Source organism: Limosilactobacillus galli (genome assembly GCF_947381495.1).
Classification (GTDB): domain Bacteria; phylum Bacillota; class Bacilli; order Lactobacillales; family Lactobacillaceae; genus Limosilactobacillus; species Limosilactobacillus galli.
The window spans coordinates 1-57671 of the sequence record NZ_CANCWK010000006.1 but is presented as its reverse complement, the minus strand read 5'-3'; the positions used below and the strand labels follow the sequence as shown (position 1 = coordinate 57671).

Annotated in this window: 60 protein-coding genes, 1 tRNA gene and 1 other RNA gene (1 of these 62 running past the window's edge); 21 read left to right on the top strand and 41 right to left on the bottom strand. The window is 49.9% G+C overall.

All coding sequences use genetic code 11. The features are described 5' to 3' along the window. Nucleotides 1–794: the 5' portion of a tyrosine-type recombinase/integrase gene (locus QOS10_RS02660; protein ID WP_283593527.1), read on the bottom strand. Its footprint begins 346 nt before the window's first position; the window shows 794 of its 1140 coding nt (coding positions 1–794); the start codon lies at nt 792–794; its stop codon lies off the left edge, out of view. A 69-nt stretch (nt 795–863) separates the two neighbouring features. Continuing rightward, complete coding sequence (locus tag QOS10_RS02655; RefSeq protein WP_283593526.1) at nt 864–1529, bottom strand: helix-turn-helix domain-containing protein; 666 nt, start codon at nt 1527–1529, stop codon at nt 864–866. 219 nt (nt 1530–1748) lie between these two features. Here QOS10_RS02655 and QOS10_RS02650 point away from each other — a divergent pair, with 219 nt between their 5' ends. The 16 genes from QOS10_RS02650 to QOS10_RS02575 all read left to right on the top strand — a co-directional run bounded on the left by QOS10_RS02650 (nt 1749) and on the right by QOS10_RS02575 (nt 13152). Next, the gene (locus QOS10_RS02650) at nt 1749–2027 is read left to right on the top strand and encodes a MerR family transcriptional regulator (protein WP_283593524.1); all 279 of its coding nucleotides are present in this window, start codon (nt 1749–1751) and stop codon (nt 2025–2027) included. 63 nt (nt 2028–2090) lie between these two features. Continuing rightward, nucleotides 2091–2216 (top strand): hypothetical protein, encoded by a 126-nt coding sequence (locus QOS10_RS02645; RefSeq protein WP_283593522.1) that lies wholly within the window; start codon nt 2091–2093, stop codon nt 2214–2216. A 17-nt stretch (nt 2217–2233) separates the two neighbouring features. Further along, nucleotides 2234–2449, top strand: a complete 216-nt coding sequence (locus QOS10_RS02640) for a hypothetical protein (protein ID WP_283593521.1) — start codon at nt 2234–2236, stop codon at nt 2447–2449. Nucleotides 2450–2462: 13 nt separating this feature from the next. Next, a complete protein-coding gene (locus QOS10_RS02635; protein ID WP_283593520.1) occupies nt 2463–2693 on the top strand; it encodes a hypothetical protein in 231 nt (76 codons plus the stop codon). 126 nt (nt 2694–2819) lie between these two features. Then, nucleotides 2820–3089, top strand: a complete 270-nt coding sequence (locus QOS10_RS02630; protein ID WP_283593519.1) for a hypothetical protein — start codon at nt 2820–2822, stop codon at nt 3087–3089. A gap of 14 nt (nt 3090–3103) precedes the next feature. Continuing rightward, nucleotides 3104–3913, top strand: a complete 810-nt coding sequence (locus QOS10_RS02625) for a bifunctional DNA primase/polymerase (RefSeq protein WP_283593518.1) — start codon at nt 3104–3106, stop codon at nt 3911–3913. 3 nt (nt 3914–3916) lie between these two features. Continuing rightward, on the top strand, nt 3917–5353 hold the full coding sequence (locus QOS10_RS02620) for a DNA primase family protein (RefSeq protein ID WP_283593517.1): 1437 nt from the start codon (nt 3917–3919) through the stop codon (nt 5351–5353). 315 nt (nt 5354–5668) lie between these two features. Further along, a complete protein-coding gene (locus QOS10_RS02615; RefSeq protein ID WP_283593516.1) occupies nt 5669–6028 on the top strand; it encodes a phage head completion protein in 360 nt (119 codons plus the stop codon). 111 nt (nt 6029–6139) lie between these two features. Next, nucleotides 6140–6454, top strand: a complete 315-nt coding sequence (locus QOS10_RS02610) for a hypothetical protein (protein ID WP_283593513.1) — start codon at nt 6140–6142, stop codon at nt 6452–6454. Between the two features lie 53 nt (nt 6455–6507). Further along, nucleotides 6508–6981, top strand: a complete 474-nt coding sequence (locus tag QOS10_RS02605) for an HNH endonuclease signature motif containing protein (protein ID WP_283593512.1) — start codon at nt 6508–6510, stop codon at nt 6979–6981. A gap of 402 nt (nt 6982–7383) precedes the next feature. After that, nucleotides 7384–7845, top strand: coding sequence for a phage terminase small subunit P27 family (locus QOS10_RS02600; protein ID WP_283593511.1), 462 nt, complete (start codon nt 7384–7386; stop codon nt 7843–7845). Next, on the top strand, nt 7842–9551 hold the full coding sequence (locus QOS10_RS02595; protein WP_283593509.1) for a terminase large subunit: 1710 nt from the start codon (nt 7842–7844) through the stop codon (nt 9549–9551). The genes QOS10_RS02600 and QOS10_RS02595 overlap by 4 nt, the downstream gene beginning before the upstream one ends. A gap of 28 nt (nt 9552–9579) precedes the next feature. Further along, on the top strand, nt 9580–10710 hold the full coding sequence (locus QOS10_RS02590) for a phage portal protein (RefSeq protein ID WP_283593508.1): 1131 nt from the start codon (nt 9580–9582) through the stop codon (nt 10708–10710). Further along, the gene (locus tag QOS10_RS02585; protein WP_283593507.1) at nt 10682–12229 is read left to right on the top strand and encodes a phage major capsid protein; all 1548 of its coding nucleotides are present in this window, start codon (nt 10682–10684) and stop codon (nt 12227–12229) included. Before QOS10_RS02590 ends, QOS10_RS02585 begins: the two co-directional genes overlap by 29 nt. Nucleotides 12230–12404: 175 nt before the next feature. Continuing rightward, complete coding sequence (locus tag QOS10_RS02580) at nt 12405–12827, top strand: transcriptional regulator (protein ID WP_283593506.1); 423 nt, start codon at nt 12405–12407, stop codon at nt 12825–12827. Nucleotides 12828–12840: 13 nt separating this feature from the next. Continuing rightward, nucleotides 12841–13152, top strand: a complete 312-nt coding sequence (locus tag QOS10_RS02575; RefSeq protein ID WP_283593505.1) for a head-tail connector protein — start codon at nt 12841–12843, stop codon at nt 13150–13152. 758 nt (nt 13153–13910) lie between these two features. Here QOS10_RS02575 and ssrA read toward each other — a convergent pair. From ssrA to cdaA, 10 genes are all read right to left on the bottom strand, one after another. Beyond that, nucleotides 13911–14285: a transfer-messenger RNA gene (ssrA, locus tag QOS10_RS02570) on the bottom strand. Nucleotides 14286–14393: 108 nt separating this feature from the next. Beyond that, complete coding sequence (gene apf, locus QOS10_RS02565; RefSeq protein WP_283593504.1) at nt 14394–14954, bottom strand: aggregation-promoting factor; 561 nt, start codon at nt 14952–14954, stop codon at nt 14394–14396. Between the two features lie 178 nt (nt 14955–15132). Next, nucleotides 15133–15942 carry a Cof-type HAD-IIB family hydrolase gene (locus tag QOS10_RS02560; protein ID WP_283593503.1) on the bottom strand — a complete coding sequence of 270 codons (810 nt, stop codon included), beginning with the start codon at nt 15940–15942 and terminating at the stop codon, nt 15133–15135. Next, nucleotides 15935–16408 (bottom strand): MarR family winged helix-turn-helix transcriptional regulator, encoded by a 474-nt coding sequence (locus QOS10_RS02555; protein ID WP_283593502.1) that lies wholly within the window; start codon nt 16406–16408, stop codon nt 15935–15937. Before QOS10_RS02555 ends, QOS10_RS02560 begins: the two co-directional genes overlap by 8 nt. Before the next feature lie 2 nt (nt 16409–16410). Then, the gene (locus QOS10_RS02550; RefSeq protein WP_283593500.1) at nt 16411–18246 is read right to left on the bottom strand and encodes an acyltransferase family protein; all 1836 of its coding nucleotides are present in this window, start codon (nt 18244–18246) and stop codon (nt 16411–16413) included. 78 nt (nt 18247–18324) lie between these two features. Further along, nucleotides 18325–18636 carry a hypothetical protein gene (locus tag QOS10_RS02545; protein ID WP_283593498.1) on the bottom strand — a complete coding sequence of 104 codons (312 nt, stop codon included), beginning with the start codon at nt 18634–18636 and terminating at the stop codon, nt 18325–18327. A 256-nt stretch (nt 18637–18892) separates the two neighbouring features. Next, entirely contained in the window at nt 18893–20713 is a 1821-nt protein-coding gene (glmS, locus tag QOS10_RS02540) for a glutamine--fructose-6-phosphate transaminase (isomerizing) (protein ID WP_283593496.1), read from the bottom strand. Between the two features lie 197 nt (nt 20714–20910). Next, nucleotides 20911–22266, bottom strand: a complete 1356-nt coding sequence (glmM, locus tag QOS10_RS02535) for a phosphoglucosamine mutase (RefSeq protein WP_283593494.1) — start codon at nt 22264–22266, stop codon at nt 20911–20913. 17 nt (nt 22267–22283) lie between these two features. Continuing rightward, nucleotides 22284–23171 (bottom strand): CdaR family protein, encoded by an 888-nt coding sequence (locus QOS10_RS02530; protein ID WP_283593493.1) that lies wholly within the window; start codon nt 23169–23171, stop codon nt 22284–22286. After that, a complete protein-coding gene (gene cdaA, locus QOS10_RS02525) occupies nt 23158–24006 on the bottom strand; it encodes a diadenylate cyclase CdaA (protein WP_283593492.1) in 849 nt (282 codons plus the stop codon). Before cdaA ends, QOS10_RS02530 begins: the two co-directional genes overlap by 14 nt. Nucleotides 24007–24131: 125 nt before the next feature. Here cdaA and QOS10_RS02520 point away from each other — a divergent pair, with 125 nt between their 5' ends. Beyond that, complete coding sequence (locus tag QOS10_RS02520) at nt 24132–24797, top strand: DUF1361 domain-containing protein (protein WP_283593491.1); 666 nt, start codon at nt 24132–24134, stop codon at nt 24795–24797. Nucleotides 24798–24833: 36 nt separating this feature from the next. Here the strand turns inward: QOS10_RS02520 and rbsK are convergent, their stop codons facing one another. Beyond that, complete coding sequence (rbsK, locus tag QOS10_RS02515) at nt 24834–25757, bottom strand: ribokinase (RefSeq protein WP_283593490.1); 924 nt, start codon at nt 25755–25757, stop codon at nt 24834–24836. 169 nt (nt 25758–25926) lie between these two features. Next, on the bottom strand, nt 25927–26820 hold the full coding sequence (gene murB / locus QOS10_RS02510; protein WP_283593489.1) for a UDP-N-acetylmuramate dehydrogenase: 894 nt from the start codon (nt 26818–26820) through the stop codon (nt 25927–25929). A gap of 127 nt (nt 26821–26947) precedes the next feature. On the opposite strand from murB, the gene QOS10_RS02505 reads away from it, so the two are divergent. Beyond that, entirely contained in the window at nt 26948–27484 is a 537-nt protein-coding gene (locus QOS10_RS02505) for a 3'-5' exonuclease (RefSeq protein WP_283593488.1), read from the top strand. A 46-nt stretch (nt 27485–27530) separates the two neighbouring features. Here QOS10_RS02505 and QOS10_RS02500 read toward each other — a convergent pair whose 3' ends face one another. The 5 genes from QOS10_RS02500 to QOS10_RS02480 form a co-directional block, all read right to left on the bottom strand. Continuing rightward, complete coding sequence (locus QOS10_RS02500; RefSeq protein ID WP_283593486.1) at nt 27531–28016, bottom strand: GNAT family N-acetyltransferase; 486 nt, start codon at nt 28014–28016, stop codon at nt 27531–27533. Next, nucleotides 28016–28474 (bottom strand): tRNA (adenosine(37)-N6)-threonylcarbamoyltransferase complex ATPase subunit type 1 TsaE, encoded by a 459-nt coding sequence (gene tsaE, locus QOS10_RS02495; RefSeq protein ID WP_283593485.1) that lies wholly within the window; start codon nt 28472–28474, stop codon nt 28016–28018. The genes QOS10_RS02500 and tsaE overlap by 1 nt, the downstream gene beginning before the upstream one ends. Before the next feature lie 67 nt (nt 28475–28541). Then, a complete protein-coding gene (locus tag QOS10_RS02490) occupies nt 28542–28973 on the bottom strand; it encodes a hypothetical protein (RefSeq protein WP_283593482.1) in 432 nt (143 codons plus the stop codon). 71 nt (nt 28974–29044) lie between these two features. Further along, nucleotides 29045–30019 carry a phosphate acetyltransferase gene (gene pta / locus QOS10_RS02485; RefSeq protein WP_283593481.1) on the bottom strand — a complete coding sequence of 325 codons (975 nt, stop codon included), beginning with the start codon at nt 30017–30019 and terminating at the stop codon, nt 29045–29047. Between the two features lie 41 nt (nt 30020–30060). Then, the gene (locus QOS10_RS02480) at nt 30061–30765 is read right to left on the bottom strand and encodes a uracil-DNA glycosylase (protein WP_283593480.1); all 705 of its coding nucleotides are present in this window, start codon (nt 30763–30765) and stop codon (nt 30061–30063) included. 135 nt (nt 30766–30900) lie between these two features. On the opposite strand from QOS10_RS02480, the gene QOS10_RS02475 reads away from it, so the two are divergent. Then, nucleotides 30901–31464, top strand: a complete 564-nt coding sequence (locus tag QOS10_RS02475; protein WP_283593479.1) for an LURP-one-related/scramblase family protein — start codon at nt 30901–30903, stop codon at nt 31462–31464. Nucleotides 31465–31494: 30 nt separating this feature from the next. Here QOS10_RS02475 and smpB read toward each other — a convergent pair whose 3' ends face one another. The 11 genes from smpB to gap all read right to left on the bottom strand — a co-directional run bounded on the left by smpB (nt 31495) and on the right by gap (nt 45011). Next, on the bottom strand, nt 31495–31965 hold the full coding sequence (smpB, locus tag QOS10_RS02470; protein ID WP_283593478.1) for an SsrA-binding protein SmpB: 471 nt from the start codon (nt 31963–31965) through the stop codon (nt 31495–31497). Between the two features lie 18 nt (nt 31966–31983). Beyond that, nucleotides 31984–34350, bottom strand: a complete 2367-nt coding sequence (gene rnr, locus QOS10_RS02465; protein ID WP_283593477.1) for a ribonuclease R — start codon at nt 34348–34350, stop codon at nt 31984–31986. Beyond that, nucleotides 34328–35107, bottom strand: coding sequence for an alpha/beta hydrolase (locus QOS10_RS02460; protein WP_283593476.1), 780 nt, complete (start codon nt 35105–35107; stop codon nt 34328–34330). The genes rnr and QOS10_RS02460 overlap by 23 nt, the downstream gene beginning before the upstream one ends. 66 nt (nt 35108–35173) lie before the next feature. After that, a complete protein-coding gene (secG, locus tag QOS10_RS02455; RefSeq protein WP_057806936.1) occupies nt 35174–35413 on the bottom strand; it encodes a preprotein translocase subunit SecG in 240 nt (79 codons plus the stop codon). Between the two features lie 66 nt (nt 35414–35479). Next, nucleotides 35480–37012 (bottom strand): ClC family H(+)/Cl(-) exchange transporter, encoded by a 1533-nt coding sequence (locus QOS10_RS02450; protein ID WP_283593475.1) that lies wholly within the window; start codon nt 37010–37012, stop codon nt 35480–35482. Nucleotides 37013–37096: 84 nt separating this feature from the next. Further along, entirely contained in the window at nt 37097–38488 is a 1392-nt protein-coding gene (locus QOS10_RS02445) for an amino acid permease (RefSeq protein WP_283593474.1), read from the bottom strand. A 124-nt stretch (nt 38489–38612) separates the two neighbouring features. Continuing rightward, nucleotides 38613–40340 carry a phosphoenolpyruvate--protein phosphotransferase gene (ptsP, locus tag QOS10_RS02440; protein ID WP_283593472.1) on the bottom strand — a complete coding sequence of 576 codons (1728 nt, stop codon included), beginning with the start codon at nt 40338–40340 and terminating at the stop codon, nt 38613–38615. A gap of 130 nt (nt 40341–40470) precedes the next feature. Beyond that, the gene (gene eno / locus QOS10_RS02435; protein WP_283593471.1) at nt 40471–41793 is read right to left on the bottom strand and encodes a phosphopyruvate hydratase; all 1323 of its coding nucleotides are present in this window, start codon (nt 41791–41793) and stop codon (nt 40471–40473) included. 89 nt (nt 41794–41882) lie between these two features. Then, a complete protein-coding gene (gene tpiA, locus QOS10_RS02430) occupies nt 41883–42635 on the bottom strand; it encodes a triose-phosphate isomerase (RefSeq protein ID WP_283593470.1) in 753 nt (250 codons plus the stop codon). A 65-nt stretch (nt 42636–42700) separates the two neighbouring features. Beyond that, nucleotides 42701–43906: a phosphoglycerate kinase gene (locus tag QOS10_RS02425; protein WP_283593467.1), complete on the bottom strand. Its 1206-nt coding sequence runs from the start codon at nt 43904–43906 to the stop codon at nt 42701–42703. A 91-nt stretch (nt 43907–43997) separates the two neighbouring features. Continuing rightward, the gene (gene gap / locus QOS10_RS02420; protein WP_283593464.1) at nt 43998–45011 is read right to left on the bottom strand and encodes a type I glyceraldehyde-3-phosphate dehydrogenase; all 1014 of its coding nucleotides are present in this window, start codon (nt 45009–45011) and stop codon (nt 43998–44000) included. Nucleotides 45012–45316: 305 nt separating this feature from the next. On the opposite strand from gap, the gene QOS10_RS02415 reads away from it, so the two are divergent. Continuing rightward, nucleotides 45317–45388: transfer RNA gene (locus QOS10_RS02415), tRNA-Arg, on the top strand. A gap of 101 nt (nt 45389–45489) precedes the next feature. Here the strand turns inward: QOS10_RS02415 and QOS10_RS02410 are convergent. Next, a complete protein-coding gene (locus tag QOS10_RS02410; protein ID WP_263851300.1) occupies nt 45490–45621 on the bottom strand; it encodes a hypothetical protein in 132 nt (43 codons plus the stop codon). A 630-nt stretch (nt 45622–46251) separates the two neighbouring features. Here QOS10_RS02410 and clpP point away from each other — a divergent pair. Continuing rightward, nucleotides 46252–46845, top strand: coding sequence for an ATP-dependent Clp endopeptidase proteolytic subunit ClpP (gene clpP, locus QOS10_RS02405; protein ID WP_283593462.1), 594 nt, complete (start codon nt 46252–46254; stop codon nt 46843–46845). 97 nt (nt 46846–46942) lie between these two features. Here the strand turns inward: clpP and whiA are convergent, their stop codons facing one another. The 10 genes from whiA to tnpA form a co-directional block, all read right to left on the bottom strand. Next, nucleotides 46943–47881 (bottom strand): DNA-binding protein WhiA, encoded by a 939-nt coding sequence (gene whiA, locus QOS10_RS02400; protein WP_283593459.1) that lies wholly within the window; start codon nt 47879–47881, stop codon nt 46943–46945. A gap of 11 nt (nt 47882–47892) precedes the next feature. After that, the gene (locus QOS10_RS02395; protein WP_283593457.1) at nt 47893–48879 is read right to left on the bottom strand and encodes a gluconeogenesis factor YvcK family protein; all 987 of its coding nucleotides are present in this window, start codon (nt 48877–48879) and stop codon (nt 47893–47895) included. A 15-nt stretch (nt 48880–48894) separates the two neighbouring features. Further along, nucleotides 48895–49764 carry an RNase adapter RapZ gene (gene rapZ / locus QOS10_RS02390; RefSeq protein ID WP_283593455.1) on the bottom strand — a complete coding sequence of 290 codons (870 nt, stop codon included), beginning with the start codon at nt 49762–49764 and terminating at the stop codon, nt 48895–48897. Nucleotides 49765–49839: 75 nt separating this feature from the next. Next, nucleotides 49840–50355 (bottom strand): DUF523 domain-containing protein, encoded by a 516-nt coding sequence (locus QOS10_RS02385; RefSeq protein WP_283593454.1) that lies wholly within the window; start codon nt 50353–50355, stop codon nt 49840–49842. 74 nt (nt 50356–50429) lie between these two features. Further along, the gene (uvrA, locus tag QOS10_RS02380) at nt 50430–53306 is read right to left on the bottom strand and encodes an excinuclease ABC subunit UvrA (RefSeq protein ID WP_283593452.1); all 2877 of its coding nucleotides are present in this window, start codon (nt 53304–53306) and stop codon (nt 50430–50432) included. Nucleotides 53307–53318: 12 nt separating this feature from the next. Next, nucleotides 53319–55352, bottom strand: coding sequence for an excinuclease ABC subunit UvrB (uvrB, locus tag QOS10_RS02375; protein ID WP_283593451.1), 2034 nt, complete (start codon nt 55350–55352; stop codon nt 53319–53321). Nucleotides 55353–55517: 165 nt separating this feature from the next. Further along, nucleotides 55518–56129 (bottom strand): LPXTG cell wall anchor domain-containing protein, encoded by a 612-nt coding sequence (locus tag QOS10_RS02370; RefSeq protein WP_283593449.1) that lies wholly within the window; start codon nt 56127–56129, stop codon nt 55518–55520. Nucleotides 56130–56216: 87 nt separating this feature from the next. Then, nucleotides 56217–56702, bottom strand: coding sequence for a collagen-binding domain-containing protein (locus tag QOS10_RS02365; RefSeq protein ID WP_326520593.1), 486 nt, complete (start codon nt 56700–56702; stop codon nt 56217–56219). 48 nt (nt 56703–56750) lie between these two features. Then, nucleotides 56751–57299, bottom strand: coding sequence for a KxYKxGKxW signal peptide domain-containing protein (locus QOS10_RS02360; protein ID WP_283593448.1), 549 nt, complete (start codon nt 57297–57299; stop codon nt 56751–56753). A 99-nt stretch (nt 57300–57398) separates the two neighbouring features. Beyond that, on the bottom strand, nt 57399–57671 hold a 273-nt coding region (tnpA, locus tag QOS10_RS02355), incomplete at its 5' end, for an IS200/IS605 family transposase (RefSeq protein WP_283593447.1).

The window sequence follows — 57671 nt, the reverse complement described above, 5'->3', positions numbered from 1 at the left end:
TCAATGGTTTCACTACCGATGGGTATGCGACGTATTGAATACTTATTTTTGGGCATATCACCAACAATCTCATTACCATCGTAATCGAGGGTTATATCTTGCTTAACATTGATATATCCATTTTTTAGATCTACGTCTTTCCATTTAAGCCCTCGTGCTTCCCCTTTACGGACACCCGTCTGGGAGATTAACCATAAAAAGGTAAAGGCCTTGGGGTTGCTATCCTTATATTGCTTAATGATCGCTTGCTTGAACGCACTAAACTGTTCGGGGTTATATGACTTAGGCTTATTATTATGCTCAACCTTAGGACGGTCAACGCGATTGAATAAGTTGACGTTGACGGCCCCATATTTCAGGGCAAAATTGAAAACACTGGAGAAAGTTCCAATTATCTTGTCCCACCGTTTGTATTTGTCGGCAAGTTGATAGACAATCTCCTGGCAATCCTGCAAGGTAATATCCATCATTTTCTTCTTACCGAAGGCACCGACCAGATGATTCTTATATTGCGATTTGTATTTACAATAAGTTGCACCAGCGACGGTGTGGCGCTTATTTTTGAGCCATTGTTCTGCTACTTGATCAAAAGTAACGTCAGGGTTATCGCTCAAATTAGCTTGCTGGAGCCTTGCAATTAGACTAATTACTTTTTGCTTAGCTTCCCTTTTCCCCGTAAATCCACGTCGACGGGTTGGCCGACCTGTAACGGGGTTACGGAACTCTACCATATAAAAGGTGTGGGAGCCATTTTTAGGATTAGTCTTCTTAGCTTCATATGATGTAACTTTCATATTTAATTTTCCTTCCTATTTATTAAAGCGGCTGCCGGGCGCGCTTGCTATGTATAGGAAGAATATTAATTATTGGAAAGACTGATCATTATATGGATTGTAAATTGAAATTTTACCATTAGGATTGTGAGATACAAAGAAATGATACGTGTCCCCATCAAAGCTATCATAACCATATATAAGGCTAACAGTTACAAAATTAGGAATATCGGTAAATTTTTCAAGAACTTGATATGCAATTCTGTTAGACAAGGACCATTGGCGGTCGGTTGATAAGCCATTTAGCAAAGACTTTGTTTTACTTAAAGGATAAAAATCATTTGACTTGAACATTGTGTCGAAGTCGCTAAACATAGGCAGCCCGGCCGTTATGTTCAAAATCCTAGTACCGAAGTTTTTGGCCTGATCTTCCCAATATCCAGCCGTAATAAAATAGGCTTTGTCGTTGGGATTGCTGGACTGTTGGGTAATTGAGAAAGGAATTTCTACATACCCATCTTTTTCAATAGTCCCCTTTAATCTATGTAACAGTAGTCCTCTATCGCTAACTTTGAGTAAGTCATTAGGGGTACAGTCAAGATGGTTACATAACTTTTCCAAGGTTTCAAACTTAATTCCTCCTGATTTACCTTGATTTAAAAGGCTCAGGGTATTTTGAGATATGCCGGTTTCGTCTGACACGTGTTTCATGGTTTCGTGCCGCTGATTAAGAATTTCCTTCAATCTAAACTTCATAGTAGAGTAAGCCATCCTTATATATAGTTAATTATAATGTTAACTCGAATACAAACAAAGGTCAATTATCCAAAAATACTTGTATTTTGTGTTGACTTTCTACCCAGTTAACGCTATATTATAGTTGTTCCAATGATATAGTAATAATCACGTTATATTTGTACGATACTAACGCAATCATTACTGTTTGTTGAGATTAAAATGCGGAGGTGGAACGAAATGGAAGGTTTTACTACCACAGTTCAATTGCCCGATGATCTAAATCGCGCCATTACTAAGGCTATAAATGATGCTTTTGCGACCGCTAAGCGGCAAGCGGTAAAGGGTTCAGAATACCCAATGTATATGAACATGAAGCAGGCTACAAACTACTTAGGTGTTTCATACACTACTCTAAAAAAGTGGATAAAGATGTACCCAGACTTCCCGGTCAAGACCATTGATGGTTCATATCATATCAACCGGGAAAAGTTGGACGAATTCATGACGAACAAGTAATTCGCTGCCGGGCGCGCTTGTTATATACATGAAGTTACTCCCCTACTAAAAGGTGGTGATAAAATGCTACGCAAGATTGACGGTAAAATCTTAGGCTTCTGGTGGACCAGCCCCGACGAACGGGTATGGGCCTACCTAGGAACATTTGTCCCGTTGCTAGGATTGATCAGTGGTTTGATGAGCTTATAGGTTAGGAGAAAACAAATATGAAAAAAACTGAATTTATTAAAAATTGTGATCTGCTAGAAAAGATTACTAATCAACATGGGTTCCCGCTGGAAACAGCATTTTCACGGTGTGTTACCGATAAGGGAGGGTCAGCGCACTTTGAACTAAAGGGTGACGGTTATGTCGTTTTAGTTAACTTCAAGCTAGAAAATACTGACATTGATACTGCTGATCCGGACGATACCTGTAACTAAGGAGGTATAAGGAATGAACTACGGATACGATGATGAACAACAAGAATTTGTTAAAGAGATTCTTGACGCAATAAGAATTGACCAGTCGTTTTTACGAAGCCGATATGGTTTGGAAGATCATGTATTAAAAGAGATCGACTTAAAGGTCGCCCAAGATATTCATCGTTTAAGTGGGCGTCTGATTGAAGAAATCAAAAAAGCCGTTGACAGTGAGAACGCCAATTCAGACACTGACAACGACTAAATGAATATAAAGAGAATTAAATTAGGCCAATAAAAAAACCAACTAGCTATAGCGAGAGGCTTGTTGGAATAAATTGGTTTATTTAATTCTCTTTCAGTATAGCACACTGGAGGAGGTTTAAAAACTATGAATAAGGAAGATTTAGAACGGACGTTTGATAATCGGCTATGGGACGCGGACTGTACTGTTGAGGAAGCAACCGGGCTGGCCCAAGCATTGTATGATCAACTCGATAACATTATCGACCCTATCACACGGGTGGATAAGTACGCCGATATGACCGACAAACAGGTATCGCTGGTTGCCGAGAGCGTTGTGTCCCGTAAGAAGGCCCTAATTACCCTGTCTGGCACCTTACTGGATAAGTTATCGCAAGTCCACAGAAAGCTCCAGTAAAGGTGGTGGCAGCCATGAATAAAACGCTGAACACCGCTATCAACCTTGCCAAACAAGGGATATATGTTTATCCGCTTGCTACTGGTAGCAAGGTTCCGCTTAAAGGCTCAAATGGTGAAAAAGACGCAACCGTCGATCAGAATGTTATTAAAGACTGGTTTATTCAGAACCCCAATCGCAATTTAGGAATTAACCTAGGAGCTAGTGAATTAGCTGTAATTGACATAGATCAACACAATGAAGAAGCCAACGGAATTAAACATTGGAGCGATTATCTACGTAACCATGGCCCGGAATATATGGACTCATTAAAGACCTACATGGAGTGTACTCCCCATATTGGGTACCATCTGTTTTACAAAACCAATCAACCACTCCCCAAGGAAGATATAGAGCTAGTTCCTGGAGTGGAATTATTGAGTGGCAAAGTTATGGCGGCTCCAAGCTTTATTAGTGAGGCCAATCGTTCTTATGCCCCATACTATCAAGGCTTCCCCAATCTGGATATTAACCAATTGTTGTCATTGCCTAATTGGGCTATTGATTTAGCCAATGAAGTATCGACCAAGCCTGAACCGTCAGTGGAGTATCGAAGCACTAAGAAATTATGGACTGGAAAGCTAATTGATGAGGTATGCAAGGGTGCAGCAACTGGCAATAGGCATAACTGGATATGCCATATTGCTGGCATGATCAAGCACAGCGGCGCGGACACAGTTCCGGCCTATGAGTTGGTAAAGTTCGCCAATCAGCATTGTGACGAACCATTACCCGACAAAGAAGTAGAAAGCATTTTCGTTAGTCTTTTTAGTAAAGGAGCCTAGTTCATGACAGAAATTCCCGAGGACATTAAAAAGTTAGGAAAAGACCGGGACAAAAAGCTAAAAGTGGCCAAGCCTGCCGAATGGATAGACATTGACGATAAGGGACACAAGCATATAAACGAAATTAAGTTAGCCCAATGTCTGGAGAAAAAATACAAGTTCACGCTCAATCAGTTTTCAGAGCATGGTTATTGGTTTGACCCAACTATCAATCAATGGAAGGGACACGCCGACGCCGTTATTGAGGGGTCAATCAAAGATGAAATTGTACCCCAGGGAATTTGGAGAACAAGCTTAGTTGCTTCCGTAGCCAAGCTAGTAACGTTGGATTCCCAAACTATTGTTGATGAGGACCCGTTCAATAACCCGGCGCCTTATAAGGCAGTCTTTGGTGGGCATACATACAACTTACAAACGGACAAGCTAGAACCTAGCTCACCCGATAACCATATACTCCAAAACAGGCGCTATGAACTGAATATGAGCGGTAAAGCCGAAATATGGAACAAATGGTTAAAGCAATCGTTGGTGCCGAATTCAGTACCACAATACGAGGACGAAGATCACACTCGATTAATAGATGAATGTGATGTGGCGGCAATTGAAACTGTTAAAGCATTTATAGGTTTTTCACTAATCGGTAGCTATAAAGATTTTCAAATTTACATGATTCTCTATGGGTCAGGCGGCGAAGGTAAATCAACGTTCCTAAACAAGTTCATGAAGATTATTGGTAAACCGAATGTATCCAATGTATCGCTGGAAGCCTTGTCGGACCAGCAGGAAGCCAAGTTTGCTACTTCAAAGTTATATCATAAATCTGCTAACGTATTCGCTGATATAAGTCCGAAATTCATGAACCAAACTAATATCGTTAAGACTTTGACGGGTGGCGATACCACTACCGCCCAATTCAAATATCAAGACCCATTTGAATTTGAAAATGAAGCTAAATTAATTTTTAGTGCCAATGACCTGCCAGCCTTTAACGATTTTACCGATGGGTTTAAGAGACGACCGATTATTGTGACGTTCCATAAGATTAAGCATTTCAAAGAACAGTTCAAAGATGAAGACTTTGAGCGCGAAATGCCAACGTTTGTTCACGAATGCCTACTGGCTTATAAGAATGCACTTGAAACTGGTATTTTCCCTGTAACTAAGTACATGAAGCAACAAAAGCAAGACTGGATAAACGCCAATGACAATATCGGCAGGTGGATTAGTGACTGTTGTACTACAAATGCGAATGATAAGGAAAAAGCGGTGTATTTGTATGACAATTATAAAAATTACTGTCGGAATGCTGTTGTCCCTTGCCTGAATAGGACAAAGTTTGTAGACGAGATGACCAAACGAGGATACAAGCACGGTTCAGTTAAAATTAATGGCAAAACTTGCAAGGGATACAAGGGAATTGCCCTTCAAAATAAGAATTAGTTTGTGTTTTATCGGTTACCTCTAAATTAGGCCGTTAAAACGTTGATATAGAGCTATTTAAGGGTAACCGGAAGCGCTTTGAGGTAACCGGTAAGAAAAAGTTACCCTAAAAGGTAACCAGAATATAGCGGTTACCATAAAAGCCTATCGGTTACCAATTTGTGTTGATATATCAACGTTTATGACCGTTTAGGCCAGGGTAACCGCTAAAATACAAAACTAAATCTAATTTGGGTGAGACGCCCGTTATAGAGTTAAAAAAGTGTTGGCGCACAATAGCTTATGGTGGCAGACATAAGCAGGAAGGAAGATATAATGCGAAACGATAAATATTCTATCGCACGACTAAGAAATAAGGTTACGTTTGGCCGCGACAGTAGTACAGGCAAAGTAAACCCCAACACGGGCGAGCCGATTAAAGGCTTCGTTGGTGACAAGACCGTGCATTGTGGCAACTACACAATCAGTACCACACAGGCAATCAGTCTGGCAGGCGCCAGCTTTACCAATGACGTGCTGCTGGTTGTCAGACAAGACAAAGACCTAACCGACATGAAGAAGTATCCTAAAGCAATGTACAACGGCGAGGAATACAGAGTGGCAGGTTGGTCGATTGACGATGAGCTGAACGCCTATAACGTAGTCACATTAAAGAAGATAGACTCACACCAATAGCAGGAGGACAACAACATGGATACAACAGAATACTTACTACAACCAGCGCAAATGAGCGACTTCGTAAACCAGGTTACACTTAATACTTGTTGTGATGTATCACCATTCACAGTGTTTAACATTATGTACAGCCTGGAGTTAGTCGATTGCGATGGTGAACCAACTGACCTGGCGAAGTTCAATGGACTACCAGACAACACGGAACTAGCCCACGCAATCGGTAGAGCTGGTGAGGCACACGAAGGCATGGTGACTAACCACAACGTCGGCTTGATCATTGCTGCCAAGCAAGCACGATTTGAACCACACAGTAAGCAATGGGAAGGCTATCAACGAGGTATGGAGTTCGAAGGCGGGAACGTTGTCGACTATGGCCTTGACTATGAACACAGATTCATTGAAGTCTACGACATGATCAACGAATAGCATTGAATGGGTATCGCGGTTGCGGTGCCCTTTTTTGATTGGAGGAAACAGATATGAGTGTAGTTAGATTCTGTAACGCTGCTGGTTGCCGTGAGATTATTCCAGTAGGCCAATATTACTGTCAGAAGCACCAATACTTACAAAAGGAATACGAAGAGAAGCATAAGCACTGGCAGCAGAACAAATATAAGAACATGACGAAGGAACAACGGCATGAATACAATAAGCAAATGTACAAAAAAAGAATGGAAGCAGATAAAAATGCTCCACACGAATACAATCGCTTCTACCACAGCTATAAATGGGCACAGATGAGCAGGAGAATACTTCAAAATCAACCTATTTGCGTTTCTTGCCAGCGTAAGGGAATTATCCGTAAAGCTGATTTAGTGGACCATATCGTGCCTATACGTGAAGACTGGAATAAGCGATTGGACCCGGAGAATTTGGATCCATTATGCTATCGTTGCCACCGAATGAAGACGCGAAAAGATCATCAACGCGAAAAGAAAATGAAATTAAAATGATGTCCGTTCGGAAAATAAAAACACCCCCGGGCTATATTTTTATTCGCTAGGAGCGGTGATAGTGAGGTTCACTTTAGAAAATTAGCTCCATTTACAAAAAATAGTCGCAATTTCCGAAGAAAAAGCGACTATAACCGGTTGATTGTTCGTATAAATTTGTAATTATGTTATATAATTTTTTGCTCCCATCTGTCAAGCCCCTAGTAAGTATTTTTCACAACGATATGAACTTTTAAGTCCAAAAATCATGCTATTGTACGTGTTTTCGTTGATTTATAGTTATAGATAGGTATATAATATAACTAAACTGAATAGTATAAGCGGTCAAAAAGGGCTACCCACGTGGCCGCTTATTTTTACGTAAAAAAGTGACACGGTGTCATTAAGATGGGAAGTGAGAAAATGACGGCACCAGTAAAAACCAACACCACCGGGCATATTTCTAAGCTGGAAAAAGAGCAACGCCAACAGGCCAAGGAAGCACTGGAAAAGTATCCAGAATTATCTGCCTCTGCCCCTTCCTGGCTTGATGAAGAAGCCCGTAAAGAGTGGGAACGTGTTGTTCCACTACTGAAAGAAAGTACGCCAGTTAGCGAACTGGACACCAGCATGATCGCTTCCCACTGTACCCTGTACTCCAGTATCGTACGGACCACTAAACAGATTAATGAGTACGGCGAAGTTATCGAAACCGAACACGGCCCAAGACAATCGCCTTACTTCATGGCTCGCGATAAGTCTATTAAAGAAATGAAGGCCGTTGATAGCCAATTGGGACTCACTCCACAATCACGGGCACGGCTGGAGATTCACCGGGCAATGAATGATACGCCTAAAGATGAGTTTGAAGAGATGTTAGAATGACCGATCAAGCAATTGAATATGCTAAAAGTGTCGTAAGTGGTCAGCAGATAGCCGGAAAGCTAGTAATCAAGGCCTGTCAGCGCTTCTTAGACGAAATGAAACGGCAGAAAGACGATGACTTCCCTTATTATTACTCTGACCAGTACGCTCAAAAGGTTATTCGGTTCGTCAGCAGCTTGCCCCAGACAAACGGGCAGCCGTTGACGCTGGAACCATTTGAGGCCTTTATTCTAAGCAATATTTACGGCTGGCGGCAGGTTGATGATAATTCATTGCGGTTTAACCGAATTCTGTTAAGTGAAGCCCGTAAGAATGGAAAGAGTTTCCTCCTGGCGGCTATTGGGGTTGTGTCCCTATTAATGGAAAAGCAACCAGCCCGAAATAGGCAAGTGCTTTTCACCGCTAACAGTTCGCAACAGGCCCACCTAGCCTTCGATATGTTAAGCGACCAACTGGACAATCTCCGTCGCCGTTCGCCTTACTTGCAACAGCGAATAAAGATCAACAAGCAACGAATAACCGATGTAAAAACTGGTTCGTTTGCGATTCCACTATCCACCGATAAGCATAGTACCGACGGTTACAACCCGACGTTGGGGGTTGTCGATGAATATCACCAGGCTAAAGATGACACAATTCTGAACGCCTTAAAGTCTGGTATGACTCAACAGGAAAACGGTATTCTGGCAATCATTTCTACCGCTGGATTTAACCTAAATTCACCATTCAAACAAGAATGGGACTACGCGGCCGATATACTCAACGGCAAGGTTAAGAATGACCGTTACTTCGCGGTGATGTATTCCCTGGACAGCAAAGAAGAACTATTTGACCAGGAGAAATGGATTAAGGCCAACCCGTTAATGAGTAATCCCAAAATCGGGAAAACTATGAGGGAACAGATTCAGAATGACCTAGATGTAGCGGCCAAGCAAGGCAACCTTAACAACGTCCTGGTTAAGAACATGAATATGTTTGTTCAACAAAGTGAGGCTTCTTTCATCTCTACACAGGATTGGGAACACGGGACCATTGAGCAGGCTCCAGACATTCAGGACCATGATGTCTATATTGGTGCTGACCTATCAAAGAGCCGGGACTTAACTGCTATTAGTTGGTTGGTGCCACTGGAGAACGGTAAATTCTTTGCCGATTCCCATGCTTTCACTTCGACTTATGGTGGTATCACTACGAAGTCCAAGCGCGATGGTATCGACTACCAGGCGGCAGCCCAACGCGGTGAATGCACTATTAGTGCTGGCGGTGATGTAATCGACTATCAACAAGTTTACGACTATGTAATGCGATTCGTTGGTGATCATAACCTGAACGTTAAATTTCTGGTATTTGACCCTTATAAATGGTCAGACTTAACCAACGCCTTCGACCGTGCTGGATTCCCACAGTTTCAACTGGTCCAGTCTTACAAAAACTTGTCCATTCCGATTGGTAAATTCAAGGAAGAACTGCTGAAAGACAATGTTCTCCATACTAACAACAAGATGTTAGCTTACAACGTCTCCAATGCAATTCTGAAATATAACTCTAATGGTCAGGCACTCTTAGACAAGACCAGGAAAGAAAACAAATTTGATTGTCTGGCAGCCTTAATCGACGCTTGGGCCGTTGGTTATGACTACTTCACTAAAAAAGAAGACAACAAGCGGCGGACAGAATACTACGAAACCGCGACAAATCTGTTCTAACTCCAAAAGAAAGAAGTGATAACAATAAATGAGCTGGTTCAATAAATTGTTTAACCACAAGACTTCTACAAGCGCTGGTGACCCATTTGAAGACGCGTTGGTCAGTTTATCGAGTAATGACCCAAACGTCTTCGTGAGCGCGTCTACGTTGCGTAATAGCGATGTCTTTGCGGCCATTGCCCTAATCGCTGGCGACTTAGCAAGTAACCCGATCAAAAGTGGGAACACCCTATACGACAAGATGGTTAATGATCACCCTAATGACTTAATGGACGGCCGATCATTCAAGTATGCGTTGGCCGTTGAAATGCTGCTGAACGGTAACTCGTATGCTGAAATTGATTTAAGTACCCATAGCCTGTATTTCATTCCTAACAACAAGATGACGGTTCAGCAGGACGATACAACGGGCGAACTTTCTTACATTTACTGCCCCGATGGCCGGACGAAACGGGCCATTAAGTCGTCTAATATCTTACATTTTAAGTATTTCACCCGTGATGGCTTCGTAGGTATCTCACCCCTGTATGCACTTCAACCAGAATTAGCGATTCAGGACGCCGGAAACCGTTTGATGGGGAACTTCTTCAACAACGGAATTCACGGGACAACAGTAGTAAAGGTCAACCAAGCTGATCTAAGTCCAGACGGTAAGGAAAATATCAGGCAACAGTTTGATAACGCCACTACCGGGAACCGGGCACTCAATACCATTGTGACCGATGAAGGTATGGATATTAAGAGCCTGCCACTGAATACGGACGTTTTGAAGCTTGTTAACTCCAATGACTGGACCACAAGACAAATTGCTAAAGCATTCGGCCTGCCCGTTGAAAAGTTGGGCGTTGAGAATGAACACAGTAATCAGCAGCAATCTAATCTCCAATATCTGCAAGGCAGCCTTCAACACTACGAGGACTGTTTCATCAGTGAGTTAAATTATAAGCTCAACCAGACGTTTGCATTTGATAACAGCAAGCTATTGAGCCTTGACCCGGCTGATCAGCAGCAGATGGCGGTTGATGGCTATACTAACGGGCTTTACACCCGTAACGAAGCCCGGGCGTTGCTTAATCTGGACCCGGTAGCAAATGGCGATAACTTTGTACAGAATGGAGGAAACGCAACGAATGAAGAAAGAGAAACGGCTGACGACTAACGCCGAGCTTCGGGCAAACACTCCACAAGATACGACACCCGAAAGTGAAGCTGATGGTCAGCAGCAAGAACAAAACCAACCCCAAGACAACAAGCAGCCTAATACGATTGAGGGCTACGCTTTAAAGTTTAATCAGCCTAGCAATAACTTGGGAGGCTTCGTGGAAGTAATTGACCCGAAGGCCCTTGATAATGTGGACTTATCTAAAGTGGTCATGCTTGATCAGCACGACTTTAGTAAACCACTAGCAAGTGTAGAGGCCGGCACCTTAAATTTAGATGTTGATGACCAGGGACTTCATTTTGTGGCCCAACTGGACGACAACGTGAGCTACGCCAAGGACACCTTCAACAACGTTAAGAATGGGAATATCAATTCAATGTCATTCCGATTTGATAGTAATGATGGTTCCGATACTTGGACACGAAATGGTGATCAAGTAGTCCGAACCGTTAACCAAATTAAAAACCTTTTTGAAGTATCCACGGTAACAGTTCCGGCTTATGACAGCTCAAATGTTGATGTAAGCAACGTTACTACCCGTAGTTACAACCAATTTATCGAAAGTGAGGAAAAACAAAATATGACTATGAATACTATCATTGACCCAAAGAAGGGTTTAGAAGGTTCTGAAACTCCAGAAGATGCTTTTAACAACTACTTGCACAGTTACGGTCAGAAGCGTGACGGCCTGACCAGCACTGGTGTAGCGGCAGTAATTCCAAAAGAAGTTATTACCCCTGTCTTTGACTTAAAGAACAGTTCCTACAACCTGGCAAAGTACGCTACGGTTAAGACTGTTTCCACCGCTTCTGGTACTTATCCTATCGCTACCCGTTACAACACCGCTACGCTTGCTACTAAGGAAGAATTAGCAGAAATTGGCGACGTTGACGCTAATATGTTCCAAAATGTGGAGTGGACTGTAAAGACCCGTGCCGGAAAGATTGCCCTGTCTAATGAAGTTATTGACGACGCAGCTATTGACTTAGTTAGTGAAGTCAAGGCACAACTGGCAAAGTTGGTTGAAAACACTGACAACGCTGAAATTCTCAAGGTATTACAAGGCGATAACTTTGCTAAGAAGACCGTTGCCAACGTCGACGATTTGAAGCAAGTATTCAACGTTGACCTTGACCCAGCCCTTCAACAAACTTCTACCTGGATTGTTAACCAATCAGCTTTTCAAGTCCTGGATACCATGAAGGATAATGAAGGCCGTTACCTTCTTCAACCAGACGTTACCGCTGCTAGTGGATTCTCACTGCTAGGCCAGCCTGTTGTTAAGATTAGTAACAAGTTCCTGCCTGACAACAAGGATGGTTCCCACCCAATGATTTTAGGTGACATTTCCGAAGCCGTTGCCGTATTCCGTCGGAACCAAGTAACCGCTCAATGGGACAAGTTCGATCTTTATAGTCAAGGCCTGTCCGTTGTGGTACGGAATGACTACCAACCAATCAGTAATGACGCTGCCTTTAACCTGTCTCTTTCAGCCCCAGCGGCAACAGGTAAGTAATAACTAAAAGAGGAGGACCCCGTGGGGCCTTCTCCACCGTTCCTCGTTAAACCTATATATTAATCGTTTCAGTTGCCCCCGCGGGCAGACTTTACAAATACTATTCAATAAATTAACAATCAACTTGCAAGGGTTAGGGTGTTCAGCCCTAGCCCCTTTTTTATGAGGTGCTTATATGAGACAGGAAGCGAAACGGCTAGTAACCAAAATTCTAAGGGACTACCCTAACTTGTCCGAAGAGATCAGGAAACGCGAAAATGAGTTAATGAACCCTATTCGTGAAGTTGATACCAATGTTGGTGGAGGACGCGCCCAAAACCACCCCTGGACGTATCACGACAACATTGTTATCACTATTGACGAGGATAAGTTAATTAGAACCCTAAAGCGTGAACAGCACGTCATTGACGATTGTTTAGATGAGGCCGGAGATGAGACGGTCAAGATTATTAAGAACGTCTATATGAAGAAACACCCCGACACCATTAAAGGGCTTATATCCCAAAACAAGTTATGGTGTGGCACAACAAAAGCTTATAAACTACGCGACCAATTTATCGAAGAAGTAGCTAAACGGCTTGGCCTAGCATTCTATTGAGGAGGTAAAAGAAATGGCAGATACGAATAACGAAACACCAACCGTAGCACCTAGTGAAATTGAGAATTTTAAGCGTGCCCTGTACATTGACGGCACCGAAGAGGACGACTTAATCACTGACTACCTGGCGAACGCAAAAGCATACGTTCAAAACGCCGTAGACCCCAACGCGGACCTGACTAAATACCACCAATACGATTGGGCGGTTCAAATGCTGGCCCAATTCTGGTATCAAAACCGGGCCATTGACATGAAACAAACGCCCTACCAAGTTTTAAGCATGATTCAGCAACTACGCGGTTTAACTTATTCAAAAAGTGAATAGTTCCACGTGTAACATTACTAAAATGTATGGTATAATACTTGTGGGGACAATACGTCCCTAATTTAATCCATGAGCTCTAATAAAGGGAGTGGTAACGTAGAAAGTCTATTGTAAAAGGTTAGCAATAACAAAGTAGCGATAGACACCACCTTTTTTATTGGTTCACTAGCCCAACAGATTAGACTAACTTGCGATTAGGTGCGTACATGATATGGTGTGCATCCAAGTAAGCTTTGGTTTCTGGAATAGTCTGAGCGTCAGTTGGCCTTCATTGGATACAAATTCATTTTTAGCCAGGTGTAAAAGCCTGGTTTGCTTCTGAGACGACACGAAAATTATTTTGACAGGTGATTGATCGTCTCACGTCCCCTAAAAGGGATTTACCTTCTTTCCTCAAGGTATTTTTTGATTGAAATATGACCGCCTTATATCTCACTGGTATAGGGCGGCCTTTTTTTACAGCGGTAAGTTTTCGAGAAATATCGAAAACAGGTTGTTCTGAACAGCGGTTAGTGTTTTCTATAAATCGGGAAAACACTATTATCAATAATGGATACTTGTCCGCTATCCAAATTTTGGACAGCAAAATAAAAAAACTGCCACTTTCAGTGACAGCCGCGCCCGACAACTATATTAAATTTTTTGGCTACATTTTGGCTACAAACTATTAAAACTTGTTATGACCAATTGACAGCCTAGTCGGTATAAACGCCGATATATCAACGTTTTATAATTTGTTAAAACTCGTTGATACCCCATAATGGAGATGACGGGAGTCGAACCCGTGTCCAAGCATATCGCCATTTCGACCTCTACGTTCGTATCTCAACTATTTAAGATTCACTAACCAAAACGCCGTTGATCAGGGCAACCATGATTAGCTAGCTTGATTAATCTCTTCTACTCACTTCAAACGGGAATAAGCAGCGTAGTCCACTAGATATGAAACCCGTATCCGCATCATGGACGAACCCGGAACGGATTTACGCGCGCTACTTGTTAGGCAGCGTATGCGTAAGCGTTTGAATTATTGTTTGCAGTTATAATTTAAAACTGAGCGTTTTTACGAAGACGCAACCTTCGAAACGCAGTCGAAACTCGACCTATACCTGTCGAATCCAAAAAACATCCCCAGATACACTAGTAGTTTATCATACTCCGCCTAAAAACGCACCTGAAAAGCACAAAAGGAACGGCTTCCCGATAAGGAACCGTCCCTTTTATAGTATTATTTTGGAATATTAGTACCAGCCGTTAGCAATCCAGAACTGTTGAGCGTTGGTCCATGAACCATAACGACTTGCAACGTATTGATCGGCTACCCGTTCCTGATTGGCTGCTGAGTAATCACCATTCAGGTAGGAAGCGGAGAGTTGGTACTTACCAACGTATTGGCCGTTAGTGGCATTGTAGTTGCCGCCAGATTCATGAGCCGCAATCCAAGCCTTGGCAGCAGCGTCACTGCCAGAAACACTTGAGCTGTAGCTGGTGTTGGTATTGGCTGCCTGAGCTGAAGAAGCAGTGTTGTTTTGTGCAGTTTGGTCTTGTTGACCATCGGCACCCTTGATTACCAGGCGTTGACCGACAGTGATCTTGTTGATATCGGTAATATTATTGTCTTGGGCAATCTTATTTACAAGGCTGTTATTATTTGCGAACTTTTGAGAAATACTGGAAAGCGTGTCCCCGCTCTTAACAGTGTAGGTAGCGTCGGCATTAGCTACCGTGGTAGCAGCCGTTACACCCAATGCAACCGTTCCGAGAGTTGCTACTGTCTTTACAATATTTTTCTTAGAAATCATAAATAACCATCCTTTTAATTCTTTCAAATCATTTTAACGGTTTCTATGGTACACGCATTATGTTACTAAACCATGACAACAGCATTTCTATTTCAAACCGAATCATTACAAGCACGTAATATAAAGCAGGCAGTCAATCCCCAAATCGTCATTGACTGCCTGCCTATTGTGTCAGGTTTTAATTTAATTGATCCGCAAAGTAACGTTCACAATACGTGGCTACCCCATCGTCGTCATTTGAATCGGTTAAAGCCGTTGCCGCCGCCTTGACCTCAGGCAGACCATTGGCCATTACAATTCCCTGACCAGCGGCCTTAATCATCCCCAGATCGTTGTCGGCATCGCCAAACGCCATCAGGTTGCTGAAGTCGTCCCCGAAATGGTCGAGCAGGGCTTTCAGGCCAACATGCTTATCAACCCGCTTCGGCAAGAACTCCATGATCATCTCCTGCGACTGAACCGCATGGTAACGCTCCTTCAACTCTGCCGGCAAGTGGGCAATTACCTTGGAAAGCCGCTCCGCCGGAATTGCCATCACCGCCTTGCTGAAAGTGGTATCCGGCAGGTCGGCCATCGGGGTGTTTTGAAACTCAATGTGCTTGAGAACCGTTCGATAGATTGACCCCGGCTGGTCACTGAGCTCATAGACCTTGGCAAAATCCAGCACGTCCAGCGGCAGGTGCTCTTCTTTAACAAAGTCAAACAGCGGTTGCAGATCCTGCTTAGCCATCCCGAGTTCAAACATGTGCTCCTTGGTGACGTTGTTGATCACCAGTCCGCCGTTAAAGGTGATGGTAAAGTCATCCGGCCGGGTCAATCCTAGTTGCTCAATGTATGGCCAGATGGCATTGATCGGCCGGCCAGTGCAGAGAACCACGTGGGTTCCCCGATCATGCAGCGCCTTCAAGACCCGCTCATTACGTGCGGAGATCTCCTTCTCACTATTCAGCAGTGTGTTATCAAGATCCAGTGCAATCATTTTAATCATTCTGTGCTTCCCCTTTTCGCTTGCTGTCATTCTCCGGTTGAATAATCTGGTGATTAAATTCATCCCATAGTTGTAAAAGCTGCTGGCCCCGGTCTTCGCCAAAGACGGCCACCCACTTTGCAAAGCGGGTATTGATGCGCTGCCCAATTTTCTCGGCAACATCTCGTCCCGCTGGTGTCGCCACCAGCGAAACCTTGCGCCGATCGCTCTGATCTGGTTCCTGCTTGATATAGTTGTTCTTGATCAGTACCCGTAATTGGCGAGATACCGCGCTCCGGGTTACCTGGCGTTTTTCAGCAATATCCATCAGCTTGATTCCGGGTGATTTAACGATCTCTTGCAGTATCAAGTACTGCTCAAAGGATAGCGAGTACCGGGCCGCCGGCTGTGAGATAAAATGCTCCAGACCTTTCAGTGACGACATGTAGATGTCGATTGCCTGGCTAAGTAAATCATCAGCTTCCATTGCTACTTCTCCTTTTGATTATCCAAGATCGACTTTGCGATCAGGCGGGCATAGTTATCGTTTCCCTGCTCTCCCATGTGGACATTATCGCTGGCAAACCACTCACTATGCTTCTCACTCATGCCGTACCAGTCAACAACATGGACGTTCTTATGCTTCTTCGCCGTTGCATTGATCTCATCGTTGACGGTCTGCTGCCATGGCTTGGTCGGCACGTGAGCGGTTAGCCAGTAGACCTGCCGATCCGGCCCAATCGCATTCAGAATATCATCAATGGTCTGCTCGGTCATTGCCCCATTAGTCCCCAAATTCAGAACAACAATCTTGTTGAGGTGTCCTTGGGCCTTGAGCTGCTGAATTACCGCCGGGGTGGCTGATCCCTGGCGGCCAACCTGTGCGTCAACGTATGCATGGGGCATCAGTTTTTGAATGCTGTCCGAGGCATCTGCCATCACCGAATCACCAACTGCAGTAATCTTGAGCTGCTGAGCCTGTTTAACCTCCGTTGGCGTCAGGGCATACTTCTTAACGTTGGCATTTGGATCAGTGGTTACCTGCTTGCCCGCGGCAATTTCCTGGTTATGCTTGGCCGCCCGCTGGTGATTCTGCTCAATCCGCTGTTGAACCGCCGTCTTCTTAGGACCGCGATTAGGCTGACAGAGGCCGACGACCGCGATCGCAACTATCAATACGCTGAAGCCGGCCTTAATAATCGTCTCCAGGTGCCAGTTACGAAAGTTAAGCAGGGGTGGAATAAATCCGCGCCAATCAGTGTGAGCAAGCGGCCGCTCGAGCAGGCGATAAGAGGCCTCGCTGACCAGACCAATGATCACAAGCTCAATGATTGCGTTCAAAAGCGGGTGCAGGCCAACCTTGACGAGCCGTTCGTAGAAGACCATTACCGGATACTGATAGACGTAAATCCCATAGGACCGCTTACCGACCCATCGGAAAACGGGGTTGGTGAGCCAGCCATTCATCCGCGAGCCCGGATGGAGAATCGTTGCCATCAATAGCATTCCCACAACACTGTACAGGAACATTCCGCCACGGTAGGTGAAGGCCGCCTGACCATTCAGGGCAAAGAAGCCATAAATGGTGATCACAGTCATGACGATGCCGACGACATCCAATGACCGCCGCAGATAGTCCGCCGGATGCGGATTCAAGCGGTTCAGCGGCCAGGCAAGTCCCAGCCAGGACCCCAGCAGCAGTGAGAAGGCCCGGGTATCGGTCCCGTAGTAAACCCGATTGATATTATTAGGGTCATAGAGAATCGCCATCTCAAGCGCCGACAGAACGGCCAGGGCCAGAACGATCCGCCGCACGACCACTTTGCGGTGAAACATTTTATACAGTCCCCACATGATCAGCGGCCACAGAAGGTAAAACTGGGCCTCAACACCGAGCGTCCACAGGTGGGTAAAAGGCGAAGCACCGCTAAACTGATCAAAATAAGACTGGCCATGACAAATTTCCCACCAGTTGTAAACCCACAGCAGGTTGGTCAGAACCGTCATCCGAATATTATGTAAAAGCTCATGTGCGAAGAGCGTGATGTAGGCAGTTGTTAGGACCAGCATCGCGATTAAAACCGGATAGAGCCGTTTGAACCGCTTGTGGTAGAAATGACCGATTGCAATCTGCTGCTCATCCATCCACTGCCGACTAAACTGATAAGTCACAAAATAGCCTGAAATCAACAGGAAGAGCGGCACACCAAGGTACCCGCCCTGCAGGACGTTTGGCAATAAGTGGTAGATGATGACCCCCAACACCGCCAACGTCCGTAAACCGTCAATCCCGGTTATATATTGTTTGGGCTTGATTGTCTTCATTTTCGATTGTTTCCTCCAGCAACGGACCCAGCCAACCGAGTCCAAAATAAAGACGATAACACGACGCTACCGCTTTAACTACCCGATATGATTTTCCTTCAAGATGTCACTTACGACCTGATCCATCTCTGGAGTACGTTTCCATTCCTCCCAGTGATCCATCGATTCATCCTGCATCTTGTAATGGGTATTGATGTAGTCTTCGTAGCGAATAACGTTTCGTGAATGAGGAATGTTTAATTGCAGGATCCGAACTTCCTTGATATAGCCCCGTTCAGCGGCCAGCTCTGCCCGGCCATTGTGGACCATATTACCAATCTCATAGTACTTGCTCCCGTCATTACGGGTGATCTCTTCAATCAGTGTCAACACTTCATGTTGCTTTTCCACGTATATTAATCCCCTTTCAGCATAATCATATTATAGCGGCTTTAAACCAAAAAATCATCGTCTGGACGACGATGATTGGCATAAGAGAGAAAGAGAATTGATTAGAAGGTAAATACTTAATACCTTGCGACTATTATGATAGCGTTTTCACCATTGGATGTCAACATTATCCGCAAACTTTTTTACTTTTTATTTGAAAACGTCAAAAACAGGCAGCACCCTAAAAGGAATACTGCCTGTTTTTAGTAAAGTTAAATTATTGAACCGTAACGGACTTAGCCAGGTTCCGCGGCTTATCCACATCGAGGCCCTTGCCCAGACTGGTGTAGTAGGCCAGTAATTGGGCCGGAACGACGCTCAGCAGCGGCGTCAGGCATTCGTCAACGTCTGGCAGGATGATCGTATCATCCTCTTGAGAAAGGTGACGGGAAACGATAGTAATCGTGTTAGCACCACGCGCCCGCGTTTCATCCAGGTTGCTCCGGGTCAAACCGGCAGTCCGATCCTGGGTGATGATTCCCAGTACTGGGGTTCCCTTTTCAATCAAAGCAATCGTCCCGTGCTTCAGTTCACCAGAAGCAAAACCTTCCGCTTGAACATAGGAGATTTCCTTCAGCTTCAGCGCTGCTTCCAGGGAGACGGACCAGTCAAGGCCCCGGCCAATGTAGAAAGCGTTCCGCGGCTTGGACAGGTAACGGGCGGCAACCTCCTCAATCTCCTTCTTGCTGTCGGTGATGGATTGCATCCCGTTGGCAACCAGACCGAGCTGGTGCTTAACGTCAAACTTCTTAGCGGCATCCTTACCCAGGTATTCACCCAGCGCCTTGGCCAAGATTGCTTCAACTGCGATCTGGGCGGTGTAAGCCTTGGTAGAGGCAACGGCGATTTCCGGACCAGCGTAAAGCAGTTCCGTGAAGGTTGCTTCCCGTGACAGGGTGGACTTGTCCACGTTGGTGATGGTCAGACTAGGCCACTTGTGGGCGTTGACGTTAACCAGTACCTGCCGGCTGTCGGCCGTCTCCCCACTCTGGCTCAGGAAGATAAAGAATGGTTTCTTGGAGAGCAGCGGCTGTTCGTAAGCAAACTCGGATGAAATGTGAACAGTCGTTGGAATGCCGCACAGCCGTTCAAAGATCCGCGCACCAACCAGGCCGGCGTGGTAACTCGTTCCGGCACCAACAATGTAAAGGTGGTCAGCGTCAGCCATGGCCTTAAGCAGGTTTTCGTCAATCTGCGGATCATCATGGTCGCCAAAGTATTCCTGAACCAGCTTCCGCATTACGGCTGGCTGTTCATCGATTTCCTTCAGCATGTAGAATGGGTAAGCGCCCTTGTCCGCTGCGCTGGCATCCATATCAACGGTAAAGCTGTCGCGGTGCTTCTCGTTGCCGTCAAAGTCCTTGATCAGCACGTGGTCAGGCTTAACGATCACCAGCTCGTGGTCATCGATTTCCATGAACTTGTTGGTCTCCTTGATCATGGACATGGCATCGGAACCCACCATGTTGTAGCCATCACCCAGGCCAACCAGCAATGGGCTCTTGTTCTTGGCAACGTACAGGGTCTCAGGATCTTCACGGTCAATCATTACGAAAGCGTATGAGGAGTCTGGGCTGATCAGGCGCAGCACCTTGAGTAGGGCCGCTTCAGTGTCCATGTGGTTATCAACAACGAACTTATCAACCAGCTGAACAATGACTTCCGTGTCGGTCTGACTGGTGAAGTGAACGCCGGAAAGGTACTCCTTCTTCAGTTGAGCGTAGTTTTCAATAACCCCGTTGTGGACCAGGTAGAAGCGGTTGTCCTGGGAGTATTGCGGGTGGGCGTTCGCCTCGTTTGGCTCGCCATGGGTTGCCCAGCGGGTGTGGCCAATTCCGGAAAGGCCGTGAACATCATCCGTCAATGCTGCTTCCAGGTTGCTGATCCGGCCCGGACGCTTAACCAGGTAGTCATTGCCAGCATTGTCGTTAACGTAAACCCCAGCAGAGTCATAGCCGCGATATTCCAGCTTCTTCAAACCATCAATCAAGATTGACAGGGTCTTGTCAGTCCCTGTAACTCCAACAATTCCACACATAATTATTTCCATCCTTTAATATTTTCAAAAATTGGTATAGAGCAATAGAATAAGTGACTAACCTATTGCAACTGTTATGTATAGTACAAGTTTTGCCAATAATTGTCAATTAATTGTTCTCGATTGGTCTAGTTTGGCAAGCAAATAAAAATAACCGGTGAAGGCTGTTTGTTCCTTCACCGGTTATGATTGATCTGCTACCTTACTTCTAATTCTGCCCGGGCAACGTCACCGATCCGCTCAACGTATTGGTGAACCAGTTCTTCAGTTGGGGCTTCCGCCATGATCCGCAGCAGCGGTTCCGTCCCGCTTGGCCGAACCAAGACCCGGCCGTCGCCGTGCATCTCGCTTTCGACCTTGGCAATAATATCCTTGAGCTTCTGGTTCTCCATGGCAGCGGCCTTGTCAGCCACCTTGATGTTCAAAAGTTCTTGTGGATAGGTCGTGACATCACTGGCCAGTTCCTTCAAGGTCTTGCCAGTTTCCTTAACCACAGAGAGCAGTTGCAGGGAGGTCAACATACCATCACCAGTGGTGTTGTGATCCAGGAAGATGATATGACCGGACTGTTCGCCACCGAGGTTGTAGCCGTTCTTCAACATTTCTTCAACCACGTAACGGTCACCAACCTTGGTCTTAACGCTCTTCATGCCGTGAGCTTCAAGAGCCTTGTACATTCCGAGGTTGCTCATTACCGTTGTTACCACGGTGTCCTTCTTCAATAGCCCCTTGCTGTCCATGTACTTTCCGCAGATGTACATGATCTTGTCACCGTCAACGATGTTCCCCTCGTTGTCAACCGCAATGCACCGGTCGCCGTCACCATCGAAGGCCACCCCGAGGTCCGCACCGTTTTCCACAACCGCCTTCTGCAGGCTTTCGGGGTGGGTAGAACCGCAGTTGAGGTTCGTATTCAAGCCGTCTGGCTGGTCATTGATCGGAATAAAGTCAACATTCATGTCCGCAAACAGGTTGGAGACAAAACCGCTGGTAGCACCATTGGCCGCGTCTACAACCACCCTCAGGCCAGAGAGGTCAGTTGAAACGGTCTGTTCCAGGAAGGAGGTGTACTTCAAAGCCCCCTCGTGGTAATCAGCAACTGTTCCCAGGCCCTTATCGGAAGGCCGTGGCAAGGTGTCTTCATCGGCATCCAGCAGTTGTTCAATTTCGTATTCCAGGTCGTCGGAAAGCTTAAAGCCGTTGCCCCCGAAGTACTTAATCCCGTTGTACTTGATCGGGTTGTGACTAGCCGTAATCATCACCCCGGCGTCAGCTTCCTGTGCCCGAACCAGGTAGGCAACCCCTGGTGTCGTAACAACCCCGAGCCGCAATACCTCAATTCCGACAGAAAGCAGACCGGCGATCAAGGCATTTTCCAGCATCTGACCAGAGATCCGGGTATCCCGGGCAACCAGCACTTGTGGTTGCTTCCGGTCTGAATGCCGGGTCAAAACATATCCCCCGGCCCGGCCGACCCGGAAGGCCAATTCTGGACTTAAATCTTCATTTGCAACTCCCCGAACACCGTCGGTACCAAAATACTTAAGTTTCATCATATACTCCTTATTAATTACGATTGACTGCTGCTTGTGGCAGCCGATTCCGAATTACTATTTGTGTCACTACTTATGCTACTACTTGACGACTGGGTTTGCACCCTTTTCTTGGCCGATGAGTCATCGCTCGACGAATCGGCACTGCTGCTGGCAGAGTCAGACTGGCTGCTGCTCGAATCGCTGTTCTTAGAGCTAATCGGCACGGTGACGTTGGTCGTGGCTGGCCAGATAACCACATTGAGGATCTGGCCATTCCGGTCAAGGGCCTGCAGGGTAACCTGACGCTGGAAGTTGCCCTTGGCATCCCGTGGGACCACCACGTAGGCAACCACCCGGTTAACCCGCCGGACCTCATCCTGGGCACCCGTAACTTGGACACTGTCAATATCCGCACGCGGCCGCCCCGCTTGGTAGCCGTCATCCAGGTTCCGGGCATTCAGCCGGACACTCACCTTGACGTTGACCGTCCGCCGCGGCTGAATCTGCACTGTAATGTTGCGTGGGGCAACCGTGGCTTTCAGCTCCGAATTCAGACCGCTGGTTTTTATCGGTACCCGGTGCTTGCCGGGTCCTAGCTTGCTCAGGTCCGCATATACCTTGAAATTTTGGGTATTGCTGGTCGTTGTCACCAGAGCGGACGGACCATTCAGGCGAACCTTGACATACTGCGGGTAACCGGTAACCACATACTTGGAATTATCCACCGTAATATCCAGCGGCATCTTCAACGTGACCGACTTATCAGACATCAAGGCACTGCTTTCACTATTGTTGTTCCGCGTATTCTGCCGGAGAAAGCCATTCTTGCTCCCGTTGACATAGGCAAACAGGAGGATCGCCAGTACTAAAGACGCCAGGCGCATTACCCACTTGTGGCTGAAGAAGCCATTATTTTTGCCCATGCTGGCCACCTCCTTGCCGCTCAAAGTGTGAGTAGAGCCGCGTCAACAGGTTGTCATGCGTTGGCTCATGCGTGCACAGCTGCGAGCGCATGAACTTTAGGTAATCATTCTGCGACATGTTGCGGATCAGCTCGTTGTCCTTGGTGATTGAAACTTCCCCGGTTTCCTCAGAGATCACAATTGTCAGGGCATCGGTAACCTCACTGATCCCGACCGCGGCCCGGTGGCGGGTCCCCAGTTCCTTAGGGATCAGCTTGCTGTCCGAAAGAGGGAGGTAAGCTGCGGCCACCGCAATCCGGTTGTCCTTGATAATCACCGCCCCGTCGTGCAAGGGCGTGTTAGGAATAAAGGTATTAATCAGCAAGGCTCCGGAGATATCGGCATCGAGGGAAATCCCCGTTTCGATATATTCCTCCAGTCCGGTCTTCATCTGAATACTGATCAGGGCCCCGATCCGGCGCTTCGACATGTATTGAATCGCCTGGTCCAGCTGCTTGATCATCTCTTCTTCGGTCTCATTAGTCGACTGGTTATGGCTGAGGAAGCTTCCCCGGCCGAGGTGTTCCAGTCCCCGCCGAATTTCCGGCTGGAAAATGACCACGATGGCGATCACACCCCAGTTCAGGATCTGGTCCATCACCCAGGAGACTGTGCTTAATCCAGCGTACCAGCTGACTACCTTCACCAGGATAATAATCATAATCCCCCGGAAGAGCTGTACCGCCCGGGTCCCCCTGATCAGGATCAGAAGCTCGTAGATCAGGAACCAAATTACTAAGATATCAATCAGGTGAATCAGGTTTTGCCATGTCAGAAGCGAAGTTATAAACTGCATCGCATTCACCATCCTCTAAATTCACGTTCATATTATATCATTTTTTAGTAATGACGAAAGGCCACAGTTAATTCACAAAATTCTGCTATGCTAGGGAGGATTTCTGTTATGAGAAGGCAATACTTATGAAACATTTATCTTCCGTCTGGCGGATCCGCCTCTTCTTCTGGACCCTGCTCATCCTCTTGAGGTTATTTGTCCGCGCCCCTTACGACTTCATGGCGTTCAATACCTTTTTAGGGTATGTGCCGATCGAGCTGACCTTTCATCTGAAGCGTTTTAATGATCGCTGGGCCCTCGCTTTTTGGGCCCTCCTGATCATCTGGCTGATCTTCTATCCAAACGCTCCCTACGTGATGACCGACCTCTTTCACCTCTCATGGCTCCACGCTCATACCAGCATCAACGGCATTCTCCGTTCGGATCCGGTTATCTGGCTCAACTTCGCCATGATAATGGTTTGCGCCCTCAGCTGCCTCTTGATTGGCACCGTCACTCTTGAGCAAACGGCCCGCCAGCTAACCCGGCTGACCAGCCCGCAGCAGCCCCGTCTTCGTTACCTCTGGATCACGATCTTCATGGTTCTCGCCAGCATCGGGATCTACATCGGCCGCTTTCTCCGTCTGCACTCTATCTACCTGCTCTTCACCCCAACCTGGTTTTTCAGGCAGCTGTGGAGCATCTGGAGCGTTAAAATGATCGAATTTGTGGTCATCCTGACAATCCTCCAGCTGATCGTCTATTGGCTGCTGAAGGTGTGCCAGCACTTCAACATAGAAGAAAACAAATAAGGGAAGCTCAACCTGAGCTTCCCTTATTTTTAGTACTTACTTTTCGGCCAATGCGGCTTTAACCTTGTCCGCCGTTGGAATTGATGGCATTGCGCCCATCTCCTGAACAGTCAGGCTGGAAGCCCGCTGTGCGTAAACCAGGGCATCGGCCACGTTTGACAGATCATTTTCCAGTTGCGAACTCAGTGCCCCGATGAAGGTGTCACCGGCCGCCGTCGTATCAACAGCGTGCACCTTGAATGCGGGAACCAGACCATGTGCATTAGGGGTAGCGTAGAAGACCCCCTTGGATCCCAGGGTAATCAGCAGGTGCTTAACCCCTTGTTTTTGGAAGTATTCGGCACTCTTCAGCATTGCATCTTCATCCGTAACCGGAATCCCCGTCAGGAGCGCACATTCACTCTCGTTCGGTGCGATCACGTCGGTTACCTTAAGCAGGTCGGGAAGAATTTCGTGGGCCGGTGCCGGGTTAAGGATCGTGGTAACGTTGTGTTCTTTAGCTTTCTTGAAGGCGGCCAGGGCAACCTCTTGCGGCGTCTCGAACTGACTGATCAGGAAGTCAGTGCCATCCAAGACATCGTCAATATCATCCACCATGTCCGGTGTCATTGCCTGGTTAGCACCACCATAGATCATGATGTCGTTTTGCCCTTCTGCATCCAGGGTAACGGCTGCTGTACCGGTACCATGGTACTTGTCAATCGTCACGTGACGAGTGTCAATGCCGTTATCCTTCAGGGCTTCCAGCATGTATTGACCTTCGCTGTCAGAACCAACCGCCCCGATGAAAGCCGTCTGCGCACCGGACCGGGCTGCAGCAACGGCCTGGTTAGCACCCTTGCCACCAGGGGCAGAACTCTTGCTCTTAGCAGAGATCGTTTCACCTGGTTGTGGGAACCGGTCAACGTGGTAGGTCGTGTCAACGTTAATGCTTCCTAAAACAACTACTTTCTTACTCATATTTACTCTCCTTATTATTCATCCGAATTCACATTTCAAAAATATTCTATCATAGAAATAAAACGATTACAAAGGCTATTATAGCAAAACGTAAAACGTTTTATAAGAATGTCTAGAAAATGAGGATGGAACACCAGCGTCATGCATATTCTCATCCCCAATAATATTTCTAATCCCGACCGATAATCCGGACCTCGGTCTCAAGGCTTACCCCAAATTTTTCCTTAACCGTCTTCTGGATATGCTTAATCACAGCTACGTAATCCGCAGCGGTCCCGTGATCGATGTTAACAATGAAGCCGGCGTGCTTGGTAGAAACCTGAGCACCACCATGCGTGTAGCCCTGTAGGCCCGCATCATGGATCAGCTTGCCAGCAAAGTAGCCCTTAGGCCGCTTGAAGACACTGCCGCAAGATGGCAGGTCCAGCGGCTGTTTAGCGGCCCGCCGCTCATTCAAGTCGTCCATCGTCGCTTTAATCTGATCATAGTCACCGGGTTCCAGGATAAAGGTGGCATCCAGGACAACCCCGTGGTTATCCTGAACACTGCTGTGCCGGTAGCCAAAGTCCAGCCCCTTGTTATCGAGGTGTTCAATGGTGCCATCCGGAAGCATTACCGTCGCCGCCGTGACCACGTTCTGGGTTTCGCCACCATAGGCCCCGGCGTTCATGAAGATAGCCCCGCCAATGCTGCCGGGAATACCGGCCGCAAACTCCAAGCCGGTCAGCTTGTGGTCCCGAGCCGCAATCGTGGTGTCAATGTAAGAAGCGCCGGCCTGGGCAGTTACCTGGTTCCCAGATACCTTGATGTCGTTGAGCTCAGTGAGGATCATTGTCAGGCCATCGATCCCCCCATCGCGGACAATCAGGTTGCTGGCGTTACCCAATACAGTCAGCGGCATCTGGTGCGCCTGGGCATATTGGACCAGCTGCTTGACCTCGTCAATGCTCTTGGGGAAGGCTAACCAATCAGCCGGCCCCCCGGTGTGCGTATAGGTATACTTCATCAGTGGTTCGTCTTGTTTAATATCAATCTCTGGAAATTCGTTCATTAAGTTAGCCAATTTAGTATGCCTTCCCTTTTCATAAATTATCTCTCCTTGATATTGTATCATTTTTCAGCGGAACTTTTGCTAAAAACACCGGCAACGATTAAAATAGGAATATCAATCACGAAAGGAAGGCGTTCGCATGAACTTCATCGCCATGGACTTTGAAACTGCCAGTGCTAAACGCTACAGTGCCTGTTCATTGGCCTTGACCATCGTTCGTGATGGCCAGATCGCCGACGAATTTTACACGCTTATCAACCCGCATACTGACTTCTTCTGGCGCAACGTCCAGATTCACGGGATCCACGAACGCGACGTTCAGGATGCCCCCGATTTCCCAGCGGTCTGGGAGCACATTAAGTCCTTCTACACCCCAGACAAGCTGGTGATCGCCCACAACAACCGCTTTGATAACAGCGTCCTCAAGAGTACCCTGGAACACTACGGGATTGAGCCCCCGGCCTACCAGACCCTCGACACCGTCCGCAGCAGTCGCCAGCTCCTGCCGGGATTGGCCAACTACAAGCTCAACACGGTTTGCGACGCCCTCAACATCGACCTCCACCACCATCACAATGCCCTTGATGATGCCCAGGCCTGCGCCAACATCCTCCTCTACCAGGACCGGCGCTTTGGTGACCAGCGGATCCGACCCTTTATCAAGATGTTCGGTTAAAATGCAAAACACGGTTGGGATTTCCCGATCCCAACCGTGTTTTTGTTTATCTCTGATATTCCATCAACAGCGCAGGCTTCCCCTCCTCGGTTGTCGTTCCCGTCTGGACAAAGTGACAATGCTGATAGAGGGCAATGGCCGGCTTATTAATGGTGAAGACGCTCAAAACCAGCGATGAAAGACTGCTGTAGTTTTCAAACCAGTACTCAGCCTCCTCAACCAGCAGGCGGCCAATGCCATTGCGCCAGTAGTCCTTAGCAACCACGACACCGAGCTCGCCGGTATCGGGCCGGTCACCCAGTACCATGACCGTCACAATGCCGATCGGCTGGTCGCCCAGCATCGCCAGCATGACCACGCAGTCATCAAAGCGGTTGATCATTTCAATGTTCTGCCGCTCCTGGTCTACCGTCACCTGGTCAAGGTGGGGAATCAGCACGGCATCGGTCTCCGTGGCCGCCTGACGCAGAAAGTCCAGGACTGCCGGGGCGTCATCCGCCGTGGCCAGTTTAATCTCGACCTGGTCTGCCATTACGCCACCACATCCTGAACCAGCTTACGAAAGTGGTCACCGTGGGGTTCGAACTCCAGGACCCGGGTGTTATCATCATCGGTCCGCTTGAAGTGGATGGCCAGAAAATCATCCGGCAGCTCATCTTCTACGAACTCGGCCCATTCAACAACACTCACACCGTTGCTGTCAAAGTATTCCTCCAGGCCCAGGTCTTCGGCCCCACCATTCTCTAAGCGGTAGGCATCCATATGGTAGAGGGGCAGGCGGCCGTCCTGGTACTCACGGATAATCGTGAATGTCGGACTCTTGATCAGGTCCGGAATATCCAGGCCCTTAGCCAGGCCCTTGGTAAAGGTTGTCTTCCCGGCACCGAGGTCACCGTCCAGCACCAGGACATCCCCTGCTGCCAGCTCACGGCCAATCTTTTCGCCAAGGGCAATTGTTTCGTCCCGGCTGGTTAATGTTAACTTTTCCATTCTACAGTCCACCTTCAAGATTAATCTTAGCCCTATTCTAACCTACCGACCTGAGAAAGACAAAGGTTCAGGTCCGCCACCGGTAATGATAGCGATCATTCGGCCGACTTCGGCCGACCACTTGCTTCTGATCGCGAATCGTCACCACCAGTCCCTGGTCAGCCTGGTGCCTGCTGACCCGGTGATTTTCAACCAGAATCATCCGGGCGAGGACCTGGACCTGATTCATCACATTTGTCTTATCACTGCTGGATAGCCGACAGAAGTTATGTGTGACCTGGACGGTAATTCGCCCACTGCCCTTGTCACTGATCCGCCGAATGTATTTTGCATAGCCATAGTTAGCCGGGTCATTATCGGCATAGGCCTGATGATCCAGCAGCTCCCGGGCCAGTTGGGTATTAGCCGTCTTCTTGCTGTCCTGGACCCGGCCACCGGTTCCCAGCAAAGCCGCCAGGGCCAGGATTGCTACCATCGGCAGAATTATCCACCGCCGCATCATTAATTACTTCCTTCCATAACAAAAAGGCCGGCAGCCGCTCATCAGCTTCCGACCATTGTTATTCAAAATTACAGTGCCTGAGCGGCCGTGATCAGGGCCACCTTGTAGGCATCGTCCTCGCTGCAGCCCCGTGAAAGGTCAGCGATTGGAGCATTCAGGCCTTGCAGGATTGGGCCAACCGCGGTAAAGCCGCCAAACCGTTGGGCAATCTTGTAGCCGATGTTACCAGCTTCCAGGCTTGGGAAGATAAAGACGTTGGCGTGGCCGGCCACCTTGGAACCAGGGGCCTTCAGTTCACCAACTGCGGGAACAAAGGCAGCGTCAAACTGCAGCTCACCGTCAGCTGGCAGGTCGGGATCCATCTCGTGAACCTTGGCCGTAGCATCAGCCACCTTGGTAACCATGTCACCCTTGGCAGAACCCTTCGTGGAGAAGCTCAACAGGGCCACCTTCGGATCAATGCCGAAGAGCTTAGCGGTCTTTGCACTTTGAACGGCCACTTCGGCCATCGTTGGGGCATCCAATTCGATGTTGATGGCACAGTCGGCAAAGATGTAGCGCTGGTCACCCTTGATCATCAAAAAGGCCCCGCTGATCCGGTGAACACCCGGCTTCGTCTTAACGATTTGCAGTGCCGGACGAACGGTGGAACCGGTCGAGTGAACCGCCCCGGAAACCATCCCGTCAGCCTTGCCCATGTAAACCAGCATGGTGCCGAAGTAGCTGACGTCCTTGAGCATCTCTTCAATCTGTTCAGGAGTGTTCTTGCCCTTCCGCCGTTCCAGGAGCGCATCGAACATGGCCTTCTTGTCGGCCTCTGGGTATTCGGTCGGGTCAATGATCGTCAGGTCGGCGATGTCAAAGCCGTTGTCCTTGGCAGTCTTTTCAATCTTTGCCCGGGTCCCAAGCAGGATTGGCTTGATCAGGCCGTCATTTTGCAGGCGAACGGCGGCACCAAGGATCCGCTTATCTTCACCTTCAGGGAAAACAATTGTCTTACCCGTTCCTTTTACCTTAGCAGCAATTTCATCAAATAGTTCCATTATGCTGAACCTCCTTATTAGTGGTCATCAAACATCTACACCTAGTTTGCGATCTGCTGGCCAACAACCGGCTGGGCCGGCAGCTGCCAATCAATCGGCGTCTCTCCCATTGCCTGAAGTGCCTCATTGGTCTTAGAAAATGGCCGTGAACCAAAGAACCCACGATTAGCGGAAAGTGGACTCGGGTGTGCTGACTCAAGGACAATGTTAGTCTTCAAGTTGATCAGCTTTTTCTTGTCCCGGGCAGCCCGTCCCCACAGGATGAAGATTACCGGCTTAGGACGCTCGGACAGGGCGTGAATGGCTGCATCCGTCAGCTTCTCCCAGCCGTGACCCTTGTGCGAAAAGGCCTGACCGTCACGAACCGTCAGCACTGAGTTCAAAAGCAGGACCCCTTGGTCGGCCCACTTTTTCAGGTAGCCATGGTTAACCGGGGTACACCCCAAGTCATCATGAAGCTCCTTATAAATATTCTGTAACGATGGCGGTACCGGGACTCCCGGGAGAACGGAAAAGCTGCACCCATGGGCTTGGTGTGGTCCGTGGTACGGATCCTGGCCCAGGATCACTACCTTGACCTCATGAAATGGTGTCCACTCAAAGGCCTCGAAGATATGATGCATCTCCGGGTAGACCGTGTAGTGTGAGTATTCTTCCTTCAAAAATTCCCGTAGCTGTGCATAGTATGCACTCTCAAACTGTGGTTTTAAGACATCCCACCAGTCGTTATGAATTAATTGTTTCATGACTATTAGCACCTCGTCTATTATTTTAGCATATCTATACACCGCCTGCGCACCGAAATGAAAACGCTTTGGCGGTAGGCAATCGGCCGCTAAGCTGGTAAAATACACTTAAAGCAGTAGATTGGTGGTGAAAAAATGCGGCAATTATATCTGCGTGATCACGCGACCGACCTGCATGGGACCACGATCGTCCGTGACCATCAGGGGCGGTCGTGCTACCTGCTGGTCGGTAAGTGGGGCATACACCATGACGTCCTCTCCCTCTATGCGATCAACGGGACCCTGCTCGCCGAGGTTAAGCAGCAGTCACTGGGCATGCTGCCGAAGTTCTCCCTCTACCTCAATCGGCAACGGGTCGGAACAGTCGGCAAGTCCCTGGGCTTTGTCCGCCAGGTAATTTACATTCGCGGGCTGAACTGGTTCATCGTCGGTTCGCCCCTCGCCGGCCGCTACCGGGTCTTCCAAGGCAGCCGCCAGGTTTTCTCCCTCCAGCCTGTTGAACTCACCGGAAGCTACTACCATGAACTAAAGGTCGAGCAAAAAGCCGACGAACCGTTGGCCATCCTCGTTGCCAGCGTCCTTGACCACTGGGCCCGGCGCGGTCAACGGGATCCCAAGTATCTCCGCTTTCGTCGTTCACGGCTGGCCGACAGCTTCGGAATGGGCTTCAAGTGTAACCATATTAAAAACGCACGGTAACGTTTAATCACGCTACTGTGCGTTTGTTGTTTAGTAATGCTTCATTACCCGTTCAATCTCCCGGTTCTGTTCCCGGCGCTTGATGGCCTCCCGCTTGTCATACTGGTGCTTACCCTTGGCAACCCCCAGCAGGACCTTGGCATAGCCATGCTTGATGTACATCTTCAGCGGAATCAAGGTAACCCCCTTATCCTGGAGGGTTCCGGTCAGGCGGTGAATCTCCTTCTTGTGGAGAAGAAGCTTCCGGTTCCGCAGCGGATCCTGATTGAAGTAGGTTCCGTTATCGTACTCGCTGATGTGAACATTCATCAGCCAGGCCTCGCCGTTTTTAATCTGAGCAAAGCCGTCCTTAAGGTTGACCCGGTGCGCCCGAACAGACTTGATCTCCGTCCCAGTCAGGACCAATCCGGCCTCATAGGTGTCCGTCACGAAATAGTCGTGGCGGGCCTTTTTATTTTGGGCAATTAAGTTGTCATTATTGTGTTGGGATTTCTTTGCCATGCTATCCCTCCATTGTAATTATGAGTGACGACGACGGTTGCGGTTGCGCCGTCCCTCGGAATGATGGTCGCGTGAATTATTGTGGTGCCGGCTCTGACCCCGGTTGATCTGCCGGTTATTAACGTGACCATTGTGCTTGTTCCGGTCCCGCCGGTTGAAGTGGCCGTGGTTCCCCCGCCGGTCGTCATGCGGCACCCGAATCTTCGTGGTTGGCGTGTTTTCCGGGTGCACGATCTGGAAGTCAACCTCCCGCAGGTCCTTGTCGACCCGCAGAAGCTTAACTTGAACCGGCTGACCGATCTGGAAGATCCGGTGCGTCTTGCGGCCAATCAGGGCCAGGTGCTTTTCGGAATATTCATAATAGTCGTCATTCATCACGCTGATGTGGATGAGGCCCTCAACCGTGTTTGGCAATTCAACGAACAGCCCAAACTTCATCACGGAACTGACCACCGCATCGAAGGTCTCGCCGATGTGGTCCTCCATGTATTCGGCCTTCTTCATGCTGTCGACATCCCGTTCCGTGTCGATCCCCCGCCGTTCAGTAACGGAAGTGTGTTCGGCAATCTCCGGCAGCTTGTCACGCCAGTGGGCCTTGGACTTCTCATCCTTGCCGTGCTCGTGGTACCACTTGATCAGGCGGTGCACCGTGTCGTCAGGGTAACGCCGAATTGGGGAAGTGAAGTGGGTGTAATATGGAGCCCCCAGACCGAAGTGGCCGAGTTCTTCATCCGAGTACTTGGCCTGCTGCATACTCCGCAGCATCATGACCTGGACCATCTCTTCTTCCGGTTTGCCGGCAACTTCCTTCAGGACATTCTGCAGCATCTTCGGCTTAACGTTGTTGATGTCGCCGTGAACGTTGATCCCGAAGACCTCCAGGAAGTCAACGAAGGACTTAATCCGGTCCTTATCCGGCGTTTCGTGAATCCGGTAGAGGAATGGCACCTTCTCCTTAAAGTAGTGTTCCGCCACCGTCTCGTTGGCTGCCAGCATGAAGGACTCAATCATCCGTTCGGCCAGTCCCCGCTCCCGGAGCTGGATATCCGTTGGGTGGCCCTTTTCATCCACGATGATCTTAGCTTCTGGGGCCTCAAAGTCGATGGCGCCCCGCCGTTTCCGGTTCTTGAGCAGGATCCGGTGGAGCTCGCCCATCGTCTCAAACATTGGCACCAGGTTCTTGTACTCGGCAATCGTTTTCGGATCGTGGGCTTCCAGGATCCGGTTGACCGCCTTGTAGGTCATCCGGGCGTGGGACCGCATGACACTCGGGAAGATCCGGTGGTTGATGACCTTACCGTTCTCGTCAATCTCCATCTCACAACTCATGGCCAGCCGTTCCTCACCCGGGTTCAGTGAACAGATCCCGTTGGACAGGCGCTTGGGCAGCATTGGAACTACTCGGTCAGTCAGGTAAACCGAAGTTCCCCGCTTAAAGGCTTCCTTGTCCAGCGGCGTCCCCGGCTTGACGTAGTGGCTGACGTCGGCGATGTGAACCCCGAGGTGGTAGTGGCCGTTGTCCATCTTCCAAGCGACGACGGCATCGTCCAAGTCCTTGGACTCGATGGCGTCAATCGTGACCAGCGGCTGGTCGGTGATGTCTTCCCGGCCCTTCTTTTCCTCCGGCAGAACGTGTAGCGGAATCTTATCCGCCTGTTCCAGGGCCTCCTTGGGGAATTCGTGCGGAACATCGTGGGCGTAGATGACCGACATGATGTCAATGCCCGGTTCATCCTTGTCCCCGATAACCTCCGTTACCGCCCCAGTCATGACCTTCGGGGAATCATCATCCGGGTAAGTGGCCACAGTGGCCGTGACCACCTGGCCATCCATCGGCTTCAAGCCCTGGTCCGTAACGAAGAAGCGGTAGGTGTTCAGCTTCTTGTCCTTCAACAGGATCTCACCGATGTAGTTACCGACGGTTTCCTGCTTGAACTCGCCGACTACCCGCTCATAGTTGTGCTCGACGATGTACGTCACCTGTCCCTCGGGCCCCTGATCGGTTCCCGGCTTCCCGGGGCGCAGGACCTTGACCGTTACCTGGTCACCGTTTAAGGCGTGCAGAGTGTGGTCCGAGTTAATGTACATGTCCGGCAGGTCTGGATCGTAGTCGACGAAACCGAAGCCCTTGTCATTGCCATGGAAGATCCCGGTCAGCGGTTGCTGCTTGATCACGGCCTCGAACTCGCCCTTGTCGGTTACCTGGACCTTCTTGTCCCGCTCCAGCTTGGCCAGGGCCTGGACAACCGGGGTAAACTGGTCGCCGTTGTCCATCCCCAGATGATAGGCGATCCGTTCAGCAGAGTAGCTCACCCCCGCATTATCGGTTAAGTATTTAAGAATCTGATCTTCTAAATGCTGTTTATCGTTTGTTCTTGTTGTCATCTGATACCTCGAATAATTTTTGTAAATAGTCTAAGACGTCCGCGAATAACTGGCGGTGGGCCGGATTGACCGTCAACAGGTGGGTAGCGTCTGGATAGAAGTGGTAATCCACCGGCGTCCCCTGAGCCCGCAGCCGATCAGCCAGCTGGGCACCAGATTGCGGATCAATCATTTCGTCACGGCCGCCCTGGGCAATAAAGAAGGGCTGGTGAAGCTGACCCAGGTCCGCGTCAAGCTGCTTAGTCATGGCCTGAATTGCTGCTAGTTGGGCCGGCAGGTGGTCCCTGATCCAAGCCATCTTTTCGGCCACCGTTGTCTGCGGCGTCTGTTCTTTCTGGTAGTAATTCATTGCCAGCCGGGGAAAGTACTCTGGCACGTTCGATTGTCCCCAGGTGGTGATTGGGGAGGCAAAAACGCCCCCGCCGCTCAGCTGAGCATCATTCTCCAGGGCCCGGGTAGCAAAGAGACCGCCCAGCGAGAGGCCAAAGATGGCCAGCTGGTCGTGGCCGCTATCCCGCAAACGCCGAATCGCCAACTGCGTATCTTCCCACCAGGCATCGGGGTCGCCATCTCTAAGGATCCGGCAGGGATCACCTCCGTGCCCCGTAAATACCGGCGCGTAGACAGTATAGCCCTGCTTCTGGAGGGTGCGACCCAGCATCCGCACATCATTGCTGTTGCCCGAATAAGCGTGCAGCAAAATTACTGCCGGCCGGCCGCCGTTGAAGTAAAATGGCTCACCCGTATATGTTTTCATCACTACCATCCTTTTCCAATAAAAAGAAAGCCCCCTGAATCGCTACAGGGGGCACACTACCAATGTCTAATGTGATGATACGTAAACCAGTGCTAATGCCAGGATAAAGAAGAGTGCCCCGCAGATTGTTGTGACAATTTGCATGACCGCTTCAAAACCACGGGCCTTGCGCCGGGAGAAGAGGTCTCCCGCACCACCGGTCAGTGCTGACATTGCGTCGTTATCGTTCTTTGCTGGTTGCATCATTACACATGCGATTAAAACCACGCAATCGATTAAAAACAAAGTCATTAATGTGTTATACAAGGAATTTTCCTCCTAATACTTTACCCACTATATCTTTATTATCATACCATAAGCCCCGCTTGAATGCTATACGTTCGCATAGTGAGCCGCACTCATTATCCGCCGGTAGCAATGGTTGGTTTTAGTAAAGTTAGCCCGAATCAGCAGGGTATCGCCAGCCTGAATGACCGTCTTACCATTGGGGATGATCTTATCCTCTCCCCGGTAGATCAGGGTCACAATGGTATCCGTTGGCCACGGGTAATCCTTCACCTGGCAACCATCCAGCCGCGAACCTGCGTAGACGGTCACCGGCATCGTGACGTTCTGGTCCGGCTTCTGGGGGTGCTTGCCGATGAAGGCATTGAACATCGCCGTGTAGACCGGCTCGCCATGCAGGGCGTTGACGACCAGGTAGGCTACCACTGCCACCGTAGCCAGCGGCATCAGGTGCGCCAGGGAGCCCACCATCTCGGTGATCAGCAGGATGGCCGTGAACGGCGCCTTGCTGATGCAGGCAAAGTAACCGGCCATCGCGTAGATGATGAAGTTCGGCAGGTACGCCGCCGGCAATAAGCCCAGCTGATTCATCAGGGCACAGTAGAAGGCCCCCAGCACCGCTCCCAGCGTTAGGATCGGTAGGAAGATCCCCCCAGGCAGCTGCGAACCGTAACTGATCATTGAGAAGACAAAGCGGAGCACGAATAGCCCCAAGAAGAGACCGACGGACACCGGCATCAGGCGCAGGGTCCCGATCAACTGGTTTCCCCCGCCCAGGGTCTGCGGCCAGAACCAGGCAATTGGAATCACTAACAGGAAGGGCACCACCGGGTAGGCAACCGGCGGCAGCCACTTCAGCTTGGCACTCCAACTGTTGAGGTGCAGGATCACAATCTGATACAACCGCCCCAATAGTCCCAGTAAGAGCCCCAGCACGATCAGGTGCCAGTAGTATTTTGTAGGCAGCATCTGCTCATAGGGGACGTCCAGGACCGGCCGCAAGCCGAAGAAGACCATTGAGACTATGTTAGAACAGAGCGAACTGACGAAGGTCGCCAGCCAGATCACCGGCGAGAAGTTGTGGTAGACCTCCTCCAAAATAAAGATCGTGCTGGCAATCGGGGCGTTAAAGGCCGCTGCCAGCCCCGCTGCGGCCCCGCTGGCAATGCCGACTTGGCGGTCAAGCTGGTTGGCGTGTAGCCCTTCGGCAACTCCCTGGCCAACCGTGGCCCCCAGTTGGATCGACGGTCCTTCCCGTCCGAGGTAGAGCCCCGACCCGATCGCCAGGATCCCGCCGACGAACTTCCGCCAGAGGACCGGCCACCATTCCTCGTCGAACTGGCTGGTGAGCTGCCCCTCGACCTGGGGAATCCCAGAGCCCTTGATGTTGGGGTTGCGTTGCGCCATCCAGCCGAGCAGGAGCGCCAGGATCACTGACCCGACAGCCCATGGAATCAGCCAGAGGGGGTGCGTATGAAAATATTGAAAGCTCTTGCCGACCAGAATCAGGGCGTGCTGAATGGCCAGGCGAAAGAGGCACACCACGACCCCCGTCAAGAGACCGATCAAAATGGCCCGCACGAGTTGCTTGGTTTGACTATCACACTGAATATCTTTCATAAAACTCTCCTCGTTTTTGGAATCACCATCCCATTCTACACTAAAATCGCCGACCCTGCTAAATCATAGCTGGATCGGCGATTTTCAAATTTTATGTATATTGCTTGCTGCTGCCCGGTGCCGGAACAGGTATACCAGGGTCGCTATAATTAGGACAGCGGCCCCGACAATAACTGAGATCCGGGTGTCCGGGTTGATGAACATGAAGACCACAATCACAATCAACATGATGAAGGCAAAGTAGTTTGAGAATGGGTACAACGGCAGCTTGAACGGGTGGTTGACCATCACGTCCGGATTATTGTGGCGGAAGCGCAGTTCAGCCAGCAGGATTACGAACCACGGGATCATCCCCGGCAGAACGGATGAACTGAAGACCACCACGAACATGTCTGCCGTGGACTTGCTGTAGATCGACGCAACCATGTCGATAATGAACCCGATCAGGATTCCCCCAGAGATCCCCAGGATGGCGGCATCTGGAACAATCCGCTTGGAGAGCCGACCAAAAATCTTTGGGGCATCCCCTTCGTGGGCCAGCTTGAAGAGCATCCGGCTGGAGCTGTAGATTCCGGAGTTAGCCCCAGACAGGGCCGCCGTCAGCACCACGAAGTTGATGATCGAGGCTGCCGCCGTAATTCCGACCTTGGCAAAGGTGGAAACGAACGGTGAACCGACACTGGAAAGCTTGTTCCACGGGTAGATCGTCACGATGACGAAAATCGCCCCGACGTAGAAGATCAGGATTCTGAAGAGGACCGACTTGACGGACTTCACGATCGCCTCTTGCGGATTAGCCACCTCACCGGCCGAAATCCCCAGCAGTTCGATCCCTTCATACGAACCGACAATGATCGACATGGAGAAGAAGAAGCCACTGACGCCCCCGGTGAAGAAGCCGCCGTGAGCCCAGAGATTGCTGAAGCCGGTTGGGTGACCGCCATTGCCAAAGCCGAAGAAGATCACCATGAAACCGAGCAAGATCATGAAGATGATCGTGACGACCTTGATCATCGCAAACCAAAATTCCAGCGAACCGTAAGCCTTAGCACTCGCCAGGTTGGCCAGGACCAGGAAGATAATGATCACGATCCCGGCAATCCAGGTATGCATGTGCGGCCACCAGTACTTAAGGTACTCGGTTGCCGCAACTACCTCGGACATCCCGACCACGATGTATTCGAAGACGTTGGCCCACTTGGCCAGGTAACCAGCGAGGGGATGGACATACTCGGTGGCGTAGTCCGCAAACGACCCAGTCCCCGGATTGATGTAGATCATCTCTCCCAAGGCCCGCATCACAATGTAGAGGATCAAACCGACAAAGGCATACGCCAACATGACGGATGGTCCGGTCCACTTAATCGTTGAGGTCGCCCCCATGAACAGGCCGACCCCAATGGCCCCACCAAGCGAAATCATCTCCATCTGCCCCGCCGTCATTGACCGGCGAAGCTTTGGCGCACTATCTTTCATTTTCTATCAAGTCCCTTTCCTAATTAAACTCTAGGAAAGTATATTATAGATTTGTATAAATTTCTATGGTTTTCTCATTATTTTGTAATAAAAGGGAGTAACCATCACCGTTACTCCCTTTTATTCATTTAATATTAAGGCTGTTCTTCACCAGCATCTTGACGTCCCGGTCAGTTGAACAGTTGTTAATGGCGTCGTTTACTACCCGCCGGCATTCCCGGGTATCCAGCGTGCTCATCATGCTCCGGGTCCGCAGCACGGTCGAAGAAGACATCGAGTAGGCATCGAGCCCCAGCCCCATCAAGAGCGGCAGGGCCCACTTGTCACCCGCCATCTCCCCGCACATAGCAACCGTAATCTTATGCTCATGGGCCGCATCAATCACGTGCTTGAGCAGGGTCAGGAAGGCTGGGTTAAGGGGTTGGTAGAGGTACGAAACCGCGTCGCTTCCCCGGTCAGCGGCAAAACTGTACTGGATCAGGTCATTGGTCCCAATGCTGAAGAAGTCAACCTCCTTCGCCAGGTTGGCGGCATTAACCGCCACCAGCGGAATCTCCACCATGATGCCGAGCCGGATGTCATCACCGAGGCCCGGTTGAGTAGCCTGCAGCTCCGCCTTGCATTCGTTGAAGATCTGCTTAGCCCGCCGCAACTCCTGGACCGTCGCAATCATCGGAAACATGATCGATAGCGGCCCATATTGAGAAGCCCGGATCAGGGCCCGCAGCTGGGGCTTAAAGATCTCAGGATGGTCCAGGCATAACCGGATTGCCCGGTAGCCGAGGAAAGGGTTCATTTCCCGGGGCAAGGGCAGGAATGGCAAGGGCTTGTCCCCACCGATATCCAGGGTCCGCACTACAACCCGCTTGCCCTGCATATTGATGATTACCCGGCGATAGGCCTCGAACTGCTCCTCCTCCGTTGGCAGGTGGTCGCTATTCATGTAGAGAAATTCGGAACGAAAGAGCCCGATACCCTCCGCTCCTTGGTGGATCACATCGTCAACATCATCAGGAGTCCCGATGTTGGCAGTGATCCGAAAACGCTGGCCATCCTTGGAGATCGACGGTGCATCAACCAAGCGGGCCCATTCAGCGGTCCGTTCATCAAAGCCCGCCGCCTTCTGCCGGTAAGCATTGATCTGGGCGTCGGTCGGATCAACCACCACGGTACCGCTTAGACCGTCAACCACCATCCGCTGGTTATTTTTAACATAGGCCGTCGCATCGTTAGTCCCAACTACTGCTGGAATACGGAGGGTCCGCGCCATGATAGCCGCATGGCTGGTCCGCCCGCCGCAGTTGGTTACAATCCCCTTGATCAGTTTAGGATCCATCTGGGAGGTGTCTGACGGGGTCAATTCATCGGCCACAATGATGACTGGATGGGTAATCGCTGCCAGGGTCGGCAGCTTCTTCCCCAACAGGTGGCTGAGGGTGCGCTTAGCGATATCCCGGACATCCGTTGCCCGCTCCTGCATGTACTGGTTGTCCTTCATGGCAGCCAGCATGTTGGCGAAGTTCCCGGTAACCTTGCTGACGGCCTCCTCCGCGTTCACCTGGAGGGCATCGATTTCACCCTTGATCTGGCCGAGCATTTCAGGGTCGGAAAGAATGGCGATATGGGCATCAAAGACATCCAGTTCCTTATCACTCAATCGTTTTCGCGCATTCTCCTTAATCCGCTGCAGGTCGGCAATCGAAGCAGTGAAGGCCGCTTTGACCCGCCGGTATTCCTGCTCCGGATCTGCCACCCGCCGCTTCTTAAACGATAAGTCGGGTGTCGTCAGCAGGTAGGCTGGGGCAATTCCCACCCCATCGCTGGCCGCAATTCCCTGAATGTCTTTTGGCATATTAGTTCCCCCTCTAAACTTGCACCACATAATTTACCTACTAGCATTATAACCCATTTCAATGACCACAAAAGGGCCAGCCCTCATTTAAGAGAGCTGGCCCTTTTTGACGTTAACTTATTCAGTTAAATTAACGGTTTTCGATGTCTTGACGAGCTTGTTCACTCAGGTTGTAGAATGAGTGAATACCCTTGTATTGAGCAACGTCGCCAAGTTGGTCTTCGATCCGCATAAGTTGGTTGTACTTAGCAAGACGATCAGTCCGGCTCATAGAACCAGTCTTGATTTGGCCGGCGTTAGTAGCAACAACCAAGTCAGCAATCGTCGTGTCTTCAGTTTCACCAGAACGGTGTGAAACGATGGCAGTGTAACCAGCTTCCTTAGCCATTTCGATAGCTTCAACCGTTTCAGTCAAAGTACCGATTTGGTTAAGCTTGATCAGGATGGAGTTAGCGGCACCCATCTTGATACCCTTCTTCAGGTAGTCGGTGTTAGTTACGAAGAAGTCGTCACCAACAAGTTGAACCTTCTTGCCAAGTTCCTTGGTAAGGGTTACCCAGTCATCCCAGTTGTTTTCGTCAATTGGGTCTTCGACAGAAACGATTGGGTACTTTTCAATGATGCCGGACAGGTACTTGATCCATTCGTCAGTGGTGTATTCTTCACCAGTTGACCAACGAAGCTTGTACTTCTTAGCGTCGTCGTCCCAAAGTTCGGAAGCGGCAACGTCAAAGGCAATGGCAATGTCCTTACCTGGCTTGTAGCCGGCGTCCTTGATAGCCTTGATCAGGTATTCAAATGGTTCAGCGTTGTTAGCAAAGTCAGGAGCAAATCCACCTTCGTCACCAACAGAGGTTACCTTACCAGCAGCTTCCAATTCCTTCTTCAGGGCGTGGAAAGTTTCTGAACCCCAACGAATAGCTTCACGAACAGTTGGTGCACCAACTGGCATGATCATGAATTCTTGGAAGTCAACCTTGTTATCAGAGTGAGCACCACCGTTGATAACGTTCATCATTGGTGTTGGCAGTACGTGAGCGTTGAAACCGCCAAGGTAGTTGTAAAGAGGAACTTGCAGTTCATCAGCAGCAGCCCGAGCAGCAGCCAATGAAACGGCCAAGATAGCATTGGCACCAAGCTTGCCCTTGTTAGGAGTACCGTCCAGCTTAATCATTGCCTTATCAATGGCAATTTGGTCGGTAACTTCCATCCCAACAATTTCCTTAGCAATAACATCGTTAACGTTAGCAACGGCCTTCAGTACGCCCTTGCCGCCGAAACGGTTCTTGTCACCGTCACGCAATTCAACGGCTTCGTGTTCACCAGTTGAAGCACCTGATGGGACAATCCCACGGCCAACACCGCCAGCTTCAGTGTAAACTTCAGCTTCAACGGTTGGGTTACCACGTGAATCAAGAACTTCACGTGCATAAATATCTGTAATAAGTGACATTTGATGAATCTCTCCTCTGTCTTATATTTGGATACATTCCACAAGTAATATTGTATTATTTTGCACAACTAAAAACAAGCTTTTCGCCGTTAATGATTGACGATTTGTAAAAAGGTTTTCGGGTCCAGGCTGGCGACGCCAACCAGCGCGCCATCAATATCCGGCTGGGCCATCAGTGCCCCGACATTCTTGGTTGTCACACTGCCCCCGTATAGGATCCGAATGTTGTTGGCCACCTTGGAGCCATACATGTCCGAGATGGTCTGCCGAATCAGGTAGCAGCCCTCTTCGGCCTGGTCTGGATCGGCACTCTGACCGGTGCCAATCGCCCAGTTCGGTTCATAGGCAATTGTAACCTTTTCCACCTCGTCTTCGCTCAGGTCTTTGACGTCGGCCAGGATCCGGTTGACCACCCAGTGGATCTTCTGGTCATAAGCAATCCGCCGGCCCATCGTGTCATCACAGCAGACGATCGGGCAGAGATCATTGGCCAGGGCGGCCTTGACCTTTTTATTGATCAGCTCATCGGTTTCATGAAAGTAGTTGCGCCGTTCGGAGTGGCCAAGAATAACATGGTGAATTCCGGCAGCATAAAGGGCCCTAGGACTCGTCTCCCCGGTAAAGGCACCGCTATCCTTGTAGTAACAGTTTTCGGCCATTACCTTCAAAGGCGAACCAGCCGCTGCAGATACCATTGGTACCAGTGCCAGGGTGGGAGCCGCTAATGCCGTCTCCTGCTGACTGGCTGGCGGTAGCTGATCCTTAACCTGCTTAACGAAGGCCACCGCCTCAGCGACCGTCTTGTTCATCTTCCAGTTGCCCGCAATCATCGGTACCCGCATCACATCATCACTCCTTCAAAAAAGCGGAACCGTACAAAATATCGGTTCCGCTCGTAAAGATTTGATTACTTTTCAGAAATTGCAGCAATTCCTGGTAATACCTTACCTTCAAGGTAGGTCAGGGAAGCCCCACCACCAGTGGAGATGTGGGTAAGCTTGCCAGCAACACCTAATTGCTTAACAGCGGCAGTTGAGTCACCACCACCGACAATCGTGGTTGCGTCAGCTAAGGTACCAAGGAACTTACCAACTTCAAGGGTTCCCTTGGCGAAGTTAGGCTTTTCGAAGACACCCATTGGGCCGTTCCAAACAACCGTCTTAGCGTCCTTCAGAACGTTTTCGAATTCCTTGATTGACTTTGGACCGATGTCAAGAGCCATCCAGCCATCGTCAATGTCGCCTTCAACAACCTTGGTGTTAGCATCGTTGTCGAACTTGTCAGCAACTACGTTATCGATAGGCAAAACGATCTTGTCGCCGGCCTTGTCAAGGATTTGCTTGGCAACATCAATTTTGTCCTTTTCAACTAAGGAGTCACCAGTCTTGATACCCTTGGCAGCGTAGAAGGTGTAAGCCATCCCACCACCGATGATGATCTTGTCAGCCTTGTCGAGCAGGTGGTCGATAACACCGATCTTGTCAGAAACCTTGGCACCACCTAAGATGGCAACAAATGGACGTTCTGGGTTGTCAACGGCGTCACCCAAGAACTTAATTTCCTTTTGCATCAGGTAACCGGCAGCAGCCTTGCCTGGCATGTTAGTGGCAATCCCGACGTTGGAAGCGTGCTTACGGTGAGCAGTACCGAAAGCATCGTTAACAAAGACGTCACCAAGTGAAGCCCAGTACTTGCCTAATTCAGGGTCGTTACCAGATTCACGCTTGACGTATTCGCCATCCTTAACATCTTCGTAACGGGTGTTTTGAACAAGCAGAACATCACCGTTGTTCATGTTGTTGATGGCATCTTCAAGCTGCTTGCCTTCCGTTACTGGAACAAAGGTAACTGGCTTGTTCAGCAAGTTGGAAAGCCGTTCAGCAACTGGACGAAGGGACAGACCTGGCTTGTCTTCTTCCTTCTTAATCCGGCCAAGGTGGGAGAACAGGATTGCCCGGCCACCGTGTTCGATAACGTACTTGATGGTTGGCAGTGCGGCAACGATCCGGTTGTCATCGCCAACAACACCATCCTTAATTGGGACATTGAAGTCAACCCGCATTAAGACCTTCTTGCCTTCTAATGGCAGGTCTTCAACAGTTAATTTAGCCATAACTATGTGTTTCCTCCTTCTCTGTTAAGAAAAAGGCGGTTGGAGTCTCCTCCTCCCACCTTTTACAAAAAAGCTTATTTAAGCAATCAGATTAAAGTTCTGCAAAGTGAAGCAGAGTCCGAATCATGTTGCAAGTGAAGCCGTTTTCGTTGTCGTACCAAGCAACGGTCTTAACTAATTGAGTACCGTCTTCGCCTTCCATGATTTCGGTTTGTGATGGGTCAAATACTGAACCAAAAGTAGAACCGATGATATCACTTGAAACGATTGGGTCTTCAGTGTAACCGTAAGCTGGGTTGTTTTCAGAAGCCTTCTTCATAGCTTCGTTAACTTCATCAATTGAAACCTTCTTGTTAAGGATAGTAACAAGTTCAGTCAATGAACCAGTAGGTACAGCAACACGTTGTGCGTGACCAGAAAGCTTACCGTTCAGTTCTGGGATAACCAGACCGATAGCCTTAGCAGCACCACTTGAGTGAGGAATAGTGTTAACAGCGGCAGCACGGTTGTTACGGAACTTCTTACCACGTGGTTGGTCAAGGACAGCTTGGCTACCAGTGTAGGCGTGAACAGTCGTCATAGTACCAACCTTGATACCGAAGTTCTTGTTGAGCCAGTATGCCATTGGGGCAAGGCAGCTGGTCGTGCATGAACCAGCGGAAACGATCTTGTCGTCAGCCTTCAAAGTGTCCAAGTTAACGCCTGGGACAACAGTAGGAATGTTACCAGCAGGTGCAGAAATCAGAACACGCTTTGCGCCGGCGTCCAAGTGAGCTTGGGACTTTTCTGCAGAAGTGTAGAAACCAGTACATTCAAGGACAAAGTCAACACCGTCGTTCTTTACCCAAGGAATGTTACGTGCGTCACGTTCTGCGTATACAGGGTATTCCTTACCGTCAACAACGATACCCTTGTCAGTTGATGAAACTTCGCCATCAAAACGACCTTGGGTTGAGTCGTACTTCAGTAAGTAAGCCAACATTTCTGGTGAAGTCAAGTCGTTGATAGCAACAACTTCGATGTCATCAGTGTTGAGTTCGTGAATACGACGGAATGCCAAACGACCAATACGGCCGAAACCATTAATACCAATCTTTACAGTCATACTGCAATTTCCTCCTTTAGGAAAACATAATTAGCGTACATGCTTAGTTTATCACATTCCGATTTTAGGACAAGTAATTTATACTCATTCTAAAATGTAAAACTAATGCAGTAAGGTCTAAGCAATATACAAACCTTACGCTACTTATAATACCCATCTTATTGTTAATTGTCTATTCAATCGCCCTAGAAATTCGCTTTTTTCTTGTGAAAACGTTATCTTGATTAAAAGTTTCAAATAATGGTTGCAATCCAATCGAGAATAGGATATTATAATAAACGTTGATTGATACAACACAGCAACATGCGCCCTTAGTGTAATGGATCGCACGTGAGATTCCGGTTCTCGAGATCCGGGTTCGACTCCCGGGGGGCGCATTACAAAAGGCAGCCGTTTTGACGGTTGCCTTTTTTCGTTCATCAATAAATATTGATAATAAAAAACAGCCCGGCAGATGCTGGACTGTTTTTTTGAATCATTACTTTTCGTCGGCTGGCTTTTCCTTAGCCCACTTACGAATAGCTTCGATCTTCTTTTCTTTTAATGCTCGCTTGTACTTAGGAGCAACTGGGCGACGGCCTTGTACGCCGTATGGGTGTGCTTTACGCATGTGAATATGCCTCCTTTTATATCAAACGTAAATTAATTAACGTTCCAATTATACCGGGCCGCGTTTTAAAAAGCAACCCTTGACGGTATTTCAACCATTTATTTCTGCATGGCTAATAAAATCAGCAAAATATTTTTATCTTTTACCCCAAATTGCTAAACGTTACCAACCCCGCAACCCGTTATTCTCCCCTCTTTGAGCTATACCAATTTAAGAAAACCTTTTCAAATATATTGCTATTAGGGGTATTGCAAACTATACCAATATGATGTAGTATTCAATGTGTGGTGAGGAGCTGCTTAATTAACGAAAGTAAAATAATAAAATTAACTAACATCTATGGAGGTAATATCATGGAAGATACTAGTAAATTAAACGTATTCAAGACCGCTGCTGACTGGGAGGAACTCGACCAGCAAAGTGCCGCTACTGAATTAGACATGGTTTCCGAGAACGCTAATGAAAAGTAACACTCAAAACTCCCTCGACAAAGAACGGACCTAGGCATTTGCCAGGCCCGTTTTTATTATTTAGGACAAAACATTTGACCTTTTTTGACCAATCGGTTATAGTATTAATATCCATTAGCAATAAATACTAATGAGTGCTAATCAATAAGGAGGCCACAACATGAACTTAGTTCCAACTGTCATTGAGCAATCATCTCGTGGTGAACGTGCTTATGATATCTACTCACGGCTTCTGAAGGACCGGATCATTATGCTGTCTGGTCCAATCGAAGACGACATGGCAAACTCAATCGTTGCGCAACTGCTGTTCTTGGATGCGCAAGATTCAACAAAAGACATTTACTTATACATCAACTCACCTGGTGGTGTCGTTACGTCAGGAATGGCGATCTACGACACGATGAACTTCATCAAGGCTGATGTTCAGACGATTGTTATCGGTATGGCTGCTTCCATGGCCAGTGTCCTGGTATCCTCTGGTGCCAAGGGCAAGCGTTTTGGTCTGCCACACTCACAAGTTCTGATTCACCAACCATCTGGTGGAGCCCAGGGTCAGCAAACTGAAATTGAAATTGCTGCCACTGAAATCCTGAAGACCCGGAAGATGCTGAACGGCATCCTCGCTAAGAACTCCGGTCAACCGATCGAAAAGATCCAAGAAGATACGGAGCGTGACCACTACTTTACGGCTCAAGAAGCGGTGGACTACGGTCTGCTCGACGGGGTCATGGAAAACAATTCTAAGCTGAAGTAATTATTCGGCTGATCAGCACTGGACGACTCGTCGCCCGGTGCTTTTTCAATTTTAGACGCAAAAAGTACACCCACAACTTTGCAGGTGTACTTTTTGGTTATTCTGCCTTGGACATTCGCAGCTCGTCCGCGTAGGCATTGAGCTTCCGCAGCCGGTGGTTGACCCCTGACTTGGAGATCGGGCCGCCCGGTACCAGCTCACCGAGTTCTTTCAAACTAACCTCCTGGTGGGCCAGCCGGGTCTCGGCAATCTCGCGCAGCTTGTCCGGCAGTGTCTGAATGCCGACCCGTTCATCAATCAGCCGGATGTTTTCAATCTGCCGGGTCGAGGCATTGGCAATCTTGTTCATATTGGCGTTCTCGCAGTTGACCAGCCGGTTGACCGAGTTCCGCATGTCCCGGACAATTCGGACGTTCTCAAACTGGAGCATCGAGTTGGTGGCCCCGATCAAAGACATGAAGTCAGCAATCTTCTCGGCTTCCTTTAAGTAGACGATAAAGCCGCTGCGCCGGGCCGTTGTCTGGGCATTGAGGCCAAACTTGTTCATCATCTGGGCGATCATCTCGTTGTGTTCCTCGTACAGGGAATAGATCTCCAGGTGGTAGCGCGATGTCTCGGGGTTATTGACCGACCCCCCGGCCAGGAAAGCCCCCCGCAGGTATGAACGCACCATCCACTCATCATCGAGCAGCTCCATCGGCACCCGTTCCTTGATCTGCAGGTTCTGCAAGATTCCCAGGTCATCGAGGACGTGCTGGGCCGCATAGCGCAACCGGACAATGTACTGGTTGTTCTTCTTGAGCTTCATCTTGCGCCGTACCACGATTTCGCTCTCCACGTGGTAAAACTCCTTTAATAGCGAATAAATCCGCCGGGCAATCGCCGGGTTCTCCGTCTGGATATTCAAGATCAGCTGGTGGTTAACCAGGGCGATGCTGCCGTTCATCCGGATCAGCGCCATCAGTTCAGCCTGGGCGTTCTTCTGGTGAACCTTGATTGCCGTCAATTCCTTCTTTACTTCACTCGCGTACGACACAAAATTACCTCCTAGTCATGGACCTGGTGCAGGCGGTTGATCAACTCGTCCACCACCAAATCGCGGTCGTGAAAGGCCCCATTATCCTTGAGGCGCAGGAAATTAGAACTGATCACCCGGCACCCCTGGTCACGCAAGCCTTGGAAGTCGTGGCCAACTGGCTGGGAAATTTCGTTCCATTCCTGAAAATCAATGTAGTTCTTCGGTACCGGCCGGATGTTGACCAGAACCGTATCAATAAAGTTCCTGCCGAGGTGCTGGTTGAGGACCCGAACGTGGTCGGCATCGGTGAAGTGGTCGGTCTCCCCCTTCTGCGTCATGATGTTGCAGATATAGACGACCTCCGCCTTGCTCTCACAGACGGCACGGCCAACCTCGTCAATCATCAGGTTCGGCAGGATACTGGTAAACAGGCTTCCCGGTCCCAGGACAATCTGGTCGGCTTCTTTGATGGCCTGAATGACCTCGGGAACGGGCTTGGCCTGGTGACTATCCCCATCGTTGGACGGCGTGACCCAAACCCGCTTGATCTGCTTGTGGGCCGCAGTAATCTCAGATTCGCCGCTCAGGGTTGTCCCATCGGTAAATTCAGCATTCAGGGTTAGCGGCTCGTTGGCAACCGGATAAATGTGCCCGCGGATTTTCATCATATCGGACAATTCCTGAACCGCGGTGAAGATTCCGCCTTTCATCTCGGAAAGGGCCGAGATGATCAGGTTCCCAATGGCGTGGCCGGCAAAGAACTGGTCCCGGCTGTTGAACCGGTACTGGAAAACGTCCAACTCCAGTTGCGGCAGTTCTGATAAGGCTACCAGACCGTTCCGGATATCGCCAGGCGGTACCACGTTGATGTAGTTGCGCAGGATCCCAGAGGAACCCCCATCATCAGCGACCGTTACCACGGCGGTGATGTCAACGTCCTTGTCACGCAGGCCGCGCAGGACCACGGGAAGACCGGTTCCACCGCCGATCACCACAATCTTTGGTTTACGAAACATAAGTTGTCTTCCTTTCTATTGTGCCTTGTCAACATCGCGGTGGTAGAGGTTGACCTGGTAGCCGCTGTCCTTGAGGTCGGCAGCCAGCCGGTTGGCAATCGTCACGGACCGGTGCTGGCCACCAGTACAACCGATGGCAACCGTCAGACTGCTCTTGCCCTCGTGAATATAGCCGGGCAGGGCCCCCTTAATCAGCGACGACAAGTGCTGGTAGAATTCCTTGGCCTCATCACTCTTCATAACATATTCCTGGACCGCCCGATCATTTCCTGTTTGATGCTTTAACTCCGAAACGTAGAACGGGTTCGGCAGGAAGCGGACGTCCATGACGATGTCCGCATCCAATGGCAGACCATACTTGAAGCCAAAGGACATCACCTCAACGTAGAAGTTGCTGCCTTCGCCGTGGCCAAAGAGCTTGTTGATCCGCAACTTCAAGTTCCGCGGCGTCAGGTTGGTCGTGTCGATAATCTCATCGGCCCGGCTCTTCAGTTCGGTCAGCAGCTTCCGTTCCAATTCGACCCCATCCAGGAGCCGGCCCTGGGGTGCCAGTGGGTGCGCACGGCGGGTTTCCTTGTAGCGGGAAACCAGGGTAACGTTGTCAGCGTCCAAAAACAGTAAGCGCACCTGCAAGTCATCACGCTGGCGCAGCTTTTCCAAACTCGGCAGGACCTTGCTGTGGAAACCGCGTGAACGCAGATCCATCACCATGGCGATCTTATCGAACTCACCAGAATTCTTGATCACATCCACAAATTTTTCAGCGAGGCTCGGCAGCATATTATCAATTACGAAGTAGCCAAGATCCTCAAAGCTGTGGATGGCCACCGTCTTACCGGCGCCACTCATCCCCGTAATGATCACTACCTGCATCTTATCAGCCATTTACTTTTCCTCTCTTCTATCAGGACTACCCAAGTATTGTAACACATCAAGCCGGGCGTGTCTTATAATTACTCGTCAGGGCCGCAGGTTATCGTGGTGAAGGTTTTCCCAGGTGACCGCATCCACGTACGGTCGGACGTTGGCCAGTGTCAAATCCTCATCCCCAAAGCACTTGATCCCGTGATCCGGGAGCAGGGTGGCGGTCACCCCCGCTCCCGGAACCTTATTGCCGGCAAACTTGCCATCATAGATCAGCTTGGTGCCACAGGCCGGGCTCTTCTGCTTCAGAAAGGCCGCCGTCACCCCATGATCCCGGGCAATCTTCAGGACCATCTGGGCGCCCTGCAGGTATTGCCTGGTCACATCGCGCCCTTCACGATTCATCACCTTAGCCCGTCCTGTTAGCACATCCCGGCCGGTGCCGCCCTGGATCTCGGCTGGAACGCGCGGGGTTGCAAAGCCGCCCATAATCTCCGGACAGACTGTAATCGCCTGCCCCAGCGCCACCAGTTTTACTGCCAGGTTGTTCCGGGCATTGCCGCCATCATAGCGGACGTTGAACCCCGCTAGACACGCACTAATCAGAATCATCACCATCGCCTCCTTAACTTCCAGGATACACCAAAAGGGAGCTTCACCAGCATGAAGCTCCCTTTTTACTTTACTTATTTGCGTTTCCGGCGACTCTTCTTGGCGGCATGAGCAGCCATCAGCTCCCGGTCCCGGTCAAGCATCTGTTTGAGGTACTTTCCAGTATAGCTGCCCTTGACCTGGGCAACCTCTTCCGGCGTTCCGGTAGCCACGACCTGGCCACCGCCCTCGCCGCCTTCTGGTCCGAGGTCAATCAGCCAGTCCGCTGACTTCACCACGTCGAGTTCGTGTTCGATCACCAGAACGGTGTTGCCGGCATCCACCAGTCGTTGCAGGACGCCCAGGAGACGCTTGATGTCATCCATGTGGAGTCCCGTTGTCGGTTCATCCAGGATGTAGAAGCTCTTCCCATGGGACTGCCGGTGCAATTCAGCGGCCAGCTTCATCCGCTGGGCCTCCCCACCAGACAAGGTGGTGGCGGGCTGCCCCAGGTGCACGTAGCCTAAGCCGACATCCTCGATCGTCTGCAGCTTCCGCCGAATCTTCGGGATGGCGCTGAAGAAGTCGAGGGCCTCGGAAACCGTCATGTTCAGGACTTCGGCGATGTTCTTCCCCTTGTACTCAACTTCGAGAGTCTCAGAGTTATACCGGGTCCCATGGCAGACCTCACACGGAACGTAGACGTCGGGTAGGAAATTCATCTCGATCTTGATGATCCCGTCCCCGTGGCAGGCCTCACAGCGGCCGCCCTTGACGTTGAAGCTGAACCGGCCCTTAGTGTAACCCCGTACCTTGGCCTGGTTGGTCTGAGCAAAGAGCTCGCGGATATCGTCAAAGACTCCGGTATAGGTGGCTGGGTTGCTCCGCGGGGTCCGGCCGATTGGGGACTGGTCAATGTTGATGACCTTCTCGATGTTGTTGACCCCGGAGATCGACTTGTACTTCCCCGGCTTGGCGGAGTTGTTGTTCAACTTTTGGGCCAAAATTCGTTTCAGGATCAGGTTAACCAGGGTAGACTTACCCGACCCGGAAACCCCGGTGACACAGACGAACTTGCCAAGGGGGAAGTCAACGTCGATGTTCTTGAGGTTGTTGGCGGCGGCCCCCTTCAGGATGATATGCTTGCCATTACCCTTGCGGCGCTCCATCGGCACCTCAATCATCTTCTTGCCGGACAGGTACTGGCCCGTCAGTGACTTCCGTGACCGCATGATCTGTTTCGGTGTTCCGGCAGCCATCACCCGACCACCGTTTTCGCCGGCACCGGGACCGATGTCGATGATGTAGTTGGCCGCCCGCATCGTATCCTCATCGTGTTCAACCACGATCAGGGTGTTACCGAGGTCGCGCATTGCCTTAAGTGAGGAGATCAGCCGGTCGTTGTCCCGCTGGTGCAGACCAATTGACGGTTCGTCCAGCACGTACATTACGCCGGAGAGATTGGAACCAATCTGGGTAGCCAGCCGGATCCGCTGGGCTTCCCCACCAGACAGGGTCCGGGCCGACCGGCTGAGAGTCAGGTAATCAACCCCGACGTTCTGCATGAAGGTCAGCCGGTCCAGGATCTCCTTCAGAATCGGCTTAGCGATCTTTTCGTTTTGCTCCGACAGCTTGATGTTCTTGAAGTAGTCAATCGACTTGCTGATCGGCAGGTCGGAAACTTCCCCGATGTTTTGGCCGTCGATCTTCACGGCCAGGGCCCGTTGGTTGAGCCGGTAGCCGTGGCAGACCGGGCACGGGAGCTCAGTCATGTATTTACGCATCTGTTCCCGCGTGAAGTCAGAGTTGGTCTCCTTGTAGCGCCGCTTGATGTTGTTGATGACCCCTTCAAACAGCACGTCGACGTCCCGCACTCCGCCAAAGTCATTTTCGTAGTGGAAGTGGAAGGTCTGATCGCCATTGCCGTAGAGGACCATCTGCTGTTGTTTCTTAGGAAGCTTGTTGAACGGTGTGTCCATGTCGATGCCAACTGCCTGACAGAACTGCTCCAGCAGCTGGGGGTAGTACTGGGAGGAAATCGGGTTCCACGGTACCATGGCCCCCTCGCGCAGGGTCTTGCTCCGGTCGGGAACAACCAGGTCCACGTCGACTTCGAGCTTGGATCCCAGGCCCTCACATTCTGGGCAGGCGCCGGTGGGGGCGTTGAAGGAAAAGAGGCGGGGTTCGAGCTCGCCCACCGTGAAGCCGCAGATTGGGCAAGCGTACTTCTCGGAAAACGGGATCGGGTCGCCGCCGATGACGTCCGCGATGGCGTACCCGTCGCTAAGCCGCAGGGCCGCTTCGAAGGAATCGAAGAGCCGGGACCGGATTCCGTCCTTGACGATGATCCGGTCGATCACCACGTTGACCGTGTGCTTCTTATTCTTATCGAGTTCCGGCACCTCATCCAGATCATAGGTCTCGCCGTCGACCTGGACCCGCACGAAGCCTTCCCGCTTGATTTTGTCGAAGACCTTTTTCTGGGTCCCCTTCTTGTCACGAATAATTGGCGACAGAATCTGCAGGCGGGTCCGTTCGGGCAGCTTGAGGATCCGGTCTACCATCTGGTCCGGCGACTGGCTGGTGATCGGAATGTTGTCGTTGGGACAGATGGGGGTCCCGGCCCGTGCCCAGAGGAGCCGGAGGAAGTCGTTGATCTCGGTAACCGTCCCGACCGTCGACCGCGGGTTATGCGAGGTCGTCTTCTGGTCGATCGAAATGGCCGGAGAGAGGCCGTCGATTGAATCGACATCCGGCTTATCCATCTGGCCCAGGAACTGCCGGGCATATGTGGATAGACTCTCAACGTACCGTCGTTGCCCCTCGGCATACAGGGTATCAAAGGCTAAGGAACTCTTGCCCGATCCCGACAGACCGGTGATCACCACCAGTTTATTCTTGGGAATTGTCACATCAATGTTCTTCAGATTATGGGCACGCGCCCCATGAATCACAATCTTGTCGGTTGCCATCACTTATCCCCCTTATTTCTTCTTCACTTTCTTTCCTGTCATCTGCGCCTTCAGCTCCATGACAGTATCACGCAACGTGGCGGCCTGTTCGAAGTCCAGCCGCTTGGCAGCCGATTGCATCTGCTCCGTCAGTTCGGCCACCATCTTCTCCTGGTCGGCCCGCTTCAGCTTAGCAAAGTCCCGGGTCGTAAATTCGGTGCTGTCTTCCTTCTCGCCGGTATCCTCACTCGGTTTCGTTGCCGTAATCGCATCCTGGATCGGCTTGATGATCGTCTTTGGCGTAATGTGGTGCTCTTCGTTGTACTTCATCTGGATCGACCGCCGCCGCTTCGTCTCGTCGATCGCTTTTTGCATCGACTCGGTAACCGTATCTGCATACATGATGACTGCCCCGTGTTCGTTCCGGGCGGCCCTGCCGATCGTCTGGATCAGCGACCGTTCGTTCCGCAGGAAACCCTCCTTGTCCGCGTCGAGGATGGCGACCAGGGAAACTTCCGGCACATCCAGTCCCTCACGCAACAGATTGATCCCGACCAGGACGTCGAACTTCCCCAGCCGCAGGTCCCGAATGATCTGGGTCCGCTCTAGGGTCTTGATGTCACTGTGGAGGTACTTCACCTTCAGACCGAGGTCCTTCAGGTAGTCGGTCAGGTCTTCGGACATCTTCTTGGTCAGCGTGGTGACAAAGACCCGCTCGTGACGTTCGATTCGCTTGTTAATCTCACCGACCAGGTCATCAATCTGGCCCATCACTGGCCGGACCTCAATCGTCGGATCCAGCAGACCGGTTGGCCGAATAATCTGTTGGACAACGCGGTCCGTCTGCTTTTCCTCGTACGGCCCGGGGGTTGCCGACATGTAGACCACCTGGTTGACGTGTTTCTCAAACTCTTCCAGCTTCAGGGGCCGGTTGTCGAGGGCGCTCGGCAGGCGGAAGCCGTAGTCGATTAACATCTGCTTCCGCGCACGGTCCCCGTTGTACATTCCCCGCACCTGGGGCATCGTCTGGTGGGACTCGTCGACGACCATCAGAAAGTCCTTCGGGAAGAAGTCGAGGAGAGTGTATGGCGGCTCACCGGGTTTACGCCGATCCATGTAGCGCGAGTAGTTTTCAATTCCGTTGACGTAGCCGACTTCCCGCATCATCTCAATGTCGTAGCTGGTTCGCTGCTGGATCCGCTCTGCCTCGAGGAGCTTCCCCTCGTCAGTAAACTTCTTGACCTGCTTCTTCATGTCAGCCTCGATCTCCGGCAGAGCCAGGTCCATAATGTCTTCGTTAGTCATGAAATGGGTGGCTGGGAAGATTGAGACTTCCTCCCGGTCCCCCTTAACTTCACCAGTCAGGGCATCCACCTCGCGCATCCGGTCAATCTCATCACCGAAGAATTCGATCCGCAGGGCAGTCTCCCCGTGTGATGCTGGGAAAATCTCCACTACATCGCCGTGGACCCGGAAACGGCCCCGCTGGAAGTCGATGTCATTGCGGTCGTACTGAATCTTGACCAGGTCGTTCAGGACCGTATCACGTTCAATCTCCTGGCCGACGTGCAGGGAGAGGACGCTGTTCTGGTACTCGTTCGGGTTACCAAGACCGAATATACTGGAAACCGAAGCCACTACGATCACGTCGTTACGCTCCAGGAGCGCGGTCGTGGCGGCGTTCCGCAGTTTATCAATCTCATCGTTAATGGAAGCATCCTTTTCAATGTAGGTATCGCTGGATGGTACGTAGGCTTCGGGCTGGTAGTAGTCATAATAGGAAACGAAGTACTCCACCGCATTATTAGGGAAGAACTTCTTCATTTCGCCATACAGCTGCCCCGCCAAGGTCTTGTTGTGGGAAAGGATCAGGGTCGGTTTATTCACGTTGGCAATCACATTGGAGATCGTGAAGGTTTTCCCGGTCCCCGTTGCTCCCAACAGGATCTGGGCTTTCTCTCCCTTTTCAATTTCCTGGGTCAGTTCGGCGATGGCCTCGGGCTGGTCCCCGGTGGGCTTATAATCTGAAACAAGGTCAAACTTCTTGTCTGGCTGTCGATAAATCACTGCATGTACCTCCCTAATTAGCCGTTTACGTAGAAAAAGAGAAAGGTCGCCCTTTCTCTTTATTTAACTATTATTCAGTTTAGCATCCAAACATGCATTCGTCTATCAATATGAAACGGTAGTAAAAAAGGCCGCGGGGAACTCCGCAACCTTTTAATAATTAGTTTAGAAGTGCCGTTTGCGCAAGCCAAGTAGGCTCAGGCTCCCGGTAATCAGTCCCAGGATAGTAGCAAGGATTGACTGACTGTTACCAGTCTGTGGCAATCCTTGACCATGGCCTTCCTGATAACCAGTAGCGCCATTGTCAGCAGCAACAGCAGGTTGGTTAGCTTGCTTTACTGCTGATGAGGAGATAGTGAATAAAGCCTCCTCACTTGCCTGTTGGGCCTGATCACGTCCTGTTGGCTGGTGCGGTGTAACAACAGTCGATGATTGAACATGACCATTGTCAGTCGATACCGTTAACTGACTAGCATCCGCACTGGCTAAGTCCTCTGAAACATGCGGCGGAATAATTTCCGGTTGTTGATGATCCGCTGGCTGAGCAGGAGCGGTTGGCTGTGTAACACCTGTAACCTGCGTTGACTGACTCAGCTGCTCTGGCTCTATTGGCGCTGGCGTCATCGGCGTCGTCGGGTTTTCTGGCTCCGTTGGCGTATCCGGTACGTCTGGCGTATCTGGCACATCCGGTGTTGTCGGCTTGTCAGGGGACGGGATAACTGGGTATAAATCATCCGGAATGTATGGAATATGAGGCTTAGCCGTATCTCCACGCAAATCCCAACGGTGTGTCTCACCGCCATTAACATTTACCCGATTAGCAATCAGGTTACCATCCATGTTGACATTAATATTCAGCTCACTTTACGGTGCTAGAACACTCCCCATGAAATAACCACTGCCAACGTTCAATTTTGCCTGAGTATTACCAAAATTCCAGATAACGTGGTTAGGCTTGGAATGCCCTTCATTTGGACTGATCGTTTGATTATCATCGTAAACCAACTTGGTCTGCGTCCCGATCGAATACTCATTTGCCTGTGATCCCAAATCAACATTTACAATTACAACCGGCCCATTTTCTGATGAACTCAGCCCCTTAATCGTCAATGGCTGTGGATCACTCAAGTAGTTTACCGGCACACTGACGTAGATAACCTTGACATCTGGTGCAACCCCGCTGACATCAATATAACGATTATTCATATCACTGAAGTCAACCTTGACACCATTCGTTTGTTCCTGAGCTGAATAGAAATCCGCCAACTTCTGCAAAGCTGCGAATTCCTGATTAAAATCAACCAGCTTAGCATGATCAACTGTTTCAGAATCTGTATTCAGCTGATCCAGTCGCGTCCCGTTGGCAAAAACGTGGTGGTCTTTAATTTCGATCTTTCCCTAGGCCTGATCACCAAATATAATGTAGCTATTTGAATTACGGAAGACATTGGCACCTAACCGATCGAATGACTCAATGTAGTAAACGTCGCCGTTTTGGCCATTCAGCTTGTAGTTGTGCGACTCGTTCCGTGTTCCAAACTCATTTCCCGAGATATAGTGACGAGTAGCAATATTCCCGTTAACATCCGCACCAATCTGGACTTCATTGACAAAGATATGGAATGATTCTGCCCGTGATAACAGATTATTATCGAGTAGACGCTCCTCTGATGATGAATCATTCTCTAAAACGTTAACCTGCGTGTTATCAGCAACGGCGGCACTCTCAGTCGTAGCTGAAGAAGCCGTGGCCGTACTTGCACTAGCCGTTGTGCTTTCGGCAGGGCCATTTGAAGCAGCAATAACCTGCTGGGTATTTATCGTGCTTGTCCCCTGATCATCTGCCTTAACAGCAGTCGTCATTCCAGTAAAAGCCAGCACCGTAATCGTGGCGGTCAACCATAGCTTGCCGGCCTTGTACATCTTATAGTGCTTCGATTCATTCATCTTGTTCACAATCCCTCTTCTCTGTAAAAATAGCATTACCTATTTAATGATGTTTGGCCGGAAATCCCGTGACTTTAGTCATGGGATGGATAGGCCCCTTTAGCGCCCGTTAGGGCGTTTTTTAGTTTCGTTGTATTTTTGATTGTTGATGTATTGCTCGACAACTTCCTTGCTCATATTGCCTAACGTGCTCATGTAGTAGCTTGGCGACCATAGATGACCACCCCAGTATTGGGATTGTCTGATTTCTGGATGTCTCCTGAGGAAGATAAAAGCACTTCTACCTTTCAGGGCCTTGATAGCACTGGTTGGCGCTTTGCTAGGTGGAAAACTAATCAGTACGTGTACGTGATCGGGCATGACTTCCATTTT

Coding starts and splice junctions, on each gene's coding strand:
- QOS10_RS02655 (WP_283593526.1), bottom strand. CDS start 1,529: ATGAAGTTTAGATTGAAGGAAATTCTTAATCAGCGGCACGAAACCATG.
- QOS10_RS02650 (WP_283593524.1), top strand. CDS start 1,749: ATGGAAGGTTTTACTACCACAGTTCAATTGCCCGATGATCTAAATCGC.
- QOS10_RS02645 (WP_283593522.1), top strand. CDS start 2,091: ATGCTACGCAAGATTGACGGTAAAATCTTAGGCTTCTGGTGGACCAGC.
- QOS10_RS02640 (WP_283593521.1), top strand. CDS start 2,234: ATGAAAAAAACTGAATTTATTAAAAATTGTGATCTGCTAGAAAAGATT.
- QOS10_RS02635 (WP_283593520.1), top strand. CDS start 2,463: ATGAACTACGGATACGATGATGAACAACAAGAATTTGTTAAAGAGATT.
- QOS10_RS02630 (WP_283593519.1), top strand. CDS start 2,820: ATGAATAAGGAAGATTTAGAACGGACGTTTGATAATCGGCTATGGGAC.
- QOS10_RS02625 (WP_283593518.1), top strand. CDS start 3,104: ATGAATAAAACGCTGAACACCGCTATCAACCTTGCCAAACAAGGGATA.
- QOS10_RS02620 (WP_283593517.1), top strand. CDS start 3,917: ATGACAGAAATTCCCGAGGACATTAAAAAGTTAGGAAAAGACCGGGAC.
- QOS10_RS02615 (WP_283593516.1), top strand. CDS start 5,669: ATGCGAAACGATAAATATTCTATCGCACGACTAAGAAATAAGGTTACG.
- QOS10_RS02605 (WP_283593512.1), top strand. CDS start 6,508: ATGAGTGTAGTTAGATTCTGTAACGCTGCTGGTTGCCGTGAGATTATT.
- QOS10_RS02600 (WP_283593511.1), top strand. CDS start 7,384: ATGACGGCACCAGTAAAAACCAACACCACCGGGCATATTTCTAAGCTG.
- QOS10_RS02595 (WP_283593509.1), top strand. CDS start 7,842: ATGACCGATCAAGCAATTGAATATGCTAAAAGTGTCGTAAGTGGTCAG.
- QOS10_RS02590 (WP_283593508.1), top strand. CDS start 9,580: ATGAGCTGGTTCAATAAATTGTTTAACCACAAGACTTCTACAAGCGCT.
- QOS10_RS02585 (WP_283593507.1), top strand. CDS start 10,682: ATGAAGAAAGAGAAACGGCTGACGACTAACGCCGAGCTTCGGGCAAAC.
- QOS10_RS02580 (WP_283593506.1), top strand. CDS start 12,405: ATGAGACAGGAAGCGAAACGGCTAGTAACCAAAATTCTAAGGGACTAC.
- QOS10_RS02575 (WP_283593505.1), top strand. CDS start 12,841: ATGGCAGATACGAATAACGAAACACCAACCGTAGCACCTAGTGAAATT.
- apf (WP_283593504.1), bottom strand. CDS start 14,954: ATGATTTCTAAGAAAAATATTGTAAAGACAGTAGCAACTCTCGGAACG.
- QOS10_RS02560 (WP_283593503.1), bottom strand. CDS start 15,942: ATGATTAAAATGATTGCACTGGATCTTGATAACACACTGCTGAATAGT.
- QOS10_RS02555 (WP_283593502.1), bottom strand. CDS start 16,408: ATGGAAGCTGATGATTTACTTAGCCAGGCAATCGACATCTACATGTCG.
- QOS10_RS02550 (WP_283593500.1), bottom strand. CDS start 18,246: ATGAAGACAATCAAGCCCAAACAATATATAACCGGGATTGACGGTTTA.
- glmS (WP_283593496.1), bottom strand. CDS start 20,713: ATGTGTGGAATTGTTGGAGTTACAGGGACTGACAAGACCCTGTCAATC.
- glmM (WP_283593494.1), bottom strand. CDS start 22,266: ATGAAACTTAAGTATTTTGGTACCGACGGTGTTCGGGGAGTTGCAAAT.
- QOS10_RS02530 (WP_283593493.1), bottom strand. CDS start 23,171: ATGGGCAAAAATAATGGCTTCTTCAGCCACAAGTGGGTAATGCGCCTG.
- cdaA (WP_283593492.1), bottom strand. CDS start 24,006: ATGCAGTTTATAACTTCGCTTCTGACATGGCAAAACCTGATTCACCTG.
- QOS10_RS02520 (WP_283593491.1), top strand. CDS start 24,132: ATGAAACATTTATCTTCCGTCTGGCGGATCCGCCTCTTCTTCTGGACC.
- rbsK (WP_283593490.1), bottom strand. CDS start 25,757: ATGAGTAAGAAAGTAGTTGTTTTAGGAAGCATTAACGTTGACACGACC.
- QOS10_RS02505 (WP_283593488.1), top strand. CDS start 26,948: ATGAACTTCATCGCCATGGACTTTGAAACTGCCAGTGCTAAACGCTAC.
- QOS10_RS02500 (WP_283593486.1), bottom strand. CDS start 28,016: ATGGCAGACCAGGTCGAGATTAAACTGGCCACGGCGGATGACGCCCCG.
- tsaE (WP_283593485.1), bottom strand. CDS start 28,474: ATGGAAAAGTTAACATTAACCAGCCGGGACGAAACAATTGCCCTTGGC.
- QOS10_RS02490 (WP_283593482.1), bottom strand. CDS start 28,973: ATGCGGCGGTGGATAATTCTGCCGATGGTAGCAATCCTGGCCCTGGCG.
- pta (WP_283593481.1), bottom strand. CDS start 30,019: ATGGAACTATTTGATGAAATTGCTGCTAAGGTAAAAGGAACGGGTAAG.
- QOS10_RS02480 (WP_283593480.1), bottom strand. CDS start 30,765: ATGAAACAATTAATTCATAACGACTGGTGGGATGTCTTAAAACCACAG.
- QOS10_RS02475 (WP_283593479.1), top strand. CDS start 30,901: ATGCGGCAATTATATCTGCGTGATCACGCGACCGACCTGCATGGGACC.
- smpB (WP_283593478.1), bottom strand. CDS start 31,965: ATGGCAAAGAAATCCCAACACAATAATGACAACTTAATTGCCCAAAAT.
- rnr (WP_283593477.1), bottom strand. CDS start 34,350: ATGACAACAAGAACAAACGATAAACAGCATTTAGAAGATCAGATTCTT.
- QOS10_RS02460 (WP_283593476.1), bottom strand. CDS start 35,107: ATGAAAACATATACGGGTGAGCCATTTTACTTCAACGGCGGCCGGCCG.
- QOS10_RS02450 (WP_283593475.1), bottom strand. CDS start 37,012: ATGAAAGATATTCAGTGTGATAGTCAAACCAAGCAACTCGTGCGGGCC.
- QOS10_RS02445 (WP_283593474.1), bottom strand. CDS start 38,488: ATGAAAGATAGTGCGCCAAAGCTTCGCCGGTCAATGACGGCGGGGCAG.
- ptsP (WP_283593472.1), bottom strand. CDS start 40,340: ATGCCAAAAGACATTCAGGGAATTGCGGCCAGCGATGGGGTGGGAATT.
- eno (WP_283593471.1), bottom strand. CDS start 41,793: ATGTCACTTATTACAGATATTTATGCACGTGAAGTTCTTGATTCACGT.
- tpiA (WP_283593470.1), bottom strand. CDS start 42,635: ATGCGGGTACCGATGATTGCGGGCAACTGGAAGATGAACAAGACGGTC.
- QOS10_RS02425 (WP_283593467.1), bottom strand. CDS start 43,906: ATGGCTAAATTAACTGTTGAAGACCTGCCATTAGAAGGCAAGAAGGTC.
- gap (WP_283593464.1), bottom strand. CDS start 45,011: ATGACTGTAAAGATTGGTATTAATGGTTTCGGCCGTATTGGTCGTTTG.
- QOS10_RS02410 (WP_263851300.1), bottom strand. CDS start 45,621: ATGCGTAAAGCACACCCATACGGCGTACAAGGCCGTCGCCCAGTTGCT.
- clpP (WP_283593462.1), top strand. CDS start 46,252: ATGAACTTAGTTCCAACTGTCATTGAGCAATCATCTCGTGGTGAACGT.
- QOS10_RS02395 (WP_283593457.1), bottom strand. CDS start 48,879: ATGTTTCGTAAACCAAAGATTGTGGTGATCGGCGGTGGAACCGGTCTT.
- rapZ (WP_283593455.1), bottom strand. CDS start 49,764: ATGGCTGATAAGATGCAGGTAGTGATCATTACGGGGATGAGTGGCGCC.
- QOS10_RS02385 (WP_283593454.1), bottom strand. CDS start 50,355: ATGATTCTGATTAGTGCGTGTCTAGCGGGGTTCAACGTCCGCTATGAT.
- uvrA (WP_283593452.1), bottom strand. CDS start 53,306: ATGGCAACCGACAAGATTGTGATTCATGGGGCGCGTGCCCATAATCTG.
- QOS10_RS02360 (WP_283593448.1), bottom strand. CDS start 57,299: ATGAATGAATCGAAGCACTATAAGATGTACAAGGCCGGCAAGCTATGG.